Below are 54,353 nucleotides of genomic sequence, written 5' to 3'. Positions count from 1 at the left end.
GCCGAACATGTACGAGCCGGTGTGGTACGCCGAGAAGGTCGTCACCACCGTCGCCGAGGCCGTGTCCACGGTGGCGGCCGCCCTGGGTGTATGGCTCACGCGAACGGGAGCGGGCGGCCGGCGCCGGGAATCCTCGTCGGTGACGCGACGAGAAGCCTCGGCATAGGGCGCCGGGAACACCCACCGCGCACGGGCCGCCGGGCACTCAGCGGGTGACGCGGCGGCCGCGGGCGATCTCGGCGGTCTCGATCTCGCGCCGGGCGCGCAGCAGCAGCCCGACCCACGACCGGTAGGGCCGCCAGGCCTCGGCGATCGCCGCGAGGCGTGCCGGGCTGGGGCCGTGCAGGCCGTACTCGTGGGCCATCTCGTCGTGCAGCCGTCGCTCGGAGGCGGGGAAGACGTCGGGGTGCCCCGCGCCCCGGATGAGGATCAGCTCCGCGGAGAACAGCCCGATGCCGGGGATCCGCTGCAGCTCGACGAGCGCCTGCGCGGTCTCCATCGCCCGCAGCCGACCGGCGTCCAGGTCGCCGTTCAGGGCGGCGCGGGCGATGCCGTGCAGGCGATCGATCTTGACCGGCGGCAGCCCCGGCACGTCGGTGACGGCCAGCAGCCGCTCCGGGCCGGGGAAACTCGCCACCCCGCCGACGGCGTCGCCGAGACGCTCGGCCATGCGCTGCTTGATGCCGGCGGCCTGGGCGATCCGGATGCGATGCCCGATCACGGACCAGCAGGCCGCCTCGTACGGCGAGTGGAACAGCACCGGCCGCAGCCCCGGGAACCGCTCCCGGAGCCGTACGACGTGCGGGTCGTCGAGCGCGGCGAAACCGGTGCCGTCGACGTCCAGCGACAGGATCCGCCGGGCGTGCTCGGCGGCCGTCGCCACGTCGTCGGGATGCGCCTCGATCTCGGCGCGGACCGCGCTGCCCTCCTGCCGGAGCCGGACGCCCACGGGACGCCAGGACGGCGCGGCGGGGAAGGCGAGCGCGAGGGCGCCCCGGTGCCGCCCGGCGTCCGGCCGGCCCGCCGGCGTGAATCCCTCCAGGAACCGGATGCTCGCCGCCAGGTCGAACGGCCCCCGCACGGCGAGCGCGACAGTTTCTGCCATGACGCGATGGTCACACCCGGGTACGACGTTTCCGGGTTACACTGATCGGCATGCGAGGATCGCTCCACAGCAGTAGCTGGTGGGCCGCCTGACGGCGGCCGACCTCCCTCGCGTACCCATTCGACGGCCGCCGCCTCGGCGGCCGTTTCTCGTGACGCCGGTGCGGTGGCCCTGTCCACAAGGAGTCACCGTGGCCCGCGTCCTCAGCCTCTTCACTCCGTCCGGCCGTCCGACCCTCGGCAACCTGCTCGGCGCGTTGCGGCCGTCCGCGCAGCGCCTGACCGCCGACGCCGCCCGCACGGACCACGTGTACGGGATCGCCGACCTGCACGCCCTCACGAGCCCGCACGATCCCGCGCTGCTGAACGACCGGGCGCTGGAGCTCGCCGGGCTCGCGGTCGCGGCCGGCATCGACCCGGAACGCTGCGTGTTCTTCCGGCAGAGCGCGGTCGCCGCGCACACCGAGCTGTCGTACCTGCTGGAGAGCACCGCGCACTACGGCGAGATGCAGCGGATGATCCAGTTCAAGGAGAAGTCGGCGCGCCATGAGGTCGTGCGCCTGTCGCTGCTCACCTACCCGGCCTTGATGGCCGCCGACATCCTGCTCTACCAGGCGACCGACGTCCCGGTCGGCGCGGACCAGTCCCAGCACCTCGAACTCGCCCGTGACCTGGCCGACCGGTTCAACCGTGCGTACGGTCCGGTGTTCACGCCGCCCCGCGCGGTCCTGCCGGCGACCGCGGCGCGGGTCATGGACCTGGCCGACCCGTCGCGGAAGATGAGCAAGTCGGTGGACTCCCCGGGAACGATCCACCTGCTCGACCCCGTCGACGTCGTACGCCGCAAGGTCATGCGGGCGGTCACCGACTCCGGCTCGGAGGTGACGTACGACCCGGCGGCCAAGCCGGGCGTGTCCAACCTGCTGGCCATCCTGTCCGCGTGCACGGACACGCCGGTCGAGGCGCTGTCGTACTCCTCGTACGGCGCGCTGAAGCGGGACACCGCCGACGCGGTGATCGCGCTGCTCGAACCGCTGCAGCAGCGGTACGCCGCCATCGCGGCCGACCGGGCCGGCCTGGAGGCGGTCCTGCGCACCGGCGCCGAGCAGGCCCGCGCCCTGGCCGCGCCGACGCTCGCCGCCGCGAAGCGCGCGATCGGACTGACGGCCGCCTGAAGGACGTCCGTCTTACGGCCCGTCGCCCGCTGCCCGCCGCCTGAAGGACGTCCGCCTTAACGCTCCCCGCCCGCCGCCCGCCGCCCGCGGCGGGCGTCAGGCGGCTTCGGGGACCGAGCCGTGGTCGGCGTCGCGGCGGATGAAGCGGGCGGCCTCCCGCATCGCCTCGCCGGCCTCCGGGATCAGGCCGTTGAACATCTGGAACACGTGCATCTGGCCGGGCCAGACCTGCAGCTCGTAGTCGGCCCCGGCCTCGGCCAGCACCTCGGCGAACCGTTCGGCCTCGTCCCGCAGCACCTCGATCCCGCCGACCTGGATCAGGAACGGTGGCAGGTCGGCGCTCGCGCAGCTGAGGATGGACAGTCGTGGATCGTTCCAATCCCCGGTCCCCACGTACAGCCGGCCGAACCGCGTCGCGACGGCCGGGACGATGAAGGGGTCCCGCCGCAGCATCGCCGAGGTCGTCGCCAGTTCGCCGGTCAGGTCGATCCACGGGGAGAAGAGCACGACCTTGCCGGGCGTCGGCAGGTCCGTACGGCACGCCTCGCCGGTCAGGGCGGCGGCGAGGTGCCCGCCGGACGAGTCGCCCACGAGGGTGATCCGCTCGGCCGGTATGCCACGCGCCAGCAGCAGACGGTACGCGTCCAGGGCGTCCTCGAACGCCGCCGGGAACGGGTGTTCGGGCGCCTGCCGGTAGCGCGGCGCGAGCACCGGCATGCCCGTCTCCATGGCCAGCCGGGTGGTGATCACGCGGTGGGTGCGCGGCGAGCAGATCGCGTACGCCCCGCCGTGCAGGTAGAGGACCGCGCCGCGGCTCGCGTCACCGCCCGGCGGCCGCAGCCACTCGCCGCGGACGGGGCGCCGTATCCGCGGCTCGTCGACGCACGGGTCGCTGAACGGTTCGACGAGGACGCGGGGATCGGCGCGCAGGCAGTGCGACCCCGCGCCCAGAAGGGTGCGCCACAGCCGGATCCCGGCCGGGCCGCCCTTGACGCGGCCGGAGAAGGGACGGATCCCCAGCCGGATGGCCGCGGCCAGCGCACGGCTCTGGGAGCTGGGGATCCGCTCGTACGGCGGACGTTCGGCCTCTGCGACGTGCGTCATGGCAACCGCCTCCTGCGCCAGGAGTCACCTGGTTAGTTAGATGCCCCACATGTCCTGTTCCTCACGTCACAAACGTGTAGAGTCAACCGCGAGATGTCTGACATCTGACACCTGAGGGAGGACGGGCGTGTCGCTGCAGCCGGTGCGGCGGGAGTCCGCCGTCGAGGCCGTGCTCGACCAGATGCACGCCCAGGTCGCGTCCGGCGCCTGGGCGGTCGGTGACCGCATCCCCGGCGAGCACGAGCTCAGCGCGCGGTTGCACGTCAGCCGGCCCGCCGTGCGGGAGGCGATCCGCGCCCTGAGCCACGTCGGCGTGCTCGAGGTCCGGCGCGGCGACGGCACCTACGTGCGCAGCGCCGCCGACCCCCGGCCGCTGCTCCGGCGGGTCGAGCGGGCGTCGCTGCGGGACGTGTTCGAGGTGCAGCTCGCCTACGACGTGCAGGCGGCCAAGCTCGCCGCGCTGCGCCGTACGCCCGAGGACCTGCGGCGCCTCGAAGGGCTCCTGCGGAACCGCGACGCGGCCGAGGACCCCGCCGACTTCGGCGAGGCGGACTCCGGGTTCCACCTGGCCGTCGCCGAGACCGCGCGGAACCCGCTGCTGACCGAGGCGTTCCGGTTCTTCCGGCACCGCCTGCGCGAGTCGCTGAGCGCCGTCCGCGAGGACCGCGACCTGCCCGAGGGCGGCCCCGAGCGCCACCACGCCGTGCTGGCGGCGATCGCCGCCGGCGACGCCGAGGCGGCCGGCCGCGCGGCGGCCCTCGTCGTCGCGCCGACCCTTCGCGCGCTGGAGGATGTGCTGTGAGGCGCTACGCCGGAATCGCGCTGATCGTTCTTGTCGCGCTCAACCTGCGCCCCGCCATCGTCGCGGTCGGCCCGCTGCTCAGCCAGATACAGGACGACCTGCACCTGTCGGGCGCGGCGGCCGGCGCGCTGACCACGCTCCCGCTGGTCTTCTTCGGCTCTTTCGGGCTGGTGCTGCCGCTCCTGCGGCGCTCGCCGCGCGGCGAGCGCCTCCTCGTCGCCAGCATGCTCGTGCTCGTCGTCGCGCTGCTGGTCCGCGTGCTGCCCTCCCCGGTCGCGCTGTTCGGCGGGGCGCTCCTCGCCGGGATCGCGATCAGTGTCGGCAACATCGCCGTCCCGTCGATCATCAAGCGGGACCACCCGCAAGCGATCATGGCGGTCACGGCCGTGTACACGATCGCCGTGACCGTCGGCGCGGCGGTCTCCTCCAGCGTCGCCGTGCCGGTCGAGCACGCCGCCGGGTCGTCCTGGCGGCTTCCCCTCGCGCTGCTGGCGATCCCCGCGGCCATCGCCGCGCTGGCCTGGCTGCCGCGCGCCCGCAGGGCGGCGGCGGGAGTGGCGGCCGCCGCGGGCTCGCGGCAGGTCTGGAGGTCCGGGCTGGCCTGGCAGGTCACCGCGTTCATGGGGATCCAGTCCCTGCTGGCCTACGTCGTCTCCGGCTGGCTGCCGACCCTGTGCCAGGACCGGGGGCTGAGCGAGACGGCGGCCGGCTACGCCCTCGGCGTCACCAGCCTCCTGCAGGCCGTCGGCGCGCTGGCCGTCCCGGTGATCGAGCGCCGGCTGCGCGACCAGCGGCCCCTCGTCGTCCTGGTCGGCGTGCTCTGCCTGATCGGCTTCGCCGGCACCGCCTGGGCCCCGATCGGCTCCGTCTGGCTGTGGATCATCGTGCTCGGGCTCGGGCAGGGCGTCGGGTTCGCCACCGCCCTGTCGTTCATCGGCCTGCGCTCCGCCGACGCGCACGTGGCGGCGCAGCTGTCGGGGATGGCGCAGGGCGTGGGCTACGTGATCGCCGCGCTGGGGCCCCTCGCCGTCGGCGCGGTGCACGACGCCACCCACGGGTGGAGCGTTCCGACGGTCATCCTGCTGGCCGTGTCGGTGATCCTCGTGCTGCCCGGCCTCGGCGCCGGCCGTACCCGCACGATCGGCGCCGAACCCGAGCCCGCCCTCGTCGGCCGCTCCTGAGCCTCGCCGTCCTCCGCACGGGGACGGCCCGCGGCTTCCCGCCGTGGCGCGTCAGACGCGGGTGGGGCGGCGGACGAGCTCGCCGCCGCACACGGAGCAGACGTGGGACAGCCAGCGGGTGCAGGCCCCGCAGAAGGAGTCCTCGTAACTGCAGATGTAGGCGAGGCCGTTCTGGTCCAGGGGGGCGTCGCAGCGTTCGCACGCGCCGCGCATCTCGAGCGCCATGGCCGTGCAGCGTACAGGTACGGTGACCCGTGGGAGCTTTGGGCGCGGTCGGGAGGTCGAGCGGTGAGTGCCTCGTTTCAGGTGTTCTGGGACGACCGGCTGGTGGCGTACGACTTCGGCGCCGAGCATCCGATGAACCCCGTCCGCGTCGAGCTGACGATGGCGCTCGCCCGTGAGCTGGGCGTGTTCGACGCGCCGCACGTGTCCGTCGAGGGATTCGAGCCGGCCGGCGACGAGCTGCTGACCCTCGTCCACGACCCGGCCTACATCGAGGCGGTCCGCCGGGAGCGGCTCGACGTCGCGCGGGGCCTGGGCCTGGCCGACAACCCCGTCTTCTCCGGCATGCACGACGCGTCCGCGCTCGTCGCCGGGGCCTCGGTGGCCGCGGCGCGCGCCGTGTGGACCGGCGAGGCGGAGCACGCGGCCAACATCGCCGGGGGACTGCACCACGCCATGCACGGGGCGGCCTCGGGGTTCTGCGTCTACAACGACCCGGCGATCGCGATCGCCTGGCTGCTCGGCCAGGGCGCGGAGCGGGTCGCGTACGTCGACGTCGACGTGCACCACGGCGACGGCGTCCAGGCGGCGTTCTACGACGACCCGCGCGTCCTCACGATCAGCCTGCACGAGACGCCCCGGACGCTGTTCCCCGGCACCGGGCTGCCCAAGGAGACGGGGGCGCGGGGCACGGCGGTCAACGTCGCCCTGCCGCCCGGCAGCGGCGACCGGCACTGGCTGCGGGCCTTCGACGCGGTGGTCCCGCCGCTCCTGCGGCAGTTCCGGCCGCAGGTCCTGGTCACCCAGCAGGGCTGCGACAGCCACGAGCTCGATCCCCTCGCCCACCTGACGCTGAGCGTCGATGGGCAGCGCGCCGCGTACGCCGCGCTGCACCGGCTGGCCCACGAGACGGCCGGCGGCCGCTGGGTCCTGACCGGTGGAGGCGGCTACGAGCTCGTCCACGTGGTCCCGCGTGCCTGGACCCACCTGCTCGCCGAGGCGGCGGGGCGGCCGATCCCGCCCGGCACGCCGACCCCGGAGTCCTGGCGGGAGCTCGTACGCGACCGTACGGGGCGGCGGGCGCCCGAGCGCATGACCGATGGAGCCGACACGGAGGTGCGAACGTGGGAGAGCGGCTACGACCCGGCGGATCCGGTGGACCGGGCCGTGCAGGCGACGCGGCAGGCGGTGTTCCCGGAGCACGGTCTGGACCCGATGCCGTGAGCCTCGCCGATCACCCGGTCCCGACGCGCGACGAGCTGCGCGCGCACCTGGTCCGTACGCTGATCGCCGGGGTGGTCGCGACGCCGCGCCAGGGCAACCTCCTGCACTACCGGCGGATGGCGGCGCGCAAGCCGTACTACCTGTTCGGGCTCGAGCTGGAGCAGGAGTGGGGGTTCGACCAGATCTTCGCGCTGATGGCCGAGAAATGCGGCATCAACCCCGACCCGGCGCACCTGTACGGCGACGACACGATCGACCCGGACCGCACGATCGACGCACTGGAGGCCATGGCCGGCCGGCTCGCGCGGGCGGCGGAACGGCGGGAGACGGTGCTGCTGGCCACGGGGCATCCGGGCGGCCTGCTCCCGGTGTACCTCGCGGTGGGCCGGGCGCTGCGGGCGCGGGGCTGCCGGGTGCTGACGCCCGCGTCCGGCTGGGCGTACGAGGTGGAGACGCCGCGCGGCGCGGAGCGCCGGGTGATCCGCTACATCGAGGGCGTCGCGGCGTTGAGCGGGGGCGCGGCGCTGCACCATACGCACGACGCGGAGCCCATGCGCGCGATTTTGCGAGAAGTTTCCGCCGACGGCGGTCCCTGGCCGGATCTGGTCATGGCGGACCATGGTTGGGCCGGCGCGGCGGGCCAGGCGGGTATCGACACGGTCGGCTTCGCGGACTGTAATGACCCGGCCCTGTTCGCGGGGGAGGCGGAGGGGAAGGTCCATACGGTGGTGCCCCTGGACGACAACGTGCTCCCGGATCACTACACCCCGCTCACTGTGTATCTTTTGACACATTCGAGCCTGATTGATTGAACTCCCCTCTTGCGACTCGGGAATCACGATTTACGCTGGAGGAAAGTACACGGCCGTGATCAAAGTCACCCAAAGGTCTGACGCGCGGCGTGTGGAAGAGGGCGTCCGATGAGCTCAGGCGAGCGACCTCTGAGCGAGGTCAGGTTCCTGACTGTGGCCGAGGTGGCTGCGGTGATGCGGGTGTCCAAGATGACCGTATACCGCCTCGTTCACTCGGGAGAACTACCGGCGATTCGCGTGGGACGTTCGTTCCGCGTACCGGAGCAGGCTGTCCACGACTATCTGCGGGACGCGTACATCGAAGCGGGCTGACGCGCGCGCGATCCGCCGGAGTCACGGCGGTTTCCACGGCGCGTGGCGGCGGCCCGCGAACGATCGGCGTCGAGGCGGCGGTACCCTTGGGCACCGGGCTGTGTGCCCGCCAAGGGTGCTGATCGCCCGTCTCCTGCTGATCATCGAGTGAGGGTTCCGTGGGCTCTGTCATCAAGAAGCGTCGTAAGCGCATGGCCAAGAAGAAGCACCGTAAGCTGCTGAAGAAGACGCGCATTCAGCGTCGCAACAAGAAGTAACGCAGCCGTCCACGGATGGGGGGACACCGGTGCCGTCGACGCGTCCCTCCGCGAGCGCAGCATCAGGTTCCGGCGCGAGCCGGGTGGTCCTGGTCACCGGCGTTTCCCGGTGGCTCGGAGCACGGGTGGCCGAGGCCCTGCAGGCAGAGCCGAGCATCGAGCGGGTCATCGGCGTCGACACCGTGCCGCCCGAGGCGACCCTTGGACGCACCGAGTTCGTCCGGGTCGACATCCGCACGCCGAGCATCGCCAAGATCATAGATTCGGCGCGCGTCGACACGGTCGTGCATCTGAACCTCGTGACGATGACCGCGGCCGCACGGATGGCGACCAAGGAAGCCAACGTCATCGGCACGATGCAGCTGCTGGCCGCCTGCCAGCGGTCCGCGGCCATGCGCAAGCTGGTGGTGCGGTCGTCGGCGGCGGTGTACGGCTCGTCGGCCCGTGACCCGGCCGTGTTCACCGAGTTCGACGAGCCCGTGGCGCCGCCGGCGCACGGCTACGCCAAGGACGCGGTCGAGGTCGAGGGGTACGTCCGCGGGCTGGCCCGGCGCCGTTCCGACCTGCTCGTCTCCGTGCTGCGCTTCGCGAACTTCCTCGGCCCGAACGTCGACAACCCGCTCAGCCGCTACTTCCACATGCCGGTGGTGGCGACCGTGCTGGGATTCGACCCGCGCCTGCAGTTCATCCACGAGGACGACGGAGTCGAGATCCTGCGCCGGATGGCCGTGGAGGACCATCCCGGCTGCTTCAACGCGGCCGGAGACGGCGTCGTGCTGCTCTCCCAGGCCCTGCGCCGGGCGGGCCGCCCGATCCTGCGGCTCCCGTCGCCCGCCGTCCAGACGCTCGGCGACGTCGGCCGCCGGTTCGGCGGGCTCAAGGGCTTCTCGCCCGAGCTGCTGCGCTGGCTGACGTACGGCCGGGTCATCGACACCACGCGCCTGACCAACGAACTGTCCTGGCGCCCCAAGTACAGCTCCGAAGAGGCCTTCGCCGACTTCGTCGACTCCCAAGGGCTCGGGCGAAGCCTGCGAGCGGGCATCTTTGACCTGGTCACCGGCGGGGTAGGGGGCTTCAGCAGGAGGTGACCGCAGTCTGATGTCCGAGGAAGCGAGAGCGGTGGTGGGTCACGCGGCCGAGGTGATCCCACTCCACGGCGACAGGGCCGAGCACCGCGCCGAACCACCCGGTGAGCTGGAGCAGAAGGTCGCGTCGGCGCTGCGCTTCGTGCGCCGCCGGATCGAGGGCGACTACCACGTCGACGAGTTCGGCTTCGACCCCGAGCTGAACGACACGCTGCTGATGCCGCTCGCCCGTCAGCTGTACGAGCGGTGGTTCCGCGTGGAGATGTTCGGGCTGGAGAACGTCCCCGACACCGGCCCCGCGCTGGTCGTCGGCAACCATTCCGGCACCCTCCCGCTGGACGGCGTCATGCTCCAGGTGGGGCTGCACGACCACCACCCGGCCAAGCGCAACCTCCGGCTCCTCGGCGCCGACCTCGTCTACCAGATCCCGGTGCTGGCCCACCTGGCGCGCAAGAGCGGGCACACCCTCGCCTGCCAGGCCGACGCCGCGCGGCTGCTGGCGAAGCGGGAGCTCGTCGGCGTCTTCCCCGAGGGGTTCAAGGGCGTCGGCAAGCCGTACAGCCAGCGGTACAAACTGCAGCGGTTCGGCCGGGGCGGGTTCGTCGCGACCGCGCTGCGCGCCCAGGTGCCGATCATCCCGGCCGCGATCGTCGGCGCGGAGGAGATCTACCCGAAGATCGCCGACCTGCGGCCGATCGCCCGGCTCTTCGGCCTGCCGTACTTCCCGGTCACGCCGACGTGGCCGATGTTCGGCCTGTTCGGCCTGGTCCCGCTGCCGTCCAAGTGGATCATCGCGTTCGGCGAGCCGATCATGACGGATGAGTACGACCCGGACCAGGCCGACGACCACATGACCGTGCTCAACCTGACCGACCAGGTCCGCGAGACGATCCAGAACATGCTCTACGACCAGCTCCGCCGCCGGGCCTCGATCTTCTTCTGATCGCATTTGACTTAGAGCGCGCTCTAAGGGGCAGCCTGGTCGCCATGGAGAAGAGAAGACTGGGCACACAGGGACTCGAAGTGTCGGCGCTCGGCCTGGGCTGCATGGGCATGACCTGGGCGTACGGTCAGGGCGACGACACCGAGTCCATCGCGACCATCCACCGGGCGCTGGAGCTCGGCTGTGACTTCTTCGACACCGCCGAGATCTACGGCCCCTGGACCAACGAGGAGCTCCTCGGCCGGGCGTTGCGCGGCCGCCGCGACGAGGCCGTCATCGCCACGAAGTTCGGCTTCGACATCGACGAGAACGGCCAGCGCCGCGGGGTGAACAGCCGCCCCGAGCACATCAGGCAGGTGCTGGAGCAGCAGCTGCGGCGGCTCGGCACCGACCACGTCGACCTGCTCTACCAGCACCGCGTGGACCCCGAGGTGCCGATCGAGGACGTCGCCGGCGCCGTCGGCGAGCTCGTCCAGCAGGGCAAGGTCCGCTACTTCGGCCTGTCCGAGGCCGGCGCGCAGACGATCCGCCGCGCGCACGCGACCTTCCCCGTGTCGGCCCTGCAGTCGGAGTACTCGCTGTGGGAGCGGGGTCTCGAGGACGAGATCCTGCCGACCGTCTGGGAACTGGGCATCGGCCTCGTGCCGTACTCCCCGCTCGGCCGCGGCTTCCTCACCGGTGACGTGCGCCGGGCCGAGGACTACCCGGAGGACGACTACCGCCGCACCGACCCGCGCTTCCAGGGCGCCAACTACGACGCCAACGTCAAGGCCGCCGAGACCGTCCGCGAGATGGCCGCGAGCAAGGGCGTCACGGCGGGCCAGCTCGCCCTCGCCTGGCTGCTGCACCAGGGCGAGACCGTGGTGCCGATCCCCGGCACCAAGCGCCGCGCCCGGCTGGAGGAGAACCTCGCGGCCACCGAGATCCGGCTCACCGAGGCGGAGCTGTCGGAGCTGGAACTGCCGGTGTCCGGCGCCCGCTACCCCGAGACCATGCTGCGGATGGTCCGCCGCTGACCGTCCATACGGCGTGGCCTGGACCCGGCGGCGGTCATCGCCTCACCTGGGACGAGAGCACCGCGAGCCACGGTCGCTGGAGCGACCAGAACTCTCGGCGTACGGCCGGGTCAGCGGTCGCGGTAGTGGCGGCGGAGCGCGACGCCGGCGGCGACGCCGCCGGCGAGCGCGCCCGCCCCGGCCGCGGTCGGCAGCGCGACCATGGTGACCTTGCGGCCGGTGCGGAAGTCGTGGACCGGCCAGCCGTGTTCGCGGGCGTGCTCGCGCAGGTCGGCGTCGGGGTTGACGGCGTGCGGATGGCCGACCGTGGTGAGCATCGGCAGGTCGTTGAAGGAGTCGCTGTAGGCCGAGCACCGCGCCAGGTCCAGGCCCTCGCGCTTGGCGAGCGCGCGGACGGCGCCGGCCTTGGCCGGGCCGTGCAGGAGGTGACCGACGAGCCGGCCGGTGTAGACGCCGTTCTCGGTCTCGGCGACGGTGCCGAGGGCGCCGGTCAGGCCGAGCCGGTGCGAGATGATCCGGGCCAGCTCGACCGGCGTGGCGGTGACGAGCCAGACCTGCTGGCCGGCGTCCAGGTGCTTGAGCGCGAGGGCGCGGGTGCCGTGCCAGATCCGGTCGGCCAGCTTGTCGTCATAGATCTCCTCGCAGAGACTGACGAGCTCGCTGACGCTGCGCCCGGCCACGAACGCCAGGGCGGCCTCGCGCGCCGTGCTGATGTGCTGGGCGTTCTCCGCGCCGCGCATCCGGAAGGCCGCCTGGCCCAGCGCGAACAGCGCCAGGTCGCGGACGGTGAACAGCTTCCGTGAGGCGAGCCCGCGCGCGAAGTGGTAGATGGAGGCGCCGCGGATCAGCGTGTTGTCCACGTCGAAGAAGGCGGCCGCGCTGGGGTCGGGGTCCGGTGGCGGCACGTCCACCACCGCGGCGGCCGCCGCGGCGGCCTCACCCGCCAGCTCCGCGTCATCGGCATCATCACGCCTTGGCCAGAACCGCATGAGACGAGCGTAACCACTTTCGATCACCGGTAACCGAGAGGGACCGTCAGTGTCCCCTCCGCAGCCGCGCCGGGACCCTCCGCAGCTGCGCCGGGACTCTCCGCAGGATCTCTCGCAGCCGCGCCGGACCCTCGGCGGACGTCGCCCGGGACCTTCAGCGGACGTCGCGGGGGACGACACGTGCGAGGGAGCGTACGGCGCGGTGCTGGAGCGCCTTGATCGCCCCGCTGTTCTTGCCCATCACCGTGGCGGTCTCCGCGACCGACAGGCCGTGCAGGAACCGCAGGACGACGCACTCGCGCTGCTCCGACCCGAGGGCGCGGACCGCCGAGAACAGCGCCCGGTGGGTCCAGTCGTCCAGCACGACGCGCTCGGGGCCCTCCTCCCAGCGGTCGCCTTCGTCGGGCTCCGCCGTGCAGACCTCCATGCGGTACCGGCTGGACTTGTAGTGGTCGAGGATGAGGTTGCGGGCGATGGTGACGAGCCAGGCGCCGAAGTCCTTGCCCTGCCAGGTGAACACGCTCATCCGGCGCAGCGCCCGCAGGAACGTCTCGCTGGTCAGGTCCTCGGCGAGCGGGTGGACGCCGACGCGGTGGTAGACGTAGCGGTAGACGAGATCCACGTAGCGGTCGTACAGGGCGGCGAACGCGTCGGACTCGCCGGCGCGGGCGCGGAGTACCAGCTCGCGCAGCTCATCCTGGTCGCCGGCCGGCTTGAGGGCGACCGGCCCCGCGGGCGACACGGGCGGGGGGTCGAGGGTGAGGCTGCGCATCGGTACTCCTCGGTGCTGATCGGCCACCGGGTGTGTCGAAACATGCTAGATACTCACCAGTAACTGGTGCAATGGTGACGGATGATGAATCCCGCCTGATATCCGCGCGGCCCGGACGTAGCAAATCCAAGCGCGGACAGGGGGATCCGTTACCTGTCCGCTCCGGAGATCGGGCACCATTGGTCCGATGGTGAACGTCGCGGTGGCACTTGTGGCGACCCTCGCCGCCTTCGGGTGCGCGGGTCTGCTCGGCGTGCGCGGGTTCCCCGAGCGGCGGATCCACCTGTTCCTGTGGACGTTCACGCTGGGCGCGCTCGGCCTCGCGCTGGGCGCGATGACCGCGGGCTACGCGATGGGCTTCTCGCCCGCACTGCTGCGGTGCGTCACGCTGTTCGGCACCCTGCTGGCGCCCTTCAGCCTCGCGCTCGGAGTCGTCGAGCTGGCCGCGCGCTCGGTCCAGGCGCGGTTCGCGGCCCGGCTCATCGCCGGGTCGTACGTCGTGGTGGCCGTGGTGATCGTCCTGCTCGACCCGATCATCGGCACGTTCGGCAAGAGCCTGCCGGAGGCGACGGGGCACTACTCCTCGCTGCCCAAGCTGGTCATCAACGGCGCGCACGTCTTCGCGGTCGTCGCCCTCGTCTCCTGCGTGGCGGTCACCGCGATCCGCGGCAACAAGCGCGACCGGCGGGCGACCGAGATCATGCTGACCGTGGCGATGGTCGCCTTCGCGGGAGTCCTCCTCGTCACCGCGACGCGCGGTTTCCTGCCCGGCCCCCTGGCGCCGCTGGCGCTCGGCGGCGCCGTCGCCCTGATCTGGTTCGGCGTCTCCCGCGTCCTGTCGAAGCGGGCCGATGACGACGAAGACGAAGATAATGAAGAAGCGGAGGCGTACGACGAGATGTCCAACTACGCAGGGCAGCCTCCCCTCGGTCGGCCGTCCGGCCCGCCGCCGCAGGGGCCGCACGCCCAGGGTCACCAGGCCGGCGGGCAGTACCACTCCCAGCCGTCGTTCGCGCCGCAGCCCGCGGCCCCGGCGCTTCCGTTCCCGCTCGGGCAGTACGGCCGGATCACGATGTACACGCTGCACGACGGCCACCAGGAGGCGTTCGACCGGCTGGCCGCCGAGGTCACCCGCGCGGTGATCGAGCGCGAGCCGGGCACGCTCGTCTACGCCTGCCACTCCGTCGACAGCGCGCCGCTGCAGCGGATCTTCTACCAGCTCTTCCGTGACGCCGCGGCGGTGGAGAACCACACCCGGCAGCCGCACGTGCAGCGGTTCGCGGGTGAGGTGCGCTCGCACGTCGCCGGCACGAACGTCATCGAGCTGACCGCGACCGCCGCGAAGGTGGCGCTGCCGCCCGACGCCCAGCGGCCGCCGCACGACCCGCAGCGCCCTCCGTACGACCAGCCGCGCCCCCAGGAGCCGCAGCGGCCCGCGTACGACGCCCAGCGTCCGCAGGAGCCGCAGCGGCCCGCGTACGACCCGCAGCGCCCGCAGGAGCCGCAGCGCGCCCCGTACGACCCCTCGCGGCAGCCCGCGGCCCACCGGCCCAACGACATGACGGGCCCGCGCCCGGTCCAGCGGCCCGCCCAGGACCCGGGCCGCCCGCGGCATGACATGACCGGCCCGCGGCCGATCCAGCCGCCGCCGAACGGCCGGCCTCCCCACCAGCCGAACCCGTCCGGTCGCTGGCCCCATGGCTGAGACACCGCGCGTCCTGCTGCTGAGCAAGCCGGGCTGCCACCTGTGCGACGACGCCCGCGAGATCATCGCGCGGGTGTGCGGCGATCTGGGCGTCGGCTGGGAGGAGCGGGACATCACCGCGTCCGAGGAGGACACCCGGCTGTACTGGGAGCAGATCCCGGTGACCTTCGTCGACGGCGTCCAGCACGACTTCTGGCGGGTCGACGAGGGACGCCTGCGCGCCGCCCTCGGCGCCTGACCAGCGTGTCAATGTTCTCTGCGTCACACCGGGCGGCGGTCCCAGACGGCTCGTGAAGATCGCCCGAACGCACCGGAGGCCCGGCTGAGCTGGGGGTCGAGGGCCCCGTGACGACCCGCTCCGGGTGGCCGGGCGGGACCTGCGCGGATGAGCACCGACTTTGTGCATGCGTTCACAAAGGCTTAATCTGAGGGAAGTCCAGGCGACCGGGCCGACGGGCGACTCAGGACCGGCCGCGAGTCGAGTCCCGAAGAGCAGGCTTGTGACCCGTCGATCCACCCTCGGTGCGCGGAACCGAGGCATCCCTGAGGCGACCGTCGCCAGGCTGCCGGTCTACCTCCGCGCCTTGCACACGCTCGCCGAACGCGGCATCGTCACCGTCTCGTCGGAGGAGCTCGCCGCCGCGGCGGGCGTCAACTCGGCCAAGCTCCGCAAGGACCTGTCCCACCTCGGGTCCTACGGCACCCGGGGCGTCGGATACGAGGTGCAGTACCTCGTCTACCAGATCTCCCGCGAGCTCGGCCTCACCCAGGACTGGTCGGTCGCCATCGTCGGACTCGGTAACCTCGGCCGCGCCCTCGCGGGCTACGGCGGGTTCGCCTCGCGCGGGTTCCGGATGTCCGCCCTGCTCGACGCCGACCCGGCCATCGTCGGGGAGCGCATCAACGGCCTGACCGTCGAGCACATCGACAAGCTGGAGCAGGTGATCGCGGACTGCGGGATCTCCATCGCGGTCCTGGCCGTGCCCGCCTCGGCCGCCCAGCCGGTCTGCGACCGCGTGGTGGCGAGCGGTGTGACGAGCATCTTGAATTTCGCCCCTGTCGTCCTGACTGTGCCAGACGGGGTGGATGTGCGTAAGGTCGACTTGTCGATCGAGCTTCAGATCCTCGCGTTCCACGAACAGCGCAAGGCCGGCGGCCCGGCCGGCGTGGAGCAGGAGTATCTCGAAGCGGTTGACGGCTCATGAGCGGCGCGGACGTGACGACACGGCCGTCCCGCCGCCCGGGGCCGTCGGGTGAGGGACGGGAGCACCAGTGAGCATTCTCGTGGTCGGGCTGAGCCATCGCAGCGCCCCGGTCGCTCTTCTGGAGCGCACCGCGGTCACCGGAGAGCGTTTGGTCAAGCTGCTGCACGACGTCCACGGTTCCCCCAATGTCAGCGGGGTCGTCGTCGTCTCCACCTGCAACCGCATCGAGGTGTACGCCGACGTCGACAAGTTCCACGCCGGCGTCTCGGCGATCTCCGAGCTGCTGTCCCGGCACTCGGAGGTGCCGCTGGGCGAGCTGTCCCAGCACCTGTACGTCCACTACGAGGAACGCGCGGTCCAGCACGTCTTCTCGGTCGCCTGCGGCCTGGACTCGATGGTCGTCGGTGAGGGCCAGATCGCCGGCCAGCTCCGTACCGCTCTGAAGCTCGCCCAGAAGTACGGCACCGTCGACCGGGCGCTGAACGAGGCGATCCAGCAGGCGCTGCGCGTCGGCAAGCGGGCGCGGAACGAGACCGGCATCGACCGGGCGGGCGCCTCACTCGTCAGCGTCGGTCTCAGCCGCGCCGGCTCCCTGGAGGGCCGGCGCGCGCTCGTGGTGGGCGCCGGTTCGATGAGCTCGCTCGCCGCCGCGACCCTCGCCCGCGAGGGCATCGGCGAGATCGTCATCGCCAACCGCACGTACGAGCGCGGCCTGCGCCTGGCCGAGGCCACCGACGCCCCGGCACGGGCGATCCGCCTGGAGCACCTGCGGGAGGCGCTCGCCGAGGCGGACATCGTCGTCTCGTGCACCGGGGCCACCGGCCTCGTGATCACCCCGGACATGGTCCGGGGCCCGGTCTTCCTGCTCGACCTCGCCCTGCCGCACGACGTCGACCGCGCCGTCCGCGACCTGCCCGGCGTCACCCTCGTCGGCCTGGACGACCTCAGCACCGCCGACGACGCGCCCGCCGAGGCCGACACCGACGCCGTCCGGCGGATCGTGTGCGAGGAGGTCAAGGCCTTCGAGCTCGGCCTCGTCGCCGCGACGGTCGCCCCCACGGTGGTCGCGCTGCGGAGCAAGGCCGCGGAGGTCGTCGAGGCCGAGCTCGGCCGGCTCGGCGGCCGGCTCCCCGAACTCGACGACAGGTCACGGGCGGAGATCGCCCAGACCGTACGCCGCGTGGTCGACAAGCTGCTGCACGCCCCGACCGTGCGCGTGAAGGAGCTTGCGGCCTCCCCCGGCGGCGACGCGTACGCCGACGCGCTGCGCGAACTCTTCGACCTCGACCCCAAGGCCCCGGAGGCGGTCATCCGGGCGGAGGATGTCCAGTGACCACACCTCTGAAGCTGGGCACCCGCCGCAGCCTGATGGCCATGACGCAGTCCGGTCTGGTGGCCGACGCGCTGACCGCGCGGACCGGCCGGCCGGTCGAGCTCGTCGGCGTGACCACCGAGGGCGACGTCTCCAAGGCGCAGCTGGCCCAGATCGGCGGCACCGGCGTGTTCGTCAACGGGCTGCGCGAGCGGCTCCTCTCCGGGGAGATCGACTTTGCCGTCCACTCGCTGAAGGACCTGCCCACCGGGCCGGCCGAGGGCATCGCCCTCGCCGCCGTCCCGCACCGCGACGACCCCCGCGACGCCCTGTGCGGCCCGGCCAAGCTGGCCGACCTGCGGCCCGGCGCCCGGGTCGGTACCGGTTCGCCGCGCCGTGTCGCGCAGCTGCGGGCGATGCGGCACGATCTCGACGTCGTGCCGATCCGCGGCAACGCCGACACGCGCCTGCGGAAGGTCACCGAAGGCGAGGTGGACGCCGTCGTGCTGGCGTACGCGGGGCTGAACCGGATCGGCCGCCTGGAGGCCGTCTCGGAGATCTTCGAGTCCGACCAGATGCTGCCCGCGCCGGGCCAGGGCGCGCTGGCGGTGGAATGCCGGGCCGACCGCGATGATCTCATCGAGCTCCTCGCCACCCTCGACCACGCCCCGACCAGGGCGGCTGTAACGGCCGAGCGGACGCTTCTGGCCACGCTGGAAGCGGGCTGCTCGGCTCCCGTGGGCGCATACGCTGCATGGGAAGAGCAAATCGTGCATCTGACCGGAGTCGTTGTCGGGTATGACGGTGAACGGCAGACTCGGTTGTCGGTAAGCGGCTCCCCGGATGATTCCGAGCGTCTAGGGCGTGATCTCGCGCTCAGGATGCTGGCGGAGGGGGCCGACCAGTTGATGGGGGAGAGCACATCTTGAGCCCCGCGAGCAAAAAGGCCGCACACGACGAGGGCGAGGCCCCCACGATGACGGACGAGACGACGTCCGCCGCACGGCAGGGCCGGGTCGCCTTCGTCGGCGTCGGCCCGGGCGACCCGGAGCTGCTGACGCTCCGGGCGGCCAGGATCCTCGGCGCGGCCGACGTCATCGTGGTCCACGAGACCCTGGCGCCGCCGTACGAGCCGCACTTCAACCCCGCCGCCGAGGTGATCGGCCCGGCGGGCGTGAACCTCGCGAGCCTGGCCCGGTCGGGCAAGGTCGTCGCGCGGGTCTTCGCCGGCGACCCCGGCGTGGGCTGCGCCGTGGCCGAGGACGCGAAGGCCTGCGCCAAGGCGAAGATCCCGTTCGAGATCGTCCCCGGCGTCTCGTCGGTCATCGGCGTGCCCGGCTACGCGGGCATTCCGCTGACGGACGGCAAGCACCGCGAGGTGACGATCGTCGACGCCCAGGAGGGCGGGATCGATTGGACCGCCCACGCGGGCGCGGCCACCCTCGTGATCCTCGGTGTCGAGAACACCATCGGCGAGGTCGCCAAGGGCCTCATGGCCGCCGGCCGGTCCGACACGACGCCGGTGGCGGTCACCTCGATGGGCACGACCACCGAGCAGTACACCGTCGACTCCACGCTGGCCAAGGTCGCCTCCGACACCAAGCACCTGGAGTCCCCGGCGCTGCTGGTCGTCGGCGACGTCGTCCGCTGGCGCGACAAGCTGTCGTGGTTCGAGACCAAGCCGCTGTTCGGCTGGCGGGTGCTGGTGCCCCGCACGAAGGAGCAGGCCGCGTCGCTGTCGGACCAGCTCCGCTCGTACGGCGCCGTGCCCGACGAGGTGCCCACGATCTCGGTGGAACCGCCGCGCACGCCGCAGCAGATGGAACGTGCCGTTCGGGGTCTCGTGACCGGCCGCTACGAGTGGGTGGTCTTCACCTCGACCAACGCCGTGCGCGCCGTACGCGAGCGGTTCGAGCAGTACGGCCTGGACGCCCGCGCGTTCGCCGGCCTGAAGGTCGCGGCCGTGGGCGAGCAGACCGCCGCCGCGCTCGTGGAGTTCGGCGTCAAGCCCGACCTCATGCCGAAGGGGCAGCAGTCCTCCGAGGGGCTCGTCGAGGTCTGGCCGCCGTACGACAAGGACCTCGACCCGATCAACCGGGTGCTCCTGCCGCGCGCCGACATCGCCACCGAGACCCTCGTCGCCGGGCTCACCGAGCTGGGCTGGGAGTGCGACGACGTGACCGCCTACCGGACCGTACGCGCGGCGCCGCCGCCGGCGCCGATCCGCGAGGCGATCAAGGGCGGCGGGTTCGACGCGGTGCTGTTCACGTCCTCCTCGACGGTCCGCAACCTCATCGGGATCGCCGGCAAGCCGCACAACGTCACGGTGATCGCGTGCATCGGCCCGCAGACCGCGCGCACGGCCGAGGAGTACGGCCTGCGCGTCGACGTGATGGCGGACAAACCGTCCGTCAGCGCCCTCGCCGAGGCCCTCGCGGAGTACGGTGCGAAGCGGCGGGCCGCCCAGGTCGAGGCCGGAGACCCCCTCCGCAAGCCGAGTGAGATGCGCCGCGGCGCGCGCCGGCGCAAGTGATCGTCTGAAAGAAGGCCCTCGTGACCGCGCAGTTCCCCGTCGTACGTCCCCGGCGGCTCCGCCGCACCCCCGCGCTGCGGCGGATGGTCGCCGAGACCCGGCTGCACCCGAGCGACCTGGTGCTGCCGCTGTTCGTGAAGGAGGGCATCACCGAGCCGCAGCCGATCGCGTCGATGCCCGGTGTCGTGCAGCACACCCGGGACTCGCTGCGCAAGGCCGCGCACGACGCGGTGGAGGCCGGCGTCGGCGGGCTGATCCTGTTCGGGATCCCGGCGGTCAAGGACGGCCGCGGCTCGGGCGCCGACGACCCGGCCGGCATCGTGCAGAAGGGCCTGCGCGACCTGTCCGCCGAGCTCGGCGACTCCACGGTGCTCATCGCCGACCTGTGCCTGGACGAGTACACCGACCACGGGCACTGCGGCATCCTCACGCCCTCCGGTGAGGTCGACAACGACGCCACCCTGGAGCGCTACGCCTCCATCGCCGTCGCCCAGGCCGCGGCCGGCGTCGACGTCGTCGCCCCGAGCGGCATGATGGACGGCCAGGTCGCCGCGATCCGTACCGCCCTCGACCAGGCCGGCTACGGCAACGTCGCGATCATGGCGTACGCCGTGAAGTACGCCTCGGCGTTCTACGGCCCGTTCCGCGACGCCGCCGAGTGCGCTCCGCAGTTCGGCGACCGGTCCGCGTACCAGCAGGACCCGGCCAACGCCGAGGAGTCGATCCGGGAGGCGCTGCTGGACCTGGATGAGGGCGCCGACTTCGTCATGGTCAAGCCCGCGCTCACCTACCTGGACATCGTCCGGCGGGTGCGCGACACGGTGCACGTCCCGGTCGCCGCCTACCAGGTCAGCGGCGAGTACGCCATGGTCGAGGCCGCCGCCGCGCAGGGCTGGATCGACCGCGACCGGATCATCATGGAGACGCTGACCTCCGTCCGCCGCGCGGGCGCCGACATCGTCCTCACCTACTGGGCCACCGAGGTGGCCCGCTCCCTGCGCGCCTGACCTGGGCTGCGCTGTCGGGTCGCTCGCGCGCCTCACTCGCTTCGCGAGCGACCTCGTCCCTCGGCCGCTCACTCCACTCGCTACGGCGGCTTCGCTCCCTCCCCGCCGTAGCAGGTCACGGCTTCGCCGCTATTCAGGGGTTCCCGCAACTCGGGAAAGAGCGGCGCGCCATCATCGAAAGAGGAGCGGAGGGGGAGCAGGATGCTGGACGTAACAGCGAAACGAACGAACCGGTCGGCGCGCCGCCGCCAGACGGGCGAGTCGGCCAGGCGCGAGCGCATGGCGGCCGCCGTACAGGAGTACGCCGCCCTGGGCTGGCCCTGTTATCCGGGCGAACATCCGGCGACCGACGGCACGCGGGCGTGTTCCTGCGACCGGATCGGCTGCCCGTCGCCCGCGGCGCATCCCCGGTCCCAGGTGTGGCAGCGGCAGGCCACGGTCGACGCCGACACCCTGGGACGCTGGTGGGCGGGTGACCCGGAGGCGAACATCGTTCTGCCGACCGGGCGGGTCTTCGACGTCTTCGACGTGCCGGCCGGGGCGGGCCGCGCGGCCCTGGAGCGGATGGAGCGCGAAGGCGTCCCGGTCGGCCCGGTGGCCGCCTACGGTGACGAGCGCTACCTGTTCTTCGTCGCCACCCGGGGCGCGCCCGTCGACGAGGACGAGTGGTGGTCCTGCCACCTCGACACCGTCCCGGAGACGATCGCCGACAACCCCGGAATGCGCTGGCACTGCCGCGACAGCTACGTCGTCGCGCCGCCGTCGATGCTGCCGTTCGGCCGCGCGGTGACCTGGGTCAGGGAGCCGTACGGCGTGCCGCTGCCGGACCCGGTGCGGCTACTGGAGATCCTGGCCGACGACGCCGAATGACGTCTGGGAGACTCGTGGGGTGACTTCCACGAATCGTTCCGAAGAACTCTTCGACCGGGCGGGCGCCGTCATCCCGGGCGGGGTCAACTCCCCGGTGCGCGCCTTCGGGGCCGTGGGCGGCACCCCGCGGTTCATGGCCTCGGCCCGTGGCCCGTACCTCGTCGACGCCGACGGCAACGAGTACGTCGACCTGATCTGCTCGTGGGGCCCGATGATCCTCGGGCACGCACACCCGCAGGTCGTCGAGGCCGTGCACCACGCCATCGAGCGCGGCACCTCGTACGGCGCGCCGACCGAGGGCGAGGTCCTGCTGGCCGAGGAGATGGTCGAGCGCACGCCGATCGACAAGGTCCGCCTGGTCAGCTCCGGCACCGAGGCCACCATGTCGGCGATCCGGCTGGCGCGCGGTTTCACCGAGCGCTCGAAGATCGTGAAGTTCGCCGGCTGCTACCACGGCCACTCCGACGCGCTGCTGGCCGCCGCCGGGTCGGGCGTTGCGACCTTCGGCCTGCCCGACTCTCCGGGCGTCACGGGCACGGCCACCGCCGACACGATCGTGCTCCGCTACAACGACATCGCCGCCGTCGAGGAGACGTTCGGCGAGTACGGCCACGAGATCGCCTGCGTCATCACCGAGGCGTGCCCGGCCAACATGGGCATCGTCCCGCCGACCCAGGACTTCAACGCCGCGCTGAAGCGCGTCTGCGAGCGCCACGGCGCCCTGCTCATCATCGACGAGGTGCTGACCGGCTTCCGCGTCTCGCGCTCCGGCTGGTACGGCCTGGAGGGCGTCGCCGGCGACCTGTACACCTTCGGCAAGGTGATGGGCGGCGGCCTGCCCGCGGCGGCGTTCGGCGGCCGCGCCGACGTCATGGACCGCCTGGCCCCCGCGGGCCCGGTGTACCAGGCGGGCACCCTGTCCGGTAACCCCCTGGCCACCGCCGCCGGCCTGGCCACCCTCCGCGCCGCCACCGACGAGGTGTACGCGCGGATCGACCGCGCGGCGAGCGTCGTCGCCGAGGCCGCGACGGAGGCGCTGGCCAAGGAGGGTGTCCCGCACCGGCTGCAGACGGCGGGCAACCTGTTCTCGATCTTCTTCGCCGACGAGGCGGTGCTGGACTTCGAGCAGGCCCAGCGGCAGAACACCCGCAAGTACGCGGCGTTCTTCCACACGGCCCTGGACCACGGCGTCTACCTGCCCCCGTCGGCGTACGAGGCGTGGTTCCTGTCCGCCGCCCACGACGACACGGCCCTGGAGCGCATCACCGAGGCCCTGCCCCACGCCGCCCGCGCCGCCGCCGAAGCCGCATAGCCCACGGCCCGGCATGTTCGCCAGCGCCGAGACTTTTCGTCGCCATCATCGCGGCGGAGAGTCTCGGTGCTGCCAGGCCGACCCCGTCCCGACGTAGTGGCTGCGGGTCACTGTGTGTTCCGGTGGCCTCGGAGCAAGTAGAGGATCACGCCACTCAGCCCGGCGCAGATCGCCGCGAGGATCCACAGCATCGTGTGGAACGCATCGTCGTACCCGTGGATGAGGAGTGCGGTGAGATCCCGCGTGGGCGAGGTGCCCGCCGCTCGTACCGCACTGGAGACGTTTCCGGCCGCGACCTCGTTGGCCAGGCGTCCGGCGTCGGCTCCGGGGGCCACCGAGCCGATGGACCGTGAGATCGTGGCGTGGACCAGCGTGGCGAACACCGCGCCGTAGATCGCGACGGCGACTGCTTCGCTGCCCAGGCGCATCGTGTTCAAGAACCCGGCCGCCATACCGGCCTGCTCGTCCGGCACGATCGCCAGCGCTCGGCCATCGACCAGGCCGGCCGACAGGCCCATGCCGGCTCCGGTCACCAGCAGCGGCACGGCGACCACCAGGACGGAGAAGCCGGGGTCGAAGACCAGCAGCGCCAGGTCGCCGACGATGAGGCAGACCAGGCTGGCGCGAAGCACGGTCTCGGCCGGTAGGCCCCGGTTGACCAGCGCACTGGCGAGCATCGGGCAGACGAACACGGGAATGGTGAGCAGCACCATGATCAGGCCGGCTGTACCGGCCGTACGGCCGGCCGCCGCGGTCAGGTAACTCGGCAGGTAGGTGAGCATCGTGACGAACCCGAACGACGCGGCGACCGGCACGAGGCACAACCCGACATAGCGCCGGTCGCGCAGCACGCTCAGATCGAGCATGGGGTGCGCGACCCGCCGCTGCACGGCCGCGAACACGGCGAACAGCGAGAGCGAGACGGCGAACAGGCCGAGGACCCCGAGGCTACTCCAGCCCCACTGCGATCCCTGCACGATGGAGACCGTCAGCGCGAGCATCGCCAGGATGAACAGCGCGGCGCCCGGAAGGTCGATGCGAGCGCCGGTGCGCCCGCGGTCGGCGACCGTCCGCAGTACGACCGGGGTGGCGCAGAGCACGACGGCCAGAACGATGGCGTGCACGCCGAAGATCCACCGCCAGCCGAGGCTTTCCACGATCGCGCCGGAGAACGACGGGCCGACGCCTACGCCGATCCCGGCGACCGTCCCGAAAAGGGCGAACGCGCGGACGCGGGCGGGGCCGGTGAACACGGTTGACAGGATCGCGCTGCCGCAGGAGAAGATCGCCGCGCCTCCGATGCCGGCGAGGGCCCGTGCGGCGTCCAGGACGTGGATACTGCCGGCCAGGCCGCTCGCCACAGACGCGATCAGGTAGATCCCGGCGCCCAGGGCGAAGGCCTTCGCGCGGCCCACGATGTCGGCGACCGACCCCCAGGCCAGGGTGAAGCAGGCGAAGGTGAGGTTGAACGCGTTGACCACCCACTGCAGCGAGGTGAGCCCGGCCGAGGTCTGGCCGCCGATGTCGGACAGCGCGACCGCAGTGCCTGAGATGGAGGTCGGCACGACGAGTACGGCCAGGAGCACCGCGGCGAGGGTCACGCGGTGCCCTGCCGCCCTCTCGGCCTCCGGTCGAGGAGACGTCGCCAGAGGTGGCGCGGCGTCGACGGGGAGGACCGGATCGCCGCCGGTGATCTGCGGAGATGGTGGCTCACTGCTCATCGGCGCTCCGAGACGGTAGGTACGAAGAAATTCGTACCTACCGTAGCCGCCCCGTCGGTGCGATGCAATGGAGTGTCGTTCCGCTTTACGGCTGATCAACATGCCTGTCATATTTCGCGCGAGCTGCGGCCGTTGACCCGCCTCGCGGCCATCGTCTGACCCTTCCCCGACGATCCCACCCATAGAGGTTCGTGATGACCCTGTCATCTTTCACGCGTGTCTCCGTCGACCGGATCGAGCTCCGCCCCGGCCGGGCCCGCAACATCATCACGACACTCGGGCGCATCGGCGGTGGGACGGTCGGTGTGGTTGGCGAACAACCCATTGCGCAAGGGCGGCTGCCTCGACGCGCTGTCGGCGGAGAAGGCCGCACGCTTCGTACGGATGTGCGACGGCTTCGGCATCCCGCTCGTCGCCCTCGTCGACCTTCCCGGCTACCTACCCGGAGTCAAGCAGGAGTGGGAAGGCGTCGTGCGGCGCGGCGCCATCAGACCGGCCGGCCGGTCACGGGCGCCGGTCACGGCGCTTCATCGCGCACCATCTGCAACAGCCCCGGGAACCGCTGATCGACGTCTGCTCCGCGCAGTGTCACCTTACGGCTGTTGCCTCGGTTCACCTGGCGGATCAACCCCGCCTCGCGCAGCACACGGAAGTGGTAGGTGAGAGTCGACTTGCTGACCGGCAGCCCGAACGACGCACAGGTTCGCTCCGTGCCTTCGGGCTGGTCGAGGAGCTCGGCCACCACCGACCGTCGATGCGGGTCGGCGAGCGCCGCGAGCACGTCCCCGAACCGCATCTCCTCGACCTCGGGATGCCCATCCGCGTCAGGCATCGTCCGCCTCCTCGCCGACGTGCATCTAGGTCCGCAATTGATCATACCTTCAACGGTGCTGCCGCGAGAGGGCACGCCTGACGGCACCGAGGTGTAGGAGGAGGGGGTGGACCGCCGGGCCGGTCAGGCGTTCGGGGAGAGGGCTTCGATGATCTCTTCGGCGCGGGCGGTGGCGGCCTTGGGCTCGGCGTCGGGGCTGCCGACGAGGGGGTCCCAGTTGAGGTCGTAGAAGAGTTCGGTGACGCCCTGCTCGGCGAGCCAGGCGGTGTCCTCGCGGATCTGGTCGTAGGACCCGGACAGCCGCAGGCGCTTGCCGGCGTCGTACGTGGCCTCCTCTCCGGCCCGTACGACGCCGCGGACGACGACGCGGACGGCGTCGGGGTCCTTGCCGGCGTCCTCGGCCGCCTGCCGGACGATCGCGATCTGCTCATGGATGCGGGACAGGTCGGTGGCGCTGCGGCTCAGCCAGCCCTCCGCGATCCGGCCCGCGCGCTTGAGCGCGGCCTCGGCGACGCCGCCGAGCAGCACCGGCGGGTGCGGCTTCTGCACGGGCTTGGGCGCCTGACGGCTCGGCGGGATCGTGTAGAACTCTCCCTCGAACGAGCTGACCTCGTCCTCCCACAGTGTGCGCAGCGCGGCCACGAACTCCTCGGCGCGCGCGCCGCGCCGCTCCTCCGACGTGCCGCTGGCGACGAACTCCTCGTGCTGCCAGCCGGCGCCCAGCCCGAGGTCGAACCGCCCGTTGGACAGCACGTCCAGGGTGGTGGCCTCCTTGGCGAGGTAGACGGGCGTGACGAACGGGAAGTTGACCAGCGAGACGCCGAGGCGGATCCGGGAGGTCCGGGCGGCGGCGTAGGTCAGCGTGAGGAGCGGATCGAGCACGCTGCGGTACACCGGGGCGAGCGCGTCCTTCTCGGCCGGGGTGAGCAGACGGTGGAACGTCCACAGCGACGCGTACCCGAGATCCTCCGCGCGCTCCGCGAAGTGACCGACGTTCCGTGGCGTGGCCCATGCCCCCGACACCGGGGCGCCGAATCCGATCCTCATGATTCCAATACTCGCAGCCGTTCGAGCGCCGTGGTCAGCGAGGCGGCGGTCGGCGGCCGCAGCGGCGACCGTACGGTGGCGTCGGCGATCAGGCCGCGCTCGGCGAGCACCGCCTTGATGACGCTCGGGGAGGGCTCGGCGAACAGCGCGTTCACCAGGGGCAGCAGCGCGCTGTGGAGCTCGCGGGCGCGGGGCGCGGCCCCGTCCCGTACGGCGTCGGCCATCGCGGTGAAGGCCGCCGGGGCGACGTTCGCCGAGGCCGTGATGCCGCCCGCCGCGCCGAGGTGCAGCAGCGGGTACAGGAACGCGTCGTCCCCGCCGAGCACGCCCCGTCCCTCGGCCAGCAGGGTCAGGGTGTCCGCGTCGATCGCTCCCGCGCAGTGCTTGATCCCGGCGACGTACGGGGTGGCGAGCAGGCCGAGGAGCGTCTCGACGCGGAGCGTCTTCCCCGTCCGGTACGGGATGTTGTAGAGGATCAGCGGCACTCCGGCCGCCGCGCCGATCGCCGCGAAGTGGTCGCGGACGCCCTCGTCGGACGGCCGGAGGTAGTACGGCACGACCGCGAGCAGCAGGTCCGCGTCGGCCGCGCGGTCGATCGCCTGCCGGACGGACTCGTCGGTGCCGATCGTGCCCACGCCGACCGTGAGCGGCGTCCCGTACCGCTCGCTGATCTTCCGGCAGGTCGCGATGACGGTGCGCCGTTCGTCGCCGGTGAGCAGCGCGGCCTCGCCCGTGGTGGCGAGCACGACCAGCCCCGCGGCGCCCTCGGCCAGGACGTGGTCGGCCAGGCGTTCGAGGGAGGGGACGTCGAGGGCGCCGTCCGGCCCGAAGGGCGTGACGAGCGGAACGTGGATTCCGTGGAGCATCGTGGTCACCTCTCGGCGAGTGCGGCGGCCGGGGCGTCGGCCCGGGAGAGGACGGGCCGCGGACGGCGGCGGAGGCCGCCGAGGGCGACGCCGCCGACGATGAGGACGCCGGCGACGACGTCGGGGACCGTGACGCGCTCACCGAGCAGGAGCGCGGCCGAGGACACGCCGAACAGCGGCACCAGCAGCGAGTAGATCGCCACCTGCCCGGCGTCGTACCGGCGCAGCAGCGCGCCCCACAGGCCGTACCCGACGAGCGTCGACAGGTACGCGATGTAGGCGAGCGCGCCGAGGCCACCGGCGGAGATGTGCGCCAGCGCGTGCGCGTCCGCGCGCGGCCCCTCGAAGATCAGGGACAGTGCGAGCAGGGGCAGCGGCGGGACCAGGCTGACCCAGACCATGAATCCGAACGTGTCCGGCGGCTGGGCCTTGCGCAGGCCGATGTTGGCCAGCCCCCACATGCCCCCCGAGCCGAGACACAGCGCGAACGCGAGCACCGGCCCGCCCTGGCCCAGCGACACGGCGATCACCGCGATCCCGGTGAAGGCCACGAGCATGCCCGCGACCTGCGCCCGGCGCATGCGCTCGCCGAGCATCGGCACGGCGAAGGCGGCGGTGAAGAGCGCCTGTGTCTGCACCACGAGCGACGACAGCCCGGCCGGCATGCCCAGGTGCATCGCGATGAACAGCAGGCCGAACTGCCCGACCCCGAGCGGCAGCCCGACGAGCGTCATCCGCCGCCACGGGATCGCGGGCCGCCGCACGAACAGGACCGCGGGGACCGCCGCCGCCAGGAACCGCAGGGCCGCGAACAGCAGCGGCGGCAGGGCGCCGAGCCCCACGTGGATGACGACGAAGTTGAAGCCCCAGATCGCGGCGATCATCACCGCGATCGCGATGTCGCGAGGTCTCATGACTCCGATCGTTCCGGGCACGACGTTTTAGGACAAGCGAATGTTCCTTAAGGCGTCCATGTAGCATGTCTACATGCTCGATCTGGAGCGGCTCCGCGCCCTCAACGCCGTGGCCACGTACGGTTCCGTCAGCGCCGCGGCCGAGGTCCTCCACGTCACGACCTCCGCCGTCTCCCAGCAGGTCGCCAAGCTGGAGCGGGAGACCGGTCACAAGCTCCTGGAGCGGAACGGCCGGGGAGTCCGCCTCACCGACGCCGCCGCCCTCCTCGCCGCGCACGCCGAGCGCATCCTCGCCATGGTCGAGGCCGCGGAGTCCGACCTGGAGGCGCACCGCGGCGCCGCCGTCGGCGAGCTCGCGGTCGCGGCGTTCCCCACGGCGGCGCGCGGCCTGATGCCGCGGGCGCTGAGCCTGCTCGCCAAAGAGCACCCCCGCCTGACGGTGACGCTGCGCGAACAGGAGCCGCACGCCAGCGTGCCCCTCGCCGCACGCGGCGAGATCGACCTGGGCATCGTCCAGGACTGGTTCAACGTGCCGCTCGCCATCCCGGACGGCCTGGTCAAGGCGCCGCTGCTCGACGACGTCGCGGACGTCGCCCTGCCCTTCGACCACCCGCTCGCCGACCGGGAGGTCATCGACCTGGCCGACCTGCGCGGGGAGGCCTGGATCGCCCAGTCGGTCGGCGCGATCTGCCGCGACTGGCTGGAGCACACCCTGCGCACCGCCGGCCTGGAGCCGCGCATCAGCCACACCGCCGACGAGTACGCCACGCAGCTCGCGCTCGTCGCGTCCGGGCTGGGCAGCGCCGTCCTGCCGCGCCTGGGCCGCTGTGACGTCCCGCCCGGCGTCCGCATCGTTCAGGTGCGCCCCGCGCTGAACCGGCACGTGTACGGCATCTGGCGCGCCGAGGCGGCCCGCCGCCCGGCCATCCGCGCCGCCGTCGCCGCCCTCCGCGCCGCCGCCGCGGACGTGGACGTCTGAGCGCGGACCTTGCGCTCACGGGCGGACCTTGCGCTCACGGAGGGTCACGGAGCGCCGCGCCCGGGTAGGGGCGCGGACATGTGGACACGGGGAACGATCGAAGGAATGGCCGCCGGACTCGTCGGCGCGCTGGCGATGACGGCCGGTGAGAAGCTGGAACAGCGATGGACCCGCCGCCCGGACTCCCACGTCCCGGCGCGGACCCTCGAACGCCTGACGGGCCTGCCGGAGCACCGCCGGCGACAGCCGGCCGCGCGCAACCTCGCCATGCACCTCGGCCAGGGCGCGCTGCTCGGCGGGCTCCGCGGGGTGATGGCCACGGCAGGGCTGCGCGGTCCCTGGGCGTCGGCGATGTTCGGGGTGGTCCGCCTGACCAACGATCAGATCCTGGAGAACGCCACCGGCGTCGGCGCCCCGCCGTGGACCTGGCCACGCCGTGAACTCGCCGTCGACCTGCTGCACAAGGGGATCTACGCCGCGGTGACCGGCCTGGTCGCCGACGCGCTGGCCGCCTGGCACGGCCCCGGCCCCGGCCAGTGGCACGCGGCCCTGCGCCCGGGCCGCCGCGGGGACGTCGCACCGGTCCCCCGGCGGCGACGGTCCGCGCTCACCTGACGACGCAGAATCGTTTCTCCGGCCCGGATCTTGGGCCACGGCGTCGTTCCCGCAGAGACGCCACCGACCCGGGCCAGGTCATTCGGCTGGTGGCCAGGCTCGGGTGAGGGCCTCGCGCAGGGATACGGTGAGGTCGGTTCCGAGGTGCTCGTCCAGTTCGGCCTCGAGGTCGGCCAGGAAGCGGGCGGCGATCCGGCGGCGCTCGAGGCCGTGGCCCGTGATGCGGACGAGAGTCGTGCGCGGGAAGCCGGCTCCCTCGTCGGCCGTGACGAGTCCTTCCACGGTCAGCTGCTTGACAGCGCGATGCATGGTCTGGCGGGAGACGCCGGCGAGGCGCGCCAACTCGGCGACACTGAGAGCCGTGTCCCGGTCGCGCAGGTGCGCCAGGACCTGCATGTGGGCCGGGGTGATGGAATCCACTCCGGCTTTGGCCAGGCGCGCGGCGAGGGCGTCCTGGAACCAGCGGGTGCGCCGCTGCAGCAGGGCCACCAGGGGGAGCTCCGTGGGCTGATCGGATGCGGTCATGCCTGTCCTGCCTTTCGCGGTGGTCCGATAGTGTGTCCAGTGTCAGCATAGGTGACACTGGAGGTCCGAATGTCGTCTCATGACGTCGACGTATTGATCGCGGGAGCCGGGCCGGTCGGCCTGACCGCGGCCTTGCAGCTGGCGCGGTGGGGTGTCGATGTCCGGGTGGTCGACGCCGCACCGGGGCCCGCCACCACCAGCCGCGCGCTCAACACCCACTCGCGGACCCTGGAGCTCTACGACCAGATGGGGATCCTGGGCGACATCGCGCCGTTCGGGGTCCGGGTGAACGCCTTCGTCCGGCATCTGGACGACGGACCGCTGCGCCTGGACTACGACTACACGGGACTCGAAACCCGCTTCCCCTACATGTTCATGGTGGATCAGGTCATCACCGAGCGGGTGCTGCGGGGCCACGCGGCCGCCGCCGGGGCGACGGTCGAGTGGAACACCGCGCTGCGGTCCTTCACCCAGGACGGGGCGGGCGTGCGGGCGGTGCTGGAGAACGCGGGTGGCGAGGAGGAGATCGTCCAGGCCAGGTATCTGTGGGGATGCGACGGCGGCCATTCGATCGTGCGCAAGTCCCTGCGATTGCCGTTGCAGGGCGAGTCCACCTACACCTGGCTGATCGCCGACGCCGTCGTGGACACCCCGGTGGCCAGGGACGCGCTGCACTGGATGTTCCCCCCGGACGGGCTGGTGATGCTGTTCCCCTTCCCCGACCCGCACAAGTGGCGGCTTCTCGACACCACCGGGGAGGGCGACCCGAACCGTCCTGAGGAGGTGGCGGCGCGCTTCAGCGCCAAGTTCTCGCAGGCGCTCGGCCGCGAGACCCGGGTGGAGACGCCGACGTGGGTCTCGACCTTCACCATCCAGCAGCGCGCCGTCCCCGCCATGCACGTCGGCCGGTGCTTCGTCTCCGGCGACGCGGCCCATGTTCACTCGCCCGCGTCGGGCCAGGGCATGAACACCAGCATCCAGGACGCCGCGAATCTGGCCTGGAAGCTGGCGATGGTGCTGCGCGGCGAGGCCGATCCGGGACTGCTGGAGACCTACGATGCCGAGCGCGTCCCGGTCGGACAGGCGCTGCTCGCCTCGACCGGCGAGGTGATGGAGGTCGCCATGACGACCGGGGAGGACGGCCGCGACTCCGACTACGCCTTCTTGCGCCAGCTCATCCGCGGCATGTCCGGCCTTGCCCTGGACTACGCGGGCAGCCCCCTCACCACCGGCGGAGGGAACGCCTCCGGCGCTGCGGGGCCGCGTCCGGGCGAACGCCTGACGCAGGTCGGCGCGGCGGACGCCGACTCCCCCGGCTGGACCGTCCTGCGCGAGGCGATCCGGCGTCCCGGCTGGCATCTGCTGGTGTTCGCCCCCGCCGACGCGCCGCGCACGGCTCCGGCATGGCTGCGCACGCATCTGATCGTCCCGCACGGTCCCGGACCTGAACGCCACAGGCACGAGGGCCCCGGACTTGGGACGGCTCTCATCCACGACGCCGACCTGCGGTTGCGTCAGACGTTGGGGGCCGGTGCCGGTGACTGGATTCTGGTGCGCCCTGACGGCTACCTGGCCGCGCGCGGAAGCGGCTTCACTCCCGAGGCGCTCGGCCACATCCTTGCGCGCGTTCCGTTTCTGCGCCCGCCCATCAGCCACGGCCCGATCCATTGAGCACGGCAGGGAGACGACCGTGATGCGGAAACTGATACTCGGCGGGGGCGGCCCCGCCGGAGCAGCGTGGCTGGGCGGCCTGGCGGACGGGCTGGTAGAGCAGGGCGTCGCCTTGGGGGCGGCTGAGGAGGTGCTGGGCACGTCCGCCGGCGCCGTCCTGGGAGCGTGGTTGGCGGCCGATCGGCCTCTGGCGCGGTTCACCGCCGCCATGGCCGACCGTGCCCGATGGCACGCCGCACAGGGCGGGCCCGTGCAACCGTCACTGCTCGGCCGTATGGGACGCTCGGCAGGCCTCGGGCACCCGAGCGAGGAGGAGATCCGCCAAATCGCGGCTCAGGCGGCACAGGTCATGAGACCCCAAGCCGTCACCGAACTCGCCGCCGTCTGGGCGCGCTGGCTCCCCGACGCCCCCTGGCCCGCCTCGCTGCGGATGGTCTGCGCCGACGCGGCGACCGGGCGTCCACGGGTGTGGGGCCCGCCGGACGGCCTGACCCTGGCCGAAGGCATCGCCACGACCACCGCGGCCCCCGGAGCGGCCGCGCCCGTCCTGATGCATGGCCGGATGTGGGTGGACGGCGGCGTGCGGTCGAGCACCAACGCCGACCTGCTCGCCCCGCCCAGGCCGGGCGGGCCCGAGCGGGTCCTCGTTCTGGCCCCGCTACCTGGGCCGGTGCTGGAGCTGGAAGTCGAATCGCTCCGCCGGCGCGGCGCGGACGTCACCGTGGTGGTCCCGGACCGGCAGAGCGTCATCGTTCTCTCCGGCGGCAGCGTCCTGGACCCGCAGACCACGCGGCGTGCGGCTCTCGCCGCCACGGCCCAGGTGGCGGCGACGCGAGGGCTGCGCGAATGGTGGGACACATGAACCCATGGCCGACCGTCACCCCGCGGGCCGGGCGCCGTCGACCTCGGCCGACCCCCCTGCTCGGTAGTCGCACCGCCGGCGGCAGTCGGCCGCGCGCAAGGCGCGTCAGCCCTTGATGAACTCGAGGAGGTCGGCGTTGAGCTCGTCCTGGTGGCTGACGAAGATGCCGTGCCCGGCGGTCGGGTACTCCTTGTAGACGGTGCCCGGGATGATCTCGGCGGTACGGCGGCCGGTCACGTCCACCGGCGCCGAGAAGTCGGCCGCGCCGTGGACGACGAGCGTGGGGATGGTGATCTCGCGCAGCCCGGCGCGGTGGTCGGCGTGGAACAGCGCGTGCTGGAACTTGAGCACCGCCCACGCCGAGGTCTTCTCGCACTCCCGGATCATCCAGTCGACGAGGGCGGGGGACACGGCGGGGCCGAGGTGGGTGGCGAAGAAGACCTGGGCCTGGTCGGAGAGCCACTTGGGCCGATCGGCGCGGATCTTGGCGCTCATGGCCTCGAAGAGGGCCTCCGGGATGCCGGCCGGGTTGTCCTCGGTCCTCTTCATGAACGGCAGCATGGCGGAGATGAACACCGCGCGGGCGACGCGCTCCTCGCCGTGCCGGGCGAGGTAGCGGGCGATCTCGCCGCCTCCCATGGAGTGGCCGACGAGAGTGACGTCCCGCAGGTCGAGGTGCTCGATCAGCGCGGCCAGGTCGTCGGCGCTGGTGTCCAGGTCGTATCCCACGGAGGGCCGGTCCGAACGCCCGTGACCCCGCCGGTCCAGCGCGACGCACCGGTAGCCCCGCTCGACGAAGAAGGGGATCTGGTACTCCCACATGTCGGTGCTCAGCATGCAACTGGCGACGAAGACGATCGTCGGGCCCTGGCCGTAGTCCTCGTAGGCCAGGCGGGTTCCGTCAGCGGTCTCGAAGAACATGGGGTCGCTCCTTGATCTGTCTGGGGTGGTCCGACGTCATGAATCCTCCCGGTGGGAGGGAACGCGGTCGATTACGTCTCGGGTAAGCGACGCGCGCTCGGCGATCTTGTTCGGGAGTGATCGGTAAAGGCGGCAGGGACCGCCGGAAGTACTGGTGAAAGGTCACCGACTCACCGAAGGGCAGGGACTCCGTTGGACTACTCCGAGGAATCCCGAAGACGCTTCACCGAGCTGTACGACGACAACTACCGGCGCGTGCTCGGTTACGTGATCACGCGGACCGAGCCGCACGCGGCGGAGGACATCGTCAGCGAGACGTTCGTCGTCGCGTGGCGCCGCCTGGACCACATCCGCGAGCCGGCACTGCCCTGGCTGCTGGGGGTCGCGCGGAACCTGCTGCTGAAACAGCGGGACAGCGGCTTCCGGCGGCGCGCGCTCGTCGACCGGGTCACCGCGATGACCACCGACGCCGACCTGGTCGCGTGGGACGTCGCGGACCACGTCGTCGAGCGCGACAGCGCCCTGGCGGCGATCGGCCGCCTCTCCGACGGCGACCTCGAGGTCCTCTCGCTCGTCATGTGGCACGGCCTGGCTCCCCGCGAGGCGGCCCGGGTCGTCGGCTGTACGACCGCGGCCTTCTTCGTCCGCCTGCACCGGGCGCGGCGCCGCCTCGCCAGGGCGATCGAGAACACCCCAGCGTCCCGCACCAGCCGCCCCACCGCCTCCCGCGCCGCCGACAAGGCCGCCCGATGAACCCCGGAGCCTCCATGAACCACGACACCGACGCCATGTTCCGTACGCTCAAGCCCGCCGGCCTGGACACCACGGTCGCCGAGGCGCACGCCCGCCGCCGCGAGCAGGACCTCGCGGCAGCGTGGAACGGCACCGGGTCCGGCCACGGCCTCTCCGTGCCGGCCGCGCGGCGCCGGATGCCGCGCGTCCTGGTGGCCGGTCTGGCCGCGGGGGCCGTCGCCGCGAGTGCGGCGTTCGTCATCGCCGCCACCGACGGCTCCGGCGACTCTCCCGGCGCCCGGCCGACGGCCTCCGTGACCGTACGCGCGCTGGACGCGCGCGCCGTCCTGCTGGCCAGCGCCGACAGCGCCGCCAAGGCGCCGCTCACCACAGGTGCCTACTGGTACACCCGCGAACGCGAGACGACCCTCGTCCGTCCTTCGACGGCCGCGGAGTCAAAGGCGATGGCCAAGGCGCGGGCGGCCGGCAAGGCGGGGCCGCGCCGTTGGTTGCCGGACCCGCCCCTCACCGCGTACGTGAGCAGGACGGAGGACAGCTGGGACGGGCGCAACCGCCACGACCGTACGATCGTCGGCATCGATCCCAAGATCACCTTTGCCACTCCGGCCGATGAGGCCACGTGGAAGAAGATGAGCCGTCAGGAGAGGCGGCAGTGGAATCTGGACACGGACGCGAAGCCGGTGGTCGGCAACTACGACTTCAGCGACCTGAGGCTCTCCCTCACCCAGCGGGACAAGACCATCGAGAAGCTGGCGAAGCTGCCGTCCGACCCGAAGGCACTCGAACAGGTCATGCGCACCTGGTTCAAGCACGAGAACCAGGCCGCGCAGCAGGAGGACGGTAAGTCGATGGACGGCGACTTCGCCCAGTACGTCTTCGGCGAGGCGCAGGACCTGCTGGCCGGGCCGCTGACACCGGGCGCGAAGGCCGGGCTGTACCGGCTGCTCGCCGAGCAGCCGGGCATCCGTTACCTCGGCACGGCCGCTGACCCGATGGGCCGCAAGGGCGCGGTCCTGGCCCTTGGGGGGAACGACGACAGCGCCTCGCCGGGCAAGAACTTCGAGATCCGTCTGATCATCGACCCGCGGTCGGGCCGGTTGCTCGCCCAGGAGTCCGGGGACCGCAAGGCGCCCAGCCTGACCATGACGTACGAGGCGATGGGCTGGGTGAACAGCCTCGGCGCCCGTCCCTGACCCGTCCGTTCCCTCCCCGCGCCGCCCGGTGGACGGTCAGGCGGCGCGGAGGATGTCGGTGAGGGCGGAGAGGACGGCGTCGGGGCGTTCCTCGTGCATCCAGCCGTGCCCCACGTCGTCGAGGACCCGCTGTTCACCGCGGGGGACCGACGCGGCGAGTTCCCCATGGATCGTCCGCTTCATGTCGTTGATCTCGCGCAGGAGGTCCCCGGGCCACAGGTGGGCCTGGGTCACGTCGTGGCCCATGGCGGTGAGCACGATCAGCGGCACGTCGGGTAGGTCCGGCGCGTCCCTGAGCTCGTCGGCCACCTCCGTATAGAGGTTCTTGTCCTCGTTCCACGCCGTACGCCACGCGGTGAGGTGGTACTCGGCGAGCGGCCCGCGTACGGCCTCCGGCCAGGCCGCGAAGTGCTCGGCGAGCACCTCACGGGACCGCTGGATCTGCTCCTCGGTCGGCTCGGGCAGCTCCCGGCTCTTCATCCGCTCCAGCATCTCGGGCACCTGCGCGGGCGCGCGGACCAGGAAGTCCTCGTGGCTGGGGTCGAGGAGAAGTAGTCCGGCGACCTCGCCGGGGAAGCGCTGCGCGTAGTGCCGCGCGTAGGCGCCGCCCAGGGAGTGCCCGACCAGCACGTACGGGCCGGGGACCCCGGCGGCGGTCAGCAGGTCGCGCAGCTCGTCGGTCACCTCGCCGGCCGTACGGGGGAGGGGCACCGGGTCGCTCCAGCCCGTGCCGGCCCGGTCGTAGATCACGCTGGTCGTCAGCCGGGCGACGCGGTCGTGGAGATTGACGTAGTCGAGGCCGACGAGGCCGGCCCCGGCCAGGAGGATCACGGCGGGCTCTCCGGCGCCGGACCGGTGCAGCGTCAGCCGCCGGCCGCCCACCTCGTACAGCCGCCCCAGCGGGGGCTCGGTCCGGGAGTCCGGTGTCGCAGGTCGCATGGGCGAGGCCTCTCCTCATCGTTCTCAACTTTGAGAAAGGTATCAGACGTGAGATCGTCAGACCATGAACCCGGTGGATCTGCTCCTGCACCCGGTGCGGCTCCGCATCGTGCACGCGATGTCGGGCGGGCGGGCGCTCACGACCGCGCAGCTGTGCGGGCTCCTCCCGGACGTCTCGAAGGCGACCGTGTACCGGCACGTCGGCCTGCTGGCCGAAGGAGGGCTCCTGGAGGTCGACGGCGAGCAGCGGGTGCGCGGCGCCGTCGAGCGGACGTACCGCCTGCGCCGGGCCCGCGCGGTGATCGACGCCGAGACGGCCGCGTCCGTCTCCCCGGAGGACCACCGCCGCGTCTTCGCCGTGGCCATGGCCACCCTGCTCGCCGAGTTCAACGCCTACCTCGACCGCGACCCGGATCCGGCCCGCGACCTGGTCGGCTACCGGCAGCACGCGATCTGGCTCAGTCCCCGCGAACGCGCCGAGATGATCGAGGAGTTGCGCGACGTCATCGTCGCGCGGATGGCCAACGAACCCTCACCGGAGCGCACCCGCCACCTCCTCAGCCCGATCCTCTTCCCCGCCGAGGAGCCCCCGGCCGCGCTCGAATAGCGTGAACGCATGCGCTTCGCGATCTCGATCCCACAGTTCTTCGCCGACGGGGAGTTCGACCCGGCCGCGTTCCGCGCCTATGTCGTACGGGCGGAGGAACTCGGCTTCCACAGCGGATGGACCCAGGAACAGGTCCTCGGCGTGGCGCCTATCCTGAGCCCGCTCGAGACCATGACGTACGCGGCGGCCTGCACCGAACGCCTGCGGCTGGGCTGCGCGGTCTTCGTCACCACCCTGCACAATCCGCTGCACCTGGCCAAGAGCATCAGCACGCTCGACCAGCTCAGCCGGGGCCGGCTGGAGGTGGGCGTCGGCACGGGCGGTCGCGGCCGGGCGTTCGCGGCGTTCGGCGTTGAGGCGGACGCCTTCGTCGCCCGCTTCACCGAGGGCATCCGGCTGATGAAGGCCTGCTGGACCGAGACCGAGATCGCGTTCCCCGGGCGGTTCTGGCAGCTCGACGGTCAGGGCATGGAGCCGAAGCCGTTCCAGAAGCCGCACCCTCCGCTCTGGTTCGGCGGCAACCACCCCAACGCGATCCGCCGCGCGGTCCGGTACGGCGACGGCTTCTTCGGCGCGGGGTCGCAGACGACCGCGCAGTTCACCGATCAGGCCCGGGTCGTACGGGAGGCGCTCGACGAGGCCGGCCGCGATCCGGCGGACTTCCGGCTCGCCAAGCGCGTCTACATCGCGGTCGACGACGACGCCACGCGGGCCCGCCGCCGTATGACCGACGCGTTGAACCGGGTGTACGGCCGCTCCGGAGGCGACGACCTCACTCCCGTCGCGGTCTTCGGCCCGCCGGACGAGTGCGTGACCCGGCTGCGCGAGGTCGCGGACGCGGGCGCCGAGATGATCCTGTTCACGACGCTCTTCGACCAGGCCGAGCAGATGGAACGCCTGGCCGCCGAGGTCATGCCCCACCTGTCCTGAGACGGGAAGGGCCGGCGACCCGGAAGGGTCGCCGGCCCTTCTTCCGCCCCGGCTCGGCCGATCCTCCGGCCACGTTCCTGGGGGCGGCCGGTTCGACGACCGGGCGGTCAACGGAGCGCCGGCGGCGCCACCAGAGAGCTTAATGACCTCGACTCAAGATCAATTTGAACGATCATATCGAGTCCGCGGTGCACTTGCGCCGACGCCGCTGAAGTGCGCCTGACGTCGTACGGGCCACGGCGAGCACCGGCCCCTCACCTCCGCGCTCGCCGCGGCCCCTGCCGCGCGACCGGATTCGGGGGAAGGCCCGACCGCGCGGAGCCTCGTGGTCAGCCGCCGCACCGCGCCCAGACCGTCTTGCCGTCGCCCTCCGGCCGCCAGCCCCACGCGGTGGCGTACGCCTGGACGATGAACAGCCCTCGGCCGTCCTCCTCGTCCAGCCCGGCGGCCCGGATCTCGGGCTCGCCGTCGGCGAAGTCCCGCACCTCGATCAGTACGGCACGGTCGCCCGGCCGGCTGATGGTCAGCTCGAAGACGGCACCGAGCCTCGCGGCGTTGGACACCAGCTCGGTCGTGACGAGGTGCACGTCGTCCAGCAGCTCCGGCAGCGCCCAGTCCTGCAGCCGCCGCTCGACCGCCAGCCGGGCCACCTTGGCGGCGCCCGGATGCGGTCCCAGCTTGAGGGAGTACGAGTCGGCGATCATGACCCTGCCCATCGCGTCCGTCGGGGGATTCTCGATTCGCCTCTCACTCTGTTGTCATGTGACTACGCTCGGCAATGGAAGCGGCCCGACAACCCCCGACAGTGACAGCCCGGAGGGCGACATGGGATATCGGCGCGAGGTCGACCCGACGACATCAGTGGCGGCGCTCTTCGCCCACAAGCTCCGGAAGTACCGCGACGCGAACGGCTGGACCCAGGACGCACTGGCCGATCGCGTCGGCTGCACCGGCGACCTCATCTCGAAGATCGAGACCGCCAAGCGCTCGGCGACGACCTCCATGTCGGAGGACTTCGACCGGCTGTTCGCCCTCGACGGCTATTTCGCCGAGCTCCAGCCCCTCGCCGCCCGCGAACTGGCCCTCGGCTGGTTCCGCCCGTTTCTCGAAGCCGAGGGCACCGCGTCCTCCATGCACATCTTCGAGCCGATGCTGATCACGGGCCTCCTCCAGAACGAGGACTACGCCCGCGCCGTCCTCAGCGCCGGCAACCACCCCGACAAGGTCGAACAGCTGGTAGCCACCCGAATGGAACGCCAGCAGATCCTCCGCCGCGACGAGCCCCCGTGGATCGTCCTCCTGCTCGCCGAGTACGCCATCCGCCGCAAGGTGGGCGGCTCTGATGTGATGCGCGCCCAGCTCCAACGCCTCCTCGACGCGATGAAAGAGCCGAACATCACCATTCAGCTCCTTCCAGAGGAAGCGCCCGTCTACCTCTCGATGCCCTTCACAATCATGGGCTTCGACAATGGGCCGGACGTGGCCTACGCGGCGACAGGTGAGATTTCGGGTGGTATCACGAGAGAGCATCGGCACGTCGGGAGGCTCAAGGCCCGCTTCGACCTGGTTCGGGCGGCGGCATTGCCTGCCATGGCGTCCGAGGAGCTCATCCGTTCCGTTCTGGAGGACACGTGAACGTGGAGGAAGCGCCGCCGGTCCAATGGCGTAGAAGCACCCGGAGCGACGAGGAGGGTGGCCAATGCGTGGAGGTGGCCGTTCTCATGAAGGATGCGTGATCGTGGCACGACTGCCGCTGGCTCAGTGGCGCACGAGCACCCGTTCCGATCAGCAGGGCGGTCAGTGCGTGGAAGTGGCCGTCGTCGAAGAGGTCCGTGTCGGCGGCTGACCAGGCGGCGCGTAGCGGATGCATCGCGTGTGAGCTGAGCACCGGGGTGCGGCCGTTGCCGGGCGGGCGGCTGCACGAGGGCTCGGGCCTGGTCGTGGAGCACTGCGTCGGGCCGCTCGGAGTCGGCACGCTCGTGGTCAAGCCGCTGCGGCACGTCCTGCACGTGGCCGACCTCGACGACACCGAGAGCGCGGCGCTCGGTCCGCTGTTGCGGCGGACGGCGGCGGCGGTCACGGAGGTGGTCCGACCTGAGCAGGTCTACGTCTGCCTGTGGTCGCACGCGGGCGGAAAGCCGGGCCACATCCACTTCGTCGTCCAGCCGATCACCAAGGCCGACATGGCCCGCTTCGGAGAGTCCGGCCCCAAGCTCCAAGTCGCGATGTCCCGCGCCGGTGAGTTGCCGGGGGAGGCCGAAGTCGACGCCGTCTGCGCGCGCCTGCGCCCGCTCCTCGCAGATCAGCGCCAGTGAGTGCCGAGAGTTCTGGTCGTTGGAACAACGAGAACCCTCGGCAGAGAAGTCGACCACTCGGTAGACGACGGACTTACCGGATCCCGGGAACGCGTCGCGTTGGAGGCTGTCCCCTCAGGAGGGACGAGGTGGCCGCTGGCGGGACAGGGGTGGAAGACAGCCGCCCACCCGGCTGTTTGATTCGGAGCAGTTGTCCACGTCGGCGGCGTAGAGCATTGCGGGCGAATCCGCCGCCGCATGGGCCCGTCGCGTTTCGTGGCCGTCTACTTGGACGAGAGAAGCCGGGTCTGACTCGCTTTCCGTGATGGACGGCTCGAACCGGACGAGCCTGCCCGCTCGCCGCCCCACCCCCACCGCCCCTTCTCCTCTCCTCCTTTGCTCTGCTCACCCCGGCTATACACCTGGAACGGTCCACTGCCTACCCGGCGTGAGCAGAGCAAAGAACTGTAGGAACGCGGGCGGCCTTGCCGGGAGCCCGAACGAGCGCCGCCGCGGCCATCACGAAATGCGAGCCAGACCCGAGAGGTCTCGTCCAGATAGACGGCTGCGGAAACAAGGTGCCCCCCGGGTGGTGTCCGACCTTTCCCGATGGTGCGTTGTGTCCCTGCGGTGTGGCGGCCGGGCCGTCTCGACGTCAGGCCGGGCGGGTGGTGGTGATGCCGCCGTCGACGTAGAGGGTGGTGCCGTGGATCATGCGGGCCTCCTCGGACGCGAGGAAGGCGACGGCGTGGGCGATGTCCTCGGGGGCGACCGGAACTCCGGCCGGAGTCCCGGCGGTCATCTGTTCGATCACGGGGCGGGCGCTCTCGTTGCCGGGAGTCAGGGTGACGCCGGGAGCGACGGCGTTGACCCGGACACCGCGTGGGCCGAATTCGGCGGCCCAGGTCCGGGTCATCTGCTCGTCGGCGGCCTTCGTGGCGGTGTAGAGAGCGGCGAACGGACTCCCCACAGTCGCCATCCAGGATCCGATCGTCACGATCACGCCGGTGCCCCGGGCCGCCATGTCCGGCGCCATCTGGGCGACGAGCACATGCGGTGCCCGGATGTTCACGGCGAGCATCGCGTCAAGGGCGTCGTCGGGGAGGTCCGGCGTGGACGTCGCGGGATAGATACCGGCGTTGTTCACCAGGATGTCCACCTTCCCGTCCGCGGCCGCCGTCGCCCGAGCGGCGAACTCGCGCACCGCGTCGGCGTCGCCCGCCAGGTCGGCGGGGACGAAGTCGGCCTTGTCTCCGGCGGCGCGGATCCCGGCCGCCACCTCCTCGCCGCGTCGCGGGTCACGGCCGCTGATGATCACGTGGGCGCCACGTGCCGCGAGCACGCGAGCGATGGCGGCGCCGATGCCGCTGGTCGACCCGGTCACGATGGCGCTGCGGCCGTGAAAGGGCGGTACGGGGGAGGGGCGGAGTTCGTTCGATGAGGTCATGACGCCATTTCACGGGCCCTACCGGCGCGGGACCAGTGCGAGTGTTCCCTAGGCACGGCGTGACCAGGCAAGGCCGTGCCGGCGGCCGTACCGTAGGGACATGGGTCGAGACCGCTCCGCTTTCGGTGCCTTCCTGCGGGCCCGCCGAGACCGGCTCACCCCCGCCCAGGCCGGGATCGACGCGTTTCCCGGCCCCCGACGGGTGCCCGGCCTGCGCCGGGAGGAGCTGGCCATGCTGGCGGGCCTGAGCACCGATCACTACAGCCGGCTGGAACAGGGCCGGCAGGCGACGGTGTCCGAATCCGTGCTCGTCGCGCTGACGCGTGCTCTGCGGCTGAACGAGGTAGAGGCGGCGCATCTTCGGGACCTCGCGGCTCCGGAGATCCGTACCCGCCGGCCGGCGCCGGAGGTGCAGCGCCCCGATCCGGGGCTGCTGCGCCTGGCCGCGACCCTGGACCACGTCCCGGTGCTGCTGCTCGGCCGGCGTTCCGAGGTGCTCGCGCACAACGCACTGCTCGAAGCCGTTCTCGGGCGCACTCTGCCGCCGGGCTCTTCCTTCATGGACTACCTGTTCCGCGATCCTCTGGCCCGGGAGCGCATCGTCAACTGGGCCGAGTTCGGCGCCCGGTCGGTCGCCGCGATGCGGATGGAGGTCGGCAGGCGACCGGACGACCAGCGGCTCCTGGCCGCCGTACGCGACCTGCGGCGTACCGACCCGGACGTCGCCCGCTGGTGGGACGACCACACCGTGCGTGACTACGCCTCGGTTCCTAAACGCATCGCGCATCCCGAAGCCGGGGTCCTCGACTTCAATATCGAGATCGTCACCGCGCCCCACGCCCCCGATCAGCACCTCATCGTGTACACCGTCGAGCCCGACTCGTCCACGGCCCGGGTCCTGCCGATCCTGGCCAGCTGGGCCACACCGGCGAGCACCCGGTCCGGCCGGCAGGGCGGCCAGTGGGTGGAGGATGCCGAGTCCGGTGGCTGAGCAGGCGGCACGCGGCGGATGCGTGGCGTGTGAGCGTTCAACCGATCACCAGGGTGGGCTATCGCTTTCCGCGCCCGGATGGTGCGCGGTCCGCGGGCGGAGGCGGGGCGGTGTCGCGGAGTTCGGCCGCCGAGCGGACGAGTGAGGCGACCGCCGGTGAGCGGCTGTTCGGCGGCCATGCGATCACCGTGGTGACCTCCGGCGCGTCGACGACGGGCACGGCGACGTGTTCGGGCCACTGCCAGGCACGGCTGGAGGCCGGGATGACGAGCAGCGTCCTGCCGAGCGCCACGAGCTGGGCGAGCTGCGACTGGGTGCGCACCTCCGGGCCGGGCCCGTCCGGGTAGGTACCGTCGAGCCGGGGCCATCGAGCGATCGGCAGGTCCGGCACGTCGCGGACCTCGGCCATCGTGAGCCGATCGCGTGACGCGAGCGGATGCTTCGCGGGAAGGATCGCGACCTGCCCTTCGACGTGGAGGTCCTCGGTGTCGAACCCGGCGAGGTCGTCGAAGGGCCGGTGCATGAGTGCCACGTCTGCGTGCCCGTCGCGGAGCAGCCGTGCCTGCTCGCCGACCTCGCACAGGAGGACCTCGATCGGTGCCGCACCGGGTTCGTTCGCGAGCGTGTCGAGGAGCCGCTGCAGCAGCTCGTGGGACGCCCCGGCCTTCGTCACGAGCACCAGCGGCCGCTTCGGATCCCCGGCACGCCGCGTCCGGCGCGCGGCGGCCGCCACCGCGTCGAGGGCCGTTCCGGCCTCGCGGAGCAGCACCCGGCCGGCGTCGGTGAGCGCCACTCCACGACGGTCCCGATCGAACAGCCGGACGCCGAGCCGCCGCTCCAGCAGGCGGATCGCGCGGGAGAGCGGCGGTTGCGCGATCCCGAGCCGATCGGCGGCGCGTCCGAAGTGCAGTTCCTCGGCGACGGCGACGAAGTACCGGAGCTCGCGGGTCTCGAGATCGTCCACGGACGGAACCTACCGCCTGATACCTGGTGAGTATCACAGCCCACTTAGGCGATCTTGGACGCCGAGTGCGCGGCTCACGAGCATGGATGGAGTGAACGACAGGAAGACCGCGCTGGTCACCGGCGCGAACAAGGGAATCGGCTTCGCCATCGCCCAGGGCCTCGGGGCGATCGGCTTCACGGTCGCGGTGGGAGCGCGCGACGATGTCAGGCGCGAGGAGGCCGTCGAGCGGCTGCGCGCCGCGGGCGTCGACGCGTTCGGGGTGGCCCTCGACGTCACCTCCGACGACAGCGTCGCCGAGGCGGCGGCGACGATCGAGAAGACGACGGGGCGGCTCGACGTACTCGTCAACAACGCGGGCATCGCCGGCCGGACCGACGGCGGCGCGCAGGATCCGACGACGCTCGACCTCGACGTCGTCCGCACCGTCCTGGACACGAACGTGTTCGGCGTCGTCCGGGTGACGAACGCGATGCTCCCGCTGCTCCGCCGCGCGGACTCGCCGCGCATCGTCAACATGTCGAGCACCATGGGCTCGCTCACCCTGCAGGCCGGCCCGATCATGGCCGCGTACGCCCCGTCGAAGTCGATGCTCAACAGCGTCACGGCACAGTACGCCCGCCGGCTCGCCGACACGAACATCATCGTGAACGCCGCCTGCCCCGGCTACGTGGCGACCGACTTCACCGGCTTCGACGGCTTGCGGACGCCCGAGCAGGGTGCCGCGATCGCGATCCGGCTCGCCACCCTGCCGGATGACGGCCCCCGCGGCGGCTTCTTCGACGACGAGGGCGTCGTCCCCTGGTGACGCCTGGTCCGTGAGCGCCGAGGATTTTCGTCGAGGGAACGACGAGGATCCTCGGCGTTCCCCTTTGACTCAGAACTCCAGGACGGCGCGGTAGTGGGCGCGACCCTGGCGGACGTGGTCCAGGGCCTCGTCCATGCGTGCGGCGGGGAAGATCTCGACCTGCGGGCGGATGTCGTGCCGGGCCGCGAAGTCGAGCATCTGCCGGGTCTCCGTCGGTGATCCCGTGACGCCTCCGACGATGGTCCGTTCGCCCGGGAGGAGGTTGAGCGGGCTGATGGTGAGCGCGCCGCTGGGAAGGCCGAGGACGCACAACGTGCCGCGCGGGCGCAGGGTCGCCAGGTAGGCGTCCCATGGCAGGTCGGCCGAGACGGTCGAGAGGACGAAGTCGAAGGAGTTCGACACCCGCTCGAGTCCTGCCCCTTCGGTCGTCGCGACGAAGTCGTGGGCGCCGAACCGGTGGGCGTCGTCCCTCTTGGCGGGAGTGGAGGAGATGGCGGTCACATGGCAGCCCCACTTCGCGAGGAACTGGATCGCCAGGTGCCCCAGGCCGCCGATCCCGACCACGGCGACGCGGTCCGTCGGCCGTACGCCGTGATGCAGGAGCGGGGGGAAGACCGTCGTCCCGGCGCACAGGAAGGGCCCCGCGTGCTCGGAGGCGATGACGTCGGGAATCGGCTGGACGTGCCGCCAGTCGCTGGCTCGGACGTGGCTGGCGAAGGCCCCTCCGGTCCCGCGGACCACCACGTTGTCCTTGGCCGGGCACAGTTGCTGCCGGCCGCTGAGGCACCATTCGCAGGCGAAGCAGGAGCCGGCCGTGGCTCCGACGCCCACCCGCTGGCCGACGGCCAGCCGCGTGCGATCGACCGCCTCGCCCAGGGCCTCGATCACGCCGACCGCCTCGTGGCCCGCGACGACGGGGAACCTCGCGACGCCCCACTCGTCATCGATCACACCGAGGTCGGTGTGGCAGACCCCGCAGTGGGTCACCGCGACCTCGACCTCGAGGGGCCCCAGCGGCGCCGGCTCGTACTCGTGGACCCGCACGGGGCCGCCCGCCCGCTCAACGGCGTAGGCACGCCTCATCACAAACTCGCCTCCGGTAACTAACTAGATAGTTACAACGTACGCCGCCGCTTCGACGAGTGTCAACCAACTGGTCAGATACCATCGGCGGATGCCCGTCCGCGATGCCGAGGCCACCCGTCGCAGGCTCCTCGCCGCCGCCACCGCCGACTTCGCCGCCCACGGGATCGCCGGTGCGCGGGTCGACCGGATCGCGGCCGAGGCCGGCGTGAACAAGGCGCTGCTGTACTCCCACTTCGGCGACAAGCTCGGACTCTTCGACGCCGTCTTTCGCATGAACGCGGACGCCGTCGTGGAGGCGACCCCGTTCACCGCGGAAGATCTTCCGGACTACGCCGTACGCCTGTACGACGCGGCGATCGCGCGGCCGGAGCTGATCCGGCTCGCCACCTGGGCCCGGCTCGAACGCGTCACGCCCGGGGGCCTCGTGATGGACGAAGCGGCGAGTGACGCCAAGCTACGGGCGATCGCCGAAGCGCAGCGGACCGGATTCATCACGCCCGCGATGGAACCGCGGGACGTGCTCGCGCTGGTCATCGCGATGGCCCTGACCTGGTCCTGCGCGAGCCTGTCCTACGCCGCCGCCCCCGGCGATCCGGAGGCGGACCATGAACGCCGCCGGCGGGCCCTGTCCACGGCGGTGTCGGGCGCCTTCCGCCCCTGAGCTCAGGCGTCGGGCCAGGCGCGGCGTTCGGAGGGGACGGCCATCAGGTCGCCGACGACGAACTCCTGTGCCGGGCCCTGCCAGGCGAACGGCATGAACACCGCGAGGGCGCAGCCCGACTGGTGCTCGACCTCCATGGCGACCGCGTCGACGGTGCCGGGCGGGGCCGCGGTCGGGTCGTTCCGCCAGTCCGTGGTCCGGCGGAGCCGGACGTCCACGGGCGTGGTGTCGCCCGGCGACGGCTCCTTCATGCGCACGTAGACGCGTCCCGAAAACGGACGACTACATCGACACGGTCCTGGACCACCTGCGCGCCAGCGGCTACCCGCTGCTGGACGAAGACGTCGGCCGACTCTCGCCCTTCGACCGCAAGCACATCAACGTGACGGCCTCGTACCGGCGTGCCCCACCAGCGCATTTGACCTCAACTGTGGTTGAGCTGGTGAGCTGTTCGCCGTCTGCGTCAGGACCAGAGAAAGCGAGCAGTCATGGCCGACAGCACGGACAGCAGGGCCACGGAGCCCCCTCCGCATCCGGCCCCGGCGGATCGGCCGTCTCCGTTGACGCTTCCGGTGGTCCTGGCCGGCGTCGTCCTGGTGGCGATGTCCATATCGGGGACCGCGGTGGCACTGCCGAGCATCGGTCGTGATCTCGATACCTCCGGGTCCCCGTTGAACTGGATCGTCGCCGGCTACAACCTGGCCTTCGCAGCCATGACGCTCATCGCGGGATCGACCGCCGACCGGATCGGCCGTCGACGGGTGTTCATCGTCTCAGCGCTGGTCTTCACGGCCGGATTCCTCGGGACGGCGCTGAGCCCGGCGATCGTCGTCACCGACATCACCCGCATCGTCTCCGGCGTCGGCGGCGCAGGGATCATGGCGGCAGGCGGCGCCATCCTCGCGTCCAGCTACGAAGGTGCGGCCCGCAATCGTGCCTTCGCGCTGATGGGCACCATGGCCGGCGTCGGGATCGCCGTCGGCCCCACCCTGTCGGGCCTGCTGATCAGCGCCGCCGGATGGCGGGGGAGCTTCGCGGTCTTCACCGTCGTCGGCCTGCTGGTCGCCCTCGGCGGGACGCGCGCCCGCGAGTCCCGCACGGCCGGTGCCGACCGGATCGACTGGGCGGGCAGTCTCCTGTTCGTCGCGGCACTGGCACTGCTGATGTTCGCGCTCCTGGAGGCGCCCGAACTCGGCTGGACGCACCCCGTCGTCCTGTTCACCGGGATCGCCGGGCTGGTCGTGCTGATCGCCTTCGGCATCGTTCAGCGGCGCAGCACCGCTCCGGTACTGGCGCCCGATCTGGTCGCCAACCGCGGATTCCTGGGCTGGAGCCTGGCGACACTGACCACCTCCATCGGATTCCTCGGCGTGCTGGTCTTCCTGCCCACCTACCTGCAGGCGGCGGCCGGGCTCTCCCCTGCGGCCGCGGGGCTGACGATGCTGCTGCTGACCGCCCCTGTACTGATCATGCCGACGGTCGCCGCGGCCCTGGTGAACAAGGGCGCGCCGGCCCGTCTGCTGATCACGATCGCTCTGGTGCTGGTCGCGGCCGGGAATCTGTGGCTGCTGACGCTGAACGCCGACGACGCGGTCCTGGCCGTCGCGGCGCCGCTGGTGATGATCGGCGTCGGCATGGGAGCGTCCTTCGGCATCACCGACGGCCAGGCCATGGCCCTGGTCCATGCCGACACCGTCGGCATGGCGGCCGGCTTCCTCAACACTCTGCGGGGAGCGGCCGAGGCTCTCGTGATCGCCGCCTACAGCGCGTCCCTCGTCGGCCTCCTCGCGGCCAAGCTCGGTGACACCAGCCGCGCTGCCGAGGTTGGTGCCGGACGGCTCACCGACGGAGCCGAGAGCGTGGAACTGGACGCCTTCACCTGGTCGTGGCAGGTGACCCAGCTCGGTGTCGGCCTGCTCTGCCTCGTCCTGTCGGTCACCGTGGCCGTCCTGATCTACAGCCGCGCCGTGACGTCCCGCTCCACCTGACCACCAGCGTATGGAGAAGGCAAGGAGCAGCGTCGTGCATGCGAGTCCAGACGACCATCTCACGATCGGTGAAGTCATCCGCCGAACCGGCATGCCCGCCTCCGCCCTGCACTTCTACGAGCGCAAGGGCCTGATCTTCAGCGAAAGCACCAGCGGCAATCAGCGGATCTTCTCCCGGCACATGCTCCGCCGGATCTCCCTGATCATCGTGGCCAAACGCCTGAGCATCCCGCTGTCGGACGTCGCCGAGGTCTTCGCCGACCTCCCCACCGATCGCGTCCCCACCCACAAGGACTGGCAGCGAGTCTCCCGGCGCTGGAAGAAACAACTGGAGGAGCGCCGCCGTGTCATCGAAAGCCTCGAACACGAGCTCACCGGCTGCATCGGCTGCGGCTGCCTGTCGATGAAGGCATGTCTGCTCCTCAACCCCGACGACACCCTCCAGGGCCGCGGCCCCGGACCGGTGCGGATCCAACAACCCGGCGTCGCTCCCTGACCAGAGCTTCGGCTATCAGCCAAGCTCGACGCATCCCTCCTACGGAGGCCGGTAGGGGCTTGCGGGTACCTGGTGACACGAGCCTTACCGGCACGACCCGACTCGCGCGGCGCTCGGCGGCGCCCGGCACGCCGTCGTCACCGATCGCCGGAAAGATCCGCCGCCCGCGCGGGCGGCCGGTGGGTCGTCCGGTGCCGTCCTGGCGCCGGACTCCCGCCGCTGACCTGAGAGACCTCTGGACATCGGCTGGGGCCGGGATGGACGGTGTGAGCCGGGCGGCGATGTCGCGCAGGCCACTTGAGCCGCCGTCAACGCCCCAGATCGCCGTCGCCGGCGGCACCGAAATCCTCGGCGCTGCGGGAACGGGTCAGGCGTCGGGCCAGACGCGGCGTTTGGAGGGGACGGCCATCAGGTCGCCGACGACGAACTCCTGTGCCGGGCCCTGCCAGGCGAACGGCATGAAGACCGCGAGGGCGCAGCCCGACTGGTGCTCGACCTCCATGGCGATCGCGTCGACGGTGCCGGGTGGGGCCGCGCTCGGGTCGTTCCGCCAGTCCGTGGTCCGGCGGAGCCGGACGTCCACGGGCGTGGTGTCGCCCGGCGACGGCTCCTTCATGCGCACGTAGTAGGAGATCACGGCGCACCGCAGCTCGGCCGCGCGGGCGCGGTACCCGTCGGCGAGGTGGTGCAGCGCCCCGGCGGTGGCCGTCGCGTCGTAGGAGTAGTCCGCGTCGTACTGCCCGGCCTTCCGCAGCACCCCGTCGGCGTCCATGACCAGGCCGAACGGGTAGAGCATGCCGGGGTCGGGCTCCGGGCGGAGCCGGCTCTCGGCGCCTTCCAGGGCGGCCGCGAGGCAGGCGTCCATGTCGCCTCGGGCCCGCCGGGGGACGGAGCCGTCCATCAGCATCAGCGTCAGCGTCTGCATCGGATGCGGATAGGTGGGGGGGAAGTCGCCTGCGGCTCGCCAGGAGGACACGGCCCGAAATCCTAATCGACGAAGATGCGCCGGGTCCGGCGACTTGGACGGATGAGAAGCCGTTTCGTCGTTTTGCCTCCCCGGCCCTCGGCCGAAGACGTACGAAACGCTCAGTGAAGGCGCCGTCGGCGAGGTGATTTGTCCTGATATGCGCATTCGATCGCGGTGATCACCGAGACCTCTGCCCGCCCCGAGCCGAGCCGGCCGGGGCGACGCGGTACGGTCGGCGATCATGGCTCACCGGACCTATGAGGAGTACTGCGCGGCCGTCGAGGCCGAGGTGGCGCGATTCGTCGCGATCGTCGGGGAGGCCGACCCGGCCGCGCCCGTCCCCACGTGTCCCGGCTGGACGATCATCGACCTCACCAGGCACCACGGCACCACCTACCGGTGGATGACCCACCTGGTGCGCACCCGGGCCACCGAGCGCGTCTGGTCGCGGGACGTGCCGCTCGACCTGCCGGAGGACGTGCGGGCGTACCCGGCCTGGGTCGCGGAGTCCGCGGCGATCCTGCTGGAGACGCTGCGCGCGACCGACCCCGACCGGCCGAACTGGACGATCGGCGCCGACCGGCACGTCCGCTTCTTCCCCCGCCGGGTCCTGTTCGAGGCCGTCGTCCACACGGCGGACGCGGAGATCGCGGTCGGCCGCGAGCCGCACGTCGACGCGGCCACGGCGGCCGACGGCATCGAGGAACTCCTGGAGAACCTGCCGTCCTTCGGCTGGGTCGCCGACCGCGTACGCGAGCTGGACCGCGACGGTGAGACCCTGCACCTGCACGCGACCGACGGCGACGGCGAGTGGATGATCCGGCCGGGCGACGGCGGCTTCACCTGGGAGCGCGGCCACGGCAAGGGGACGACCGCCGTACGGGCGGCGACCGGAGACCTGCTGCTGCTCGTCTACGGCCGCCTGCGGCCCGACGACGAACGGCTGGAGGTCTTCGGCGACCGTGATCTGCTGTCCGCGTGGCTGGCGGCCACCGGCCTCTGACCTGCCGCCCGCCCGCGCTCGGCGGGACAGGTCGCCGTCCTCGCAGGCCACAGGCCCTAAAGGTCGCCGTCCTTGAGCCAGTCGCTCCAGGAGTAGTTCCAGTACTTCCAGTCGCCGTCGTTGGGCTCGTCGACGAACCGGCGGGACGTACCGGTGATCTTGACGATGTCGCCGCGCTGGGCGATGCCGAAGAAGTAGCGGGCGCCGGCCGGGGAGGTGCGGACGCAGCCGTGGCTGGCGTTGCGGTGGCCGAGGGCGTCGTACTCCCCGACGCTCTGGTGGACGTACTCGCCGCCCATCGAGATCCGCACCGCGAGGTGGACGTTCTCCTTGTAGTAGTCGCAGTCGGGCTGGTCGGGCTTGCAGTTCGGCGACTCCATCTGCACCACCGGCTTCTTCTCCCTGGTCAGGTGGATGCCGCTGGTGGTGGTGTACTCCCGGGTGGTGCCCTTGCCCATGCTGATCCGGAACGTCCGCACCAGGCCGTCGTGGTCGACCCTCATCCGGTGCGTGCGGGCGTCGGCGACCGTGATGTTGGACGCGCCGATGGCGAAGGTCCGGGTGACGTCCGCCGTCCCGTACACGCCCTTGGCGGCGCGTACGCCGGCCAGGTGCGCGGTGAAGACGACGTTCTGGTGCGGCTGCCAGTAGCGGTGGGTCCGGTAGACGACCTGACGGTCCGACGTCCAGTGCCAGGCGCCCTCGTCCCCCTTGTCGGCCTTCACCTCCAGGGCGCGCGTGACCTCGGCGCGGTCGCCCACCGGGCCGTCGAACGTCACGATGATCGGCATTCCGACGCCGACCTTCTCGCCGGCCTGCGGCGTGACGTCGGCGATGCCGATCCGGTGCGCGGCCGGAGCCGTACGGAAGCGGCTCATCACCGCGGTGACCCGGCCCTCGGAGTTCCGGGCCAGGGCCTTCACCTGGTACCAGACCCCGGGTCTCAGGGTCCACATGGTCCGCCACGACCGGCGGTCGGCGCCGAACGCGCCGGGCGTCGTCGTGCCGTCCTGGCGGACGTCCACCTCATCGAGCCGCCCGCCGGAGACGGTGACCTCGACGCTCCGATCCGGCCGGACGGTCCGCCTGCCGTCGGCGGGCTTGATCGTGATCTCCGCGTCCGCCGCGGCCGAGGTCGCCTTCCGGCCGCCGCCGGAGCAGGCCGGCGTCAGGGCGACGGTCGCGGCGGCGATGGCCAGACCGGCGAACAGCCGCCGATTCCTCATGTGGATCTTCACTTCCTATGAGATGCGCGTACGGCGGGCAGGTTCGCCGGAGCGGCGTACCCCCCAAGCATCCGTCGAGACGACGCCGAACGCCGCGATTCCGCGCGGCGTGTCCGCGACACCCGGGTCACATCAACCGCCTTCGGGGGCCGGTAGTGTGGGGGCCTTATGAAGACGATCGTTCATCTGCTGCGCCACGGCGAGGTGCATAACCCCGAGGGTGTCCTGTACGGGCGGCTGCCGGGATACCACCTCAGCGACGACGGCCGGCTGATGGCGAAGGCGGCGGCCAAGTGGTTCGACGGGCGCGACATCACCGTGCTCGTGTCCTCGCCGATGGAGCGCGCCCAGGAGACGTCCGAGCCGATCGCCGAGACGCTCGGCCTGCCGGTCGGCACCGACGAGCGCCTCATCGAGGCCGCCAACCACTTCGAGGGCCGCACGTTCGGCGTGGGCGACGGGTCGCTGCGCCGCCCGGAGCACTGGCCGTTCCTCTGGAACCCCTTCCGGCCGTCCTGGGGCGAGCCGTACGAGGAGATCGCCCGGCGCATGCTGGCGGCGATGGCCGACGCGCGCGACGCCGCGCGCGGCCACGAGGCGGTGTGCGTGAGCCACCAGCTGCCGATCTGGGTGACGCGGCGGCGGGTCGAGGGCCGCCGGATGTGGCACCACCCGGGGCGCCGGCAGTGCGCGCTGGCCAGCGTGACGAGCTTCACCTACGACGACGATCGCATCGTCAAGGTCGGCTACGCGGAGCCGGCGGGGGACCTGTCCCGCCGCCCCAGTGTCCCCGGCGCCTGAGCCCTCCTGCACAATAGAAGCGAGTACTACACGATGTAGTAGTAGGAGTGTGCCCGTGACCCCCCGTGCCCTGACCCTTCCGGCGGTGGTTCTGCTCGGCATCGGCGCGCTCGCGGGATGCGCGGGCACCGACGCGGTCCAGAGCGGCGCCGGGAACTCCGACTCCCGGTACGTCGCCGGTGACAACTCCAGCCAGATCATCAAGAACCGCAAGCCCGCGCCGCAGGTGAAGGGCACCACGCTCGACGGCAAGCCGTACGACCTCGCCGCGCAGAGCGGCAAGGTCACGGTCGTGAACTTCTGGGCGTCCTGGTGCGCCCCGTGCCGCGCCGAGGCGCCGACGATGGAACAGATCTACGAGCAGACCAAGGGCTCGGGCGTGCAGTTCCTCGGCGTCGACATCAAGGACGGCAAGGACAACGCGCAGGCGTTCCTCCGCACCTTCAAGATCACGTACCCGAGCCTGTACGACCAGGCCGGGCAGGTGGCGCTGGCCTTCCGCGACATCCCGCCGAACGCCGTGCCCTCCACGCTCGTCATCGACCGGCACGGCAAGGTCGCGGTCCGCATCATCGGCAGCGTGCCGTACTCCCACCTCCGGGACCTCGTCACCAAGGTCGCAGCCGAGAAATGAGCCGTACCCCGATGCGCCGTCGCGCCGTGACCCCCTCGGCCACGGCCGTACGGGTGGTGAGCGCGTGGTGAGCACCATCACCAGCGGATCGCTCGTCATGGCGCTCCCGGTCGCGGCGGCGGCCGGGCTCGTGTCGTTCCTCTCGCCGTGCGTGCTGCCTCTCGTACCGGGCTACCTGTCGTACGTCACCGGGATGAGCGGCGCGGACCTCGGGGAACAGCGGCGGGGGCGGCTCGTGCTCGGCGTCGCGCTGTTCGTCCTGGGGTTCACGGTGGTGTTCGTGAGCGCCGGACTGGCGTTCGGCGGGTTCGGCGCGCTGCTGCAACGGCACGCCGACGTGATCACGAAGGTCCTGGGCGGGGTCACGATCCTGCTCGGCCTGGCGTTCATGGGCTTCATCCCCGGGCTGCAGCGGACGGTCAAGTCGAGCCGGCTGCCCGCCGCCGGGGTGGCGGGCGCGCCGTTCCTCGGCGCGCTGTTCGGGCTCGGCTGGACGCCCTGCATCGGCCCGACCCTCGCGGCCGTGCAGGCGATGGCCTACACCGAGGCGAGCGCGGCGCGCGGGGCGCTGCTGTCCTTCGCCTACTGCCTCGGCCTGGGCGTGCCGTTCCTGGTCACCGCCGTCGCGTACCGTAAGGCCCTGGGCGCGTTCGGCTGGGTCAAGCGCCAC

Annotated in this window: 61 protein-coding genes and 1 pseudogene (2 of these 62 only partly in view); 42 read left to right on the top strand and 20 right to left on the bottom strand. The window is 71.8% G+C overall.

The features are described from left to right. Positions 1 to 166 carry the 3' end of a hypothetical protein gene (locus NDW01_RS06710; RefSeq protein WP_252817717.1) on the top strand. It extends 272 nt beyond the left edge of the window, so the window shows 166 of its 438 coding nt (coding positions 273-438); the start codon falls outside the window, past its left edge; the stop codon is at positions 164 to 166. 39 nt (positions 167 to 205) lie between these two features. Here the strand turns inward: NDW01_RS06710 and NDW01_RS06705 are convergent, their stop codons facing one another. Next, complete coding sequence (locus tag NDW01_RS06705; protein ID WP_252817715.1) at positions 206 to 1,105, bottom strand: DNA-3-methyladenine glycosylase family protein; 900 nt, start codon at positions 1,103 to 1,105, stop codon at positions 206 to 208. Between the two features lie 190 nt (positions 1,106 to 1,295). Here NDW01_RS06705 and trpS point away from each other — a divergent pair, with 190 nt between their 5' ends. Next, positions 1,296 to 2,279 carry a tryptophan--tRNA ligase gene (gene trpS, locus NDW01_RS06700; RefSeq protein WP_252817713.1) on the top strand — a complete coding sequence of 328 codons (984 nt, stop codon included), beginning with the start codon at positions 1,296 to 1,298 and terminating at the stop codon, positions 2,277 to 2,279. Between the two features lie 96 nt (positions 2,280 to 2,375). Here the strand turns inward: trpS and NDW01_RS06695 are convergent, their stop codons facing one another. Beyond that, positions 2,376 to 3,383, bottom strand: coding sequence for an alpha/beta hydrolase (locus NDW01_RS06695; RefSeq protein ID WP_252817711.1), 1,008 nt, complete (start codon positions 3,381 to 3,383; stop codon positions 2,376 to 2,378). 127 nt (positions 3,384 to 3,510) lie between these two features. On the opposite strand from NDW01_RS06695, the gene NDW01_RS06690 reads away from it, so the two are divergent. Both NDW01_RS06690 and NDW01_RS06685 read left to right on the top strand, forming a co-directional pair. After that, on the top strand, positions 3,511 to 4,185 hold the full coding sequence (locus NDW01_RS06690) for a FadR/GntR family transcriptional regulator (RefSeq protein WP_252817709.1): 675 nt from the start codon (positions 3,511 to 3,513) through the stop codon (positions 4,183 to 4,185). Then, a complete protein-coding gene (locus NDW01_RS06685) occupies positions 4,182 to 5,366 on the top strand; it encodes a CynX/NimT family MFS transporter (RefSeq protein WP_252817706.1) in 1,185 nt (394 codons plus the stop codon). Before NDW01_RS06690 ends, NDW01_RS06685 begins: the two co-directional genes overlap by 4 nt. A gap of 51 nt (positions 5,367 to 5,417) precedes the next feature. On the opposite strand, the gene NDW01_RS06680 is transcribed toward NDW01_RS06685, so the two are convergent. Beyond that, positions 5,418 to 5,591 carry a DUF1272 domain-containing protein gene (locus NDW01_RS06680; RefSeq protein ID WP_252779401.1) on the bottom strand — a complete coding sequence of 58 codons (174 nt, stop codon included), beginning with the start codon at positions 5,589 to 5,591 and terminating at the stop codon, positions 5,418 to 5,420. A gap of 81 nt (positions 5,592 to 5,672) precedes the next feature. Here NDW01_RS06680 and NDW01_RS06675 point away from each other — a divergent pair, with 81 nt between their 5' ends. The 7 genes from NDW01_RS06675 (at position 5,673) to NDW01_RS06645 (ending at position 11,237) form a co-directional block, all read left to right on the top strand. Further along, positions 5,673 to 6,812 carry an acetoin utilization protein AcuC gene (locus tag NDW01_RS06675; RefSeq protein ID WP_252818743.1) on the top strand — a complete coding sequence of 380 codons (1,140 nt, stop codon included), beginning with the start codon at positions 5,673 to 5,675 and terminating at the stop codon, positions 6,810 to 6,812. Next, the gene (locus NDW01_RS06670; protein WP_252817704.1) at positions 6,809 to 7,624 is read left to right on the top strand and encodes a phosphatase; all 816 of its coding nucleotides are present in this window, start codon (positions 6,809 to 6,811) and stop codon (positions 7,622 to 7,624) included. The genes NDW01_RS06675 and NDW01_RS06670 overlap by 4 nt, the downstream gene beginning before the upstream one ends. 108 nt (positions 7,625 to 7,732) lie before the next feature. Beyond that, entirely contained in the window at positions 7,733 to 7,936 is a 204-nt protein-coding gene (locus NDW01_RS06665) for a helix-turn-helix domain-containing protein (RefSeq protein ID WP_187233448.1), read from the top strand. A gap of 158 nt (positions 7,937 to 8,094) precedes the next feature. Continuing rightward, positions 8,095 to 8,193: a 30S ribosomal protein bS22 gene (locus NDW01_RS06660; RefSeq protein WP_018654693.1), complete on the top strand. Its 99-nt coding sequence runs from the start codon at positions 8,095 to 8,097 to the stop codon at positions 8,191 to 8,193. A gap of 125 nt (positions 8,194 to 8,318) precedes the next feature. Beyond that, positions 8,319 to 9,281, top strand: a complete 963-nt coding sequence (locus NDW01_RS06655; RefSeq protein WP_252817701.1) for an NAD-dependent epimerase/dehydratase family protein — start codon at positions 8,319 to 8,321, stop codon at positions 9,279 to 9,281. 10 nt (positions 9,282 to 9,291) lie between these two features. Then, entirely contained in the window at positions 9,292 to 10,221 is a 930-nt protein-coding gene (locus NDW01_RS06650) for a lysophospholipid acyltransferase family protein (RefSeq protein WP_252817699.1), read from the top strand. Positions 10,222 to 10,265: 44 nt separating this feature from the next. After that, on the top strand, positions 10,266 to 11,237 hold the full coding sequence (locus tag NDW01_RS06645) for an aldo/keto reductase (protein WP_252817697.1): 972 nt from the start codon (positions 10,266 to 10,268) through the stop codon (positions 11,235 to 11,237). A gap of 110 nt (positions 11,238 to 11,347) precedes the next feature. On the opposite strand, the gene NDW01_RS06640 is transcribed toward NDW01_RS06645, so the two are convergent. After that, a complete protein-coding gene (locus tag NDW01_RS06640) occupies positions 11,348 to 12,226 on the bottom strand; it encodes an HAD family hydrolase (RefSeq protein WP_252817695.1) in 879 nt (292 codons plus the stop codon). 154 nt (positions 12,227 to 12,380) lie between these two features. Further along, entirely contained in the window at positions 12,381 to 12,998 is a 618-nt protein-coding gene (locus NDW01_RS06635; RefSeq protein ID WP_252817693.1) for a sigma-70 family RNA polymerase sigma factor, read from the bottom strand. A 187-nt stretch (positions 12,999 to 13,185) separates the two neighbouring features. On the opposite strand from NDW01_RS06635, the gene NDW01_RS43485 reads away from it, so the two are divergent. From NDW01_RS43485 to hemL, 9 genes are all read left to right on the top strand, one after another. Beyond that, complete coding sequence (locus NDW01_RS43485; RefSeq protein ID WP_305883755.1) at positions 13,186 to 14,703, top strand: putative quinol monooxygenase; 1,518 nt, start codon at positions 13,186 to 13,188, stop codon at positions 14,701 to 14,703. Then, positions 14,696 to 14,941, top strand: a complete 246-nt coding sequence (locus tag NDW01_RS06625) for a glutaredoxin family protein (protein WP_252817692.1) — start codon at positions 14,696 to 14,698, stop codon at positions 14,939 to 14,941. The genes NDW01_RS43485 and NDW01_RS06625 overlap by 8 nt, the downstream gene beginning before the upstream one ends. Before the next feature lie 262 nt (positions 14,942 to 15,203). After that, entirely contained in the window at positions 15,204 to 15,908 is a 705-nt protein-coding gene (locus NDW01_RS06620) for a redox-sensing transcriptional repressor Rex (protein WP_252779414.1), read from the top strand. Positions 15,909 to 15,975: 67 nt separating this feature from the next. Then, positions 15,976 to 17,241 (top strand): glutamyl-tRNA reductase, encoded by a 1,266-nt coding sequence (locus NDW01_RS06615; RefSeq protein WP_252817690.1) that lies wholly within the window; start codon positions 15,976 to 15,978, stop codon positions 17,239 to 17,241. Further along, a complete protein-coding gene (gene hemC, locus NDW01_RS06610; RefSeq protein WP_406567693.1) occupies positions 17,238 to 18,149 on the top strand; it encodes a hydroxymethylbilane synthase in 912 nt (303 codons plus the stop codon). The genes NDW01_RS06615 and hemC overlap by 4 nt, the downstream gene beginning before the upstream one ends. A 47-nt stretch (positions 18,150 to 18,196) precedes the next feature. Further along, positions 18,197 to 19,753 (top strand): bifunctional uroporphyrinogen-III C-methyltransferase/uroporphyrinogen-III synthase, encoded by a 1,557-nt coding sequence (locus NDW01_RS06605; RefSeq protein WP_252818739.1) that lies wholly within the window; start codon positions 18,197 to 18,199, stop codon positions 19,751 to 19,753. Between the two features lie 20 nt (positions 19,754 to 19,773). After that, on the top strand, positions 19,774 to 20,760 hold the full coding sequence (gene hemB, locus NDW01_RS06600) for a porphobilinogen synthase (RefSeq protein WP_252817687.1): 987 nt from the start codon (positions 19,774 to 19,776) through the stop codon (positions 20,758 to 20,760). Between the two features lie 201 nt (positions 20,761 to 20,961). Continuing rightward, the gene (locus NDW01_RS06595) at positions 20,962 to 21,630 is read left to right on the top strand and encodes a bifunctional DNA primase/polymerase (RefSeq protein WP_406567692.1); all 669 of its coding nucleotides are present in this window, start codon (positions 20,962 to 20,964) and stop codon (positions 21,628 to 21,630) included. A 19-nt stretch (positions 21,631 to 21,649) separates the two neighbouring features. Then, entirely contained in the window at positions 21,650 to 22,942 is a 1,293-nt protein-coding gene (gene hemL / locus NDW01_RS06590) for a glutamate-1-semialdehyde 2,1-aminomutase (RefSeq protein ID WP_252817685.1), read from the top strand. Between the two features lie 107 nt (positions 22,943 to 23,049). Here the strand turns inward: hemL and NDW01_RS06585 are convergent, their stop codons facing one another. Beyond that, positions 23,050 to 24,663, bottom strand: coding sequence for an MFS transporter (locus tag NDW01_RS06585; RefSeq protein WP_252817683.1), 1,614 nt, complete (start codon positions 24,661 to 24,663; stop codon positions 23,050 to 23,052). Positions 24,664 to 24,896: 233 nt separating this feature from the next. Between NDW01_RS06585 and NDW01_RS06580 the strand changes: the two are divergent. After that, a pseudogene (locus NDW01_RS06580) lies at positions 24,897 to 25,149 on the top strand (carboxyl transferase domain-containing protein); the annotation flags it as partial. Between the two features lie 31 nt (positions 25,150 to 25,180). Here NDW01_RS06580 and NDW01_RS06575 read toward each other — a convergent pair. The 4 genes from NDW01_RS06575 to NDW01_RS06560 form a co-directional block, all read right to left on the bottom strand. Next, a complete protein-coding gene (locus NDW01_RS06575) occupies positions 25,181 to 25,495 on the bottom strand; it encodes an ArsR/SmtB family transcription factor (RefSeq protein WP_252817681.1) in 315 nt (104 codons plus the stop codon). Positions 25,496 to 25,618: 123 nt separating this feature from the next. Beyond that, complete coding sequence (locus tag NDW01_RS06570) at positions 25,619 to 26,542, bottom strand: TIGR03619 family F420-dependent LLM class oxidoreductase (RefSeq protein ID WP_252817679.1); 924 nt, start codon at positions 26,540 to 26,542, stop codon at positions 25,619 to 25,621. Beyond that, on the bottom strand, positions 26,539 to 27,408 hold the full coding sequence (locus tag NDW01_RS06565; protein ID WP_252817677.1) for a 4-hydroxy-tetrahydrodipicolinate synthase family protein: 870 nt from the start codon (positions 27,406 to 27,408) through the stop codon (positions 26,539 to 26,541). The genes NDW01_RS06570 and NDW01_RS06565 overlap by 4 nt, the downstream gene beginning before the upstream one ends. Before the next feature lie 5 nt (positions 27,409 to 27,413). Beyond that, entirely contained in the window at positions 27,414 to 28,322 is a 909-nt protein-coding gene (locus NDW01_RS06560) for an EamA family transporter (protein ID WP_252817675.1), read from the bottom strand. 73 nt (positions 28,323 to 28,395) lie between these two features. Between NDW01_RS06560 and NDW01_RS06555 the strand changes: the two genes are divergently transcribed. After that, the gene (locus NDW01_RS06555) at positions 28,396 to 29,301 is read left to right on the top strand and encodes a LysR family transcriptional regulator (RefSeq protein ID WP_252817673.1); all 906 of its coding nucleotides are present in this window, start codon (positions 28,396 to 28,398) and stop codon (positions 29,299 to 29,301) included. Positions 29,302 to 29,406: 105 nt separating this feature from the next. Further along, positions 29,407 to 29,916, top strand: coding sequence for a hypothetical protein (locus tag NDW01_RS06550; protein WP_252817672.1), 510 nt, complete (start codon positions 29,407 to 29,409; stop codon positions 29,914 to 29,916). Positions 29,917 to 29,994: 78 nt separating this feature from the next. Here the strand turns inward: NDW01_RS06550 and NDW01_RS06545 are convergent, their stop codons facing one another. Beyond that, entirely contained in the window at positions 29,995 to 30,441 is a 447-nt protein-coding gene (locus NDW01_RS06545; protein WP_252817670.1) for a MarR family winged helix-turn-helix transcriptional regulator, read from the bottom strand. 69 nt (positions 30,442 to 30,510) lie between these two features. Between NDW01_RS06545 and NDW01_RS06540 the strand changes: the two genes are divergently transcribed. Together NDW01_RS06540 and NDW01_RS06535 are read left to right on the top strand one after the other, a co-directional pair. Then, on the top strand, positions 30,511 to 32,112 hold the full coding sequence (locus tag NDW01_RS06540; protein ID WP_252817669.1) for an FAD-dependent oxidoreductase: 1,602 nt from the start codon (positions 30,511 to 30,513) through the stop codon (positions 32,110 to 32,112). A gap of 22 nt (positions 32,113 to 32,134) precedes the next feature. After that, positions 32,135 to 32,974 carry a patatin-like phospholipase family protein gene (locus tag NDW01_RS06535; protein ID WP_252817667.1) on the top strand — a complete coding sequence of 280 codons (840 nt, stop codon included), beginning with the start codon at positions 32,135 to 32,137 and terminating at the stop codon, positions 32,972 to 32,974. A 105-nt stretch (positions 32,975 to 33,079) separates the two neighbouring features. On the opposite strand, the gene NDW01_RS06530 is transcribed toward NDW01_RS06535, so the two are convergent. Further along, positions 33,080 to 33,895, bottom strand: a complete 816-nt coding sequence (locus tag NDW01_RS06530; protein ID WP_252817646.1) for an alpha/beta fold hydrolase — start codon at positions 33,893 to 33,895, stop codon at positions 33,080 to 33,082. Between the two features lie 192 nt (positions 33,896 to 34,087). On the opposite strand from NDW01_RS06530, the gene NDW01_RS06525 reads away from it, so the two are divergent. Both NDW01_RS06525 and NDW01_RS06520 read left to right on the top strand, forming a co-directional pair. After that, complete coding sequence (locus NDW01_RS06525) at positions 34,088 to 34,648, top strand: RNA polymerase sigma factor (RefSeq protein WP_252817645.1); 561 nt, start codon at positions 34,088 to 34,090, stop codon at positions 34,646 to 34,648. A 14-nt stretch (positions 34,649 to 34,662) separates the two neighbouring features. Continuing rightward, a complete protein-coding gene (locus NDW01_RS06520; RefSeq protein WP_252817643.1) occupies positions 34,663 to 35,841 on the top strand; it encodes a CU044_5270 family protein in 1,179 nt (392 codons plus the stop codon). A gap of 36 nt (positions 35,842 to 35,877) precedes the next feature. Here the strand turns inward: NDW01_RS06520 and NDW01_RS06515 are convergent, their stop codons facing one another. Continuing rightward, complete coding sequence (locus NDW01_RS06515) at positions 35,878 to 36,780, bottom strand: alpha/beta fold hydrolase (RefSeq protein ID WP_252817641.1); 903 nt, start codon at positions 36,778 to 36,780, stop codon at positions 35,878 to 35,880. Positions 36,781 to 36,844: 64 nt separating this feature from the next. Between NDW01_RS06515 and NDW01_RS06510 the strand changes: the two genes are divergently transcribed. Together NDW01_RS06510 and NDW01_RS06505 are read left to right on the top strand one after the other, a co-directional pair. Further along, complete coding sequence (locus NDW01_RS06510) at positions 36,845 to 37,387, top strand: helix-turn-helix domain-containing protein (RefSeq protein WP_252817639.1); 543 nt, start codon at positions 36,845 to 36,847, stop codon at positions 37,385 to 37,387. 9 nt (positions 37,388 to 37,396) lie between these two features. Next, a complete protein-coding gene (locus tag NDW01_RS06505; protein ID WP_252817636.1) occupies positions 37,397 to 38,317 on the top strand; it encodes an LLM class flavin-dependent oxidoreductase in 921 nt (306 codons plus the stop codon). 329 nt (positions 38,318 to 38,646) lie between these two features. On the opposite strand, the gene NDW01_RS06500 is transcribed toward NDW01_RS06505, so the two are convergent. After that, on the bottom strand, positions 38,647 to 39,021 hold the full coding sequence (locus NDW01_RS06500; protein ID WP_252817633.1) for an ATP-binding protein: 375 nt from the start codon (positions 39,019 to 39,021) through the stop codon (positions 38,647 to 38,649). Here NDW01_RS06500 and NDW01_RS06495 point away from each other — a divergent pair. The 4 genes from NDW01_RS06495 to NDW01_RS06485 are packed head-to-tail and all read left to right on the top strand — an operon-like array spanning position 39,020 to position 40,632. Further along, positions 39,020 to 39,952 (top strand): helix-turn-helix domain-containing protein, encoded by a 933-nt coding sequence (locus NDW01_RS06495; RefSeq protein ID WP_252817631.1) that lies wholly within the window; start codon positions 39,020 to 39,022, stop codon positions 39,950 to 39,952. The two genes, NDW01_RS06500 and NDW01_RS06495, sit on opposite strands and share 2 nt — an antisense overlap. After that, positions 39,949 to 40,053 carry a DUF397 domain-containing protein gene (locus tag NDW01_RS44245; RefSeq protein ID WP_406567691.1) on the top strand — a complete coding sequence of 35 codons (105 nt, stop codon included), beginning with the start codon at positions 39,949 to 39,951 and terminating at the stop codon, positions 40,051 to 40,053. The genes NDW01_RS06495 and NDW01_RS44245 overlap by 4 nt, the downstream gene beginning before the upstream one ends. A gap of 2 nt (positions 40,054 to 40,055) precedes the next feature. Continuing rightward, positions 40,056 to 40,163 carry a DUF397 domain-containing protein gene (locus NDW01_RS06490; RefSeq protein WP_252817629.1) on the top strand — a complete coding sequence of 36 codons (108 nt, stop codon included), beginning with the start codon at positions 40,056 to 40,058 and terminating at the stop codon, positions 40,161 to 40,163. Further along, positions 40,150 to 40,632, top strand: coding sequence for an HIT family protein (locus tag NDW01_RS06485; RefSeq protein WP_252817627.1), 483 nt, complete (start codon positions 40,150 to 40,152; stop codon positions 40,630 to 40,632). The genes NDW01_RS06490 and NDW01_RS06485 overlap by 14 nt, the downstream gene beginning before the upstream one ends. 634 nt (positions 40,633 to 41,266) lie before the next feature. Here the strand turns inward: NDW01_RS06485 and NDW01_RS06480 are convergent. After that, complete coding sequence (locus NDW01_RS06480; protein ID WP_252817625.1) at positions 41,267 to 42,058, bottom strand: SDR family NAD(P)-dependent oxidoreductase; 792 nt, start codon at positions 42,056 to 42,058, stop codon at positions 41,267 to 41,269. A 100-nt stretch (positions 42,059 to 42,158) separates the two neighbouring features. On the opposite strand from NDW01_RS06480, the gene NDW01_RS06475 reads away from it, so the two are divergent. Then, the gene (locus NDW01_RS06475) at positions 42,159 to 43,049 is read left to right on the top strand and encodes a helix-turn-helix transcriptional regulator (protein ID WP_252817623.1); all 891 of its coding nucleotides are present in this window, start codon (positions 42,159 to 42,161) and stop codon (positions 43,047 to 43,049) included. Between the two features lie 58 nt (positions 43,050 to 43,107). Here the strand turns inward: NDW01_RS06475 and NDW01_RS06470 are convergent, their stop codons facing one another. Then, positions 43,108 to 44,013 carry a LysR family transcriptional regulator gene (locus tag NDW01_RS06470; RefSeq protein ID WP_252817621.1) on the bottom strand — a complete coding sequence of 302 codons (906 nt, stop codon included), beginning with the start codon at positions 44,011 to 44,013 and terminating at the stop codon, positions 43,108 to 43,110. An 82-nt stretch (positions 44,014 to 44,095) separates the two neighbouring features. On the opposite strand from NDW01_RS06470, the gene NDW01_RS06465 reads away from it, so the two are divergent. Further along, positions 44,096 to 44,821, top strand: coding sequence for an SDR family oxidoreductase (locus NDW01_RS06465; RefSeq protein WP_252817619.1), 726 nt, complete (start codon positions 44,096 to 44,098; stop codon positions 44,819 to 44,821). 69 nt (positions 44,822 to 44,890) lie between these two features. Here NDW01_RS06465 and NDW01_RS06460 read toward each other — a convergent pair whose 3' ends face one another. Next, positions 44,891 to 45,904: an NAD(P)-dependent alcohol dehydrogenase gene (locus tag NDW01_RS06460; protein WP_252817618.1), complete on the bottom strand. Its 1,014-nt coding sequence runs from the start codon at positions 45,902 to 45,904 to the stop codon at positions 44,891 to 44,893. Positions 45,905 to 45,995: 91 nt separating this feature from the next. On the opposite strand from NDW01_RS06460, the gene NDW01_RS06455 reads away from it, so the two are divergent. Continuing rightward, positions 45,996 to 46,568, top strand: a complete 573-nt coding sequence (locus NDW01_RS06455) for a TetR family transcriptional regulator (RefSeq protein ID WP_252817616.1) — start codon at positions 45,996 to 45,998, stop codon at positions 46,566 to 46,568. Between the two features lie 2 nt (positions 46,569 to 46,570). Here the strand turns inward: NDW01_RS06455 and NDW01_RS06450 are convergent, their stop codons facing one another. Further along, positions 46,571 to 46,825 (bottom strand): hypothetical protein, encoded by a 255-nt coding sequence (locus tag NDW01_RS06450; RefSeq protein WP_252817614.1) that lies wholly within the window; start codon positions 46,823 to 46,825, stop codon positions 46,571 to 46,573. A gap of 303 nt (positions 46,826 to 47,128) precedes the next feature. On the opposite strand from NDW01_RS06450, the gene NDW01_RS06445 reads away from it, so the two are divergent. Together NDW01_RS06445 and soxR are read left to right on the top strand one after the other, a co-directional pair. After that, the gene (locus NDW01_RS06445; protein ID WP_252817612.1) at positions 47,129 to 48,556 is read left to right on the top strand and encodes an MFS transporter; all 1,428 of its coding nucleotides are present in this window, start codon (positions 47,129 to 47,131) and stop codon (positions 48,554 to 48,556) included. A 34-nt stretch (positions 48,557 to 48,590) separates the two neighbouring features. Further along, positions 48,591 to 49,052 (top strand): redox-sensitive transcriptional activator SoxR, encoded by a 462-nt coding sequence (gene soxR, locus NDW01_RS06440; protein ID WP_252817610.1) that lies wholly within the window; start codon positions 48,591 to 48,593, stop codon positions 49,050 to 49,052. A 367-nt stretch (positions 49,053 to 49,419) separates the two neighbouring features. Here the strand turns inward: soxR and NDW01_RS06435 are convergent, their stop codons facing one another. Beyond that, positions 49,420 to 50,028 (bottom strand): hypothetical protein, encoded by a 609-nt coding sequence (locus tag NDW01_RS06435; RefSeq protein WP_252817608.1) that lies wholly within the window; start codon positions 50,026 to 50,028, stop codon positions 49,420 to 49,422. Between the two features lie 232 nt (positions 50,029 to 50,260). Here NDW01_RS06435 and NDW01_RS06430 point away from each other — a divergent pair, with 232 nt between their 5' ends. Continuing rightward, a complete protein-coding gene (locus NDW01_RS06430; protein WP_252817606.1) occupies positions 50,261 to 51,022 on the top strand; it encodes a maleylpyruvate isomerase family mycothiol-dependent enzyme in 762 nt (253 codons plus the stop codon). 56 nt (positions 51,023 to 51,078) lie between these two features. Here NDW01_RS06430 and NDW01_RS06425 read toward each other — a convergent pair whose 3' ends face one another. Continuing rightward, entirely contained in the window at positions 51,079 to 52,248 is a 1,170-nt protein-coding gene (locus tag NDW01_RS06425; RefSeq protein WP_252817605.1) for a L,D-transpeptidase, read from the bottom strand. Positions 52,249 to 52,416: 168 nt separating this feature from the next. Between NDW01_RS06425 and NDW01_RS06420 the strand changes: the two genes are divergently transcribed. From NDW01_RS06420 to NDW01_RS06410, 3 genes are all read left to right on the top strand, one after another. Next, a complete protein-coding gene (locus tag NDW01_RS06420; RefSeq protein ID WP_252817604.1) occupies positions 52,417 to 53,049 on the top strand; it encodes a histidine phosphatase family protein in 633 nt (210 codons plus the stop codon). 55 nt (positions 53,050 to 53,104) lie between these two features. Next, on the top strand, positions 53,105 to 53,683 hold the full coding sequence (locus NDW01_RS06415) for a TlpA family protein disulfide reductase (protein ID WP_252779516.1): 579 nt from the start codon (positions 53,105 to 53,107) through the stop codon (positions 53,681 to 53,683). A 97-nt stretch (positions 53,684 to 53,780) separates the two neighbouring features. Further along, positions 53,781 to 54,353, top strand: the 5' portion of a protein-coding gene (locus NDW01_RS06410) for a cytochrome c biogenesis CcdA family protein (RefSeq protein ID WP_252818735.1). 129 nt of this gene lie beyond the right edge of the window; the window shows 573 of its 702 coding nt (coding positions 1-573); it begins with the start codon at positions 53,781 to 53,783; its stop codon lies off the right edge, out of view.

Source organism: Actinoallomurus soli (genome assembly GCF_024055715.1).
GTDB classification, from domain to species: domain Bacteria; phylum Actinomycetota; class Actinomycetes; order Streptosporangiales; family Streptosporangiaceae; genus Actinoallomurus; species Actinoallomurus soli.
The sequence above is the reverse complement of the archived record's forward strand: the minus strand, read 5'-3'. Positions and strand labels throughout refer to the sequence as shown.

Excerpts from the sequence above, each read along its gene's own strand:
- NDW01_RS06645 (WP_252817697.1), top strand. The coding sequence starts at position 10,266 with ATGGAGAAGAGAAGACTGGGCACACAGGGACTCGAAGTGTCGGCGCTC.
- NDW01_RS06505 (WP_252817636.1), top strand. The coding sequence starts at position 37,397 with ATGCGCTTCGCGATCTCGATCCCACAGTTCTTCGCCGACGGGGAGTTC.
- NDW01_RS06455 (WP_252817616.1), top strand. The coding sequence starts at position 45,996 with ATGCCCGTCCGCGATGCCGAGGCCACCCGTCGCAGGCTCCTCGCCGCC.
- NDW01_RS06460 (WP_252817618.1), bottom strand. The coding sequence starts at position 45,904 with ATGAGGCGTGCCTACGCCGTTGAGCGGGCGGGCGGCCCCGTGCGGGTC.
- NDW01_RS06495 (WP_252817631.1), top strand. The coding sequence starts at position 39,020 with ATGACCCTGCCCATCGCGTCCGTCGGGGGATTCTCGATTCGCCTCTCA.
- NDW01_RS06480 (WP_252817625.1), bottom strand. The coding sequence starts at position 42,058 with ATGACCTCATCGAACGAACTCCGCCCCTCCCCCGTACCGCCCTTTCAC.
- NDW01_RS06635 (WP_252817693.1), bottom strand. The coding sequence starts at position 12,998 with ATGCGCAGCCTCACCCTCGACCCCCCGCCCGTGTCGCCCGCGGGGCCG.
- NDW01_RS06650 (WP_252817699.1), top strand. The coding sequence starts at position 9,292 with ATGTCCGAGGAAGCGAGAGCGGTGGTGGGTCACGCGGCCGAGGTGATC.
- NDW01_RS06520 (WP_252817643.1), top strand. The coding sequence starts at position 34,663 with ATGAACCACGACACCGACGCCATGTTCCGTACGCTCAAGCCCGCCGGC.
- NDW01_RS06535 (WP_252817667.1), top strand. The coding sequence starts at position 32,135 with ATGCGGAAACTGATACTCGGCGGGGGCGGCCCCGCCGGAGCAGCGTGG.
- NDW01_RS06560 (WP_252817675.1), bottom strand. The coding sequence starts at position 28,322 with ATGAGACCTCGCGACATCGCGATCGCGGTGATGATCGCCGCGATCTGG.
- NDW01_RS06465 (WP_252817619.1), top strand. The coding sequence starts at position 44,096 with ATGGATGGAGTGAACGACAGGAAGACCGCGCTGGTCACCGGCGCGAAC.
- NDW01_RS06550 (WP_252817672.1), top strand. The coding sequence starts at position 29,407 with ATGGCCGCCGGACTCGTCGGCGCGCTGGCGATGACGGCCGGTGAGAAG.
- NDW01_RS06510 (WP_252817639.1), top strand. The coding sequence starts at position 36,845 with ATGAACCCGGTGGATCTGCTCCTGCACCCGGTGCGGCTCCGCATCGTG.
- NDW01_RS06595 (WP_406567692.1), top strand. The coding sequence starts at position 20,962 with ATGCTGGACGTAACAGCGAAACGAACGAACCGGTCGGCGCGCCGCCGC.
- NDW01_RS06545 (WP_252817670.1), bottom strand. The coding sequence starts at position 30,441 with ATGACCGCATCCGATCAGCCCACGGAGCTCCCCCTGGTGGCCCTGCTG.
- NDW01_RS06555 (WP_252817673.1), top strand. The coding sequence starts at position 28,396 with ATGCTCGATCTGGAGCGGCTCCGCGCCCTCAACGCCGTGGCCACGTAC.
- NDW01_RS43485 (WP_305883755.1), top strand. The coding sequence starts at position 13,186 with ATGGTGAACGTCGCGGTGGCACTTGTGGCGACCCTCGCCGCCTTCGGG.
- NDW01_RS06705 (WP_252817715.1), bottom strand. The coding sequence starts at position 1,105 with ATGGCAGAAACTGTCGCGCTCGCCGTGCGGGGGCCGTTCGACCTGGCG.
- NDW01_RS06625 (WP_252817692.1), top strand. The coding sequence starts at position 14,696 with ATGGCTGAGACACCGCGCGTCCTGCTGCTGAGCAAGCCGGGCTGCCAC.
- NDW01_RS06640 (WP_252817695.1), bottom strand. The coding sequence starts at position 12,226 with ATGCGGTTCTGGCCAAGGCGTGATGATGCCGATGACGCGGAGCTGGCG.
- NDW01_RS06585 (WP_252817683.1), bottom strand. The coding sequence starts at position 24,663 with ATGAGCAGTGAGCCACCATCTCCGCAGATCACCGGCGGCGATCCGGTC.
- NDW01_RS06500 (WP_252817633.1), bottom strand. The coding sequence starts at position 39,021 with ATGATCGCCGACTCGTACTCCCTCAAGCTGGGACCGCATCCGGGCGCC.
- NDW01_RS06430 (WP_252817606.1), top strand. The coding sequence starts at position 50,261 with ATGGCTCACCGGACCTATGAGGAGTACTGCGCGGCCGTCGAGGCCGAG.
- NDW01_RS06680 (WP_252779401.1), bottom strand. The coding sequence starts at position 5,591 with ATGGCGCTCGAGATGCGCGGCGCGTGCGAACGCTGCGACGCCCCCCTG.
- NDW01_RS06565 (WP_252817677.1), bottom strand. The coding sequence starts at position 27,408 with ATGCTCCACGGAATCCACGTTCCGCTCGTCACGCCCTTCGGGCCGGAC.
- NDW01_RS06695 (WP_252817711.1), bottom strand. The coding sequence starts at position 3,383 with ATGACGCACGTCGCAGAGGCCGAACGTCCGCCGTACGAGCGGATCCCC.
- NDW01_RS06420 (WP_252817604.1), top strand. The coding sequence starts at position 52,417 with ATGAAGACGATCGTTCATCTGCTGCGCCACGGCGAGGTGCATAACCCC.
- NDW01_RS06665 (WP_187233448.1), top strand. The coding sequence starts at position 7,733 with ATGAGCTCAGGCGAGCGACCTCTGAGCGAGGTCAGGTTCCTGACTGTG.
- NDW01_RS06570 (WP_252817679.1), bottom strand. The coding sequence starts at position 26,542 with ATGAGGATCGGATTCGGCGCCCCGGTGTCGGGGGCATGGGCCACGCCA.
- NDW01_RS06475 (WP_252817623.1), top strand. The coding sequence starts at position 42,159 with ATGGGTCGAGACCGCTCCGCTTTCGGTGCCTTCCTGCGGGCCCGCCGA.
- NDW01_RS06425 (WP_252817605.1), bottom strand. The coding sequence starts at position 52,248 with ATGAGGAATCGGCGGCTGTTCGCCGGTCTGGCCATCGCCGCCGCGACC.
- NDW01_RS06605 (WP_252818739.1), top strand. The coding sequence starts at position 18,197 with ATGACGGACGAGACGACGTCCGCCGCACGGCAGGGCCGGGTCGCCTTC.
- NDW01_RS06575 (WP_252817681.1), bottom strand. The coding sequence starts at position 25,495 with ATGCCTGACGCGGATGGGCATCCCGAGGTCGAGGAGATGCGGTTCGGG.
- NDW01_RS06530 (WP_252817646.1), bottom strand. The coding sequence starts at position 33,895 with ATGTTCTTCGAGACCGCTGACGGAACCCGCCTGGCCTACGAGGACTAC.
- NDW01_RS06540 (WP_252817669.1), top strand. The coding sequence starts at position 30,511 with ATGTCGTCTCATGACGTCGACGTATTGATCGCGGGAGCCGGGCCGGTC.
- NDW01_RS06515 (WP_252817641.1), bottom strand. The coding sequence starts at position 36,780 with ATGCGACCTGCGACACCGGACTCCCGGACCGAGCCCCCGCTGGGGCGG.